General features: G+C 64.2%; 50 protein-coding genes (2 of these 50 cut by a window edge). 28 read left to right on the top strand and 22 right to left on the bottom strand.

The window, feature by feature from the left end; genetic code table 11:
- The 4 genes from JOD78_RS13415 to JOD78_RS13400 all read left to right on the top strand — a co-directional run.
- Positions 1-702, top strand: the 3' portion of a protein-coding gene (locus JOD78_RS13415; protein ID WP_209567747.1) for an acyl-CoA dehydrogenase family protein. Its footprint begins 495 nt before the window's first position; only the last 702 of its 1197 coding nucleotides appear in the window; its start codon lies off the left edge, out of view; it ends in the stop codon at positions 700-702.
- A gap of 10 nt (positions 703-712) precedes the next feature.
- Complete coding sequence (locus tag JOD78_RS13410) at positions 713-1858, top strand: acyl-CoA dehydrogenase (protein ID WP_134137136.1); 1146 nt, start codon at positions 713-715, stop codon at positions 1856-1858.
- Positions 1855-2655: an enoyl-CoA hydratase gene (locus JOD78_RS13405; RefSeq protein ID WP_209567749.1), complete on the top strand. Its 801-nt coding sequence runs from the start codon at positions 1855-1857 to the stop codon at positions 2653-2655. The genes JOD78_RS13410 and JOD78_RS13405 overlap by 4 nt, the downstream gene beginning before the upstream one ends.
- Positions 2656-2728: 73 nt before the next feature.
- Positions 2729-3937 (top strand): CaiB/BaiF CoA-transferase family protein, encoded by a 1209-nt coding sequence (locus JOD78_RS13400; protein ID WP_204725014.1) that lies wholly within the window; start codon positions 2729-2731, stop codon positions 3935-3937.
- Between the two features lie 71 nt (positions 3938-4008).
- On the opposite strand, the gene JOD78_RS13395 is transcribed toward JOD78_RS13400, so the two are convergent.
- Both JOD78_RS13395 and JOD78_RS13390 read right to left on the bottom strand, forming a co-directional pair.
- Positions 4009-5202 carry an acyl-CoA dehydrogenase gene (locus JOD78_RS13395; protein WP_088755249.1) on the bottom strand — a complete coding sequence of 398 codons (1194 nt, stop codon included), beginning with the start codon at positions 5200-5202 and terminating at the stop codon, positions 4009-4011.
- A gap of 184 nt (positions 5203-5386) precedes the next feature.
- A complete protein-coding gene (locus JOD78_RS13390) occupies positions 5387-6298 on the bottom strand; it encodes a LysR family transcriptional regulator (RefSeq protein WP_209567751.1) in 912 nt (303 codons plus the stop codon).
- Positions 6299-6758: 460 nt separating this feature from the next.
- On the opposite strand from JOD78_RS13390, the gene JOD78_RS13385 reads away from it, so the two are divergent.
- Positions 6759-8306: a methyl-accepting chemotaxis protein gene (locus JOD78_RS13385; RefSeq protein ID WP_209567752.1), complete on the top strand. Its 1548-nt coding sequence runs from the start codon at positions 6759-6761 to the stop codon at positions 8304-8306.
- Between the two features lie 75 nt (positions 8307-8381).
- Here JOD78_RS13385 and JOD78_RS13380 read toward each other — a convergent pair whose 3' ends face one another.
- Positions 8382-9020 carry a LysE family translocator gene (locus JOD78_RS13380; protein WP_121044115.1) on the bottom strand — a complete coding sequence of 213 codons (639 nt, stop codon included), beginning with the start codon at positions 9018-9020 and terminating at the stop codon, positions 8382-8384.
- Entirely contained in the window at positions 9004-9216 is a 213-nt protein-coding gene (locus JOD78_RS13375) for a hypothetical protein (RefSeq protein ID WP_121044118.1), read from the bottom strand. Before JOD78_RS13375 ends, JOD78_RS13380 begins: the two co-directional genes overlap by 17 nt.
- Before the next feature lie 90 nt (positions 9217-9306).
- Between JOD78_RS13375 and JOD78_RS13370 the strand changes: the two genes are divergently transcribed.
- Positions 9307-10203: a LysR family transcriptional regulator gene (locus tag JOD78_RS13370; RefSeq protein WP_039785985.1), complete on the top strand. Its 897-nt coding sequence runs from the start codon at positions 9307-9309 to the stop codon at positions 10201-10203.
- 129 nt (positions 10204-10332) lie between these two features.
- A complete protein-coding gene (locus tag JOD78_RS13365) occupies positions 10333-11463 on the top strand; it encodes a DSD1 family PLP-dependent enzyme (protein ID WP_121044121.1) in 1131 nt (376 codons plus the stop codon).
- Here the strand turns inward: JOD78_RS13365 and JOD78_RS13360 are convergent.
- From JOD78_RS13360 to JOD78_RS13350, 3 genes are read right to left on the bottom strand one after another with little or no spacing between them, the layout of a single operon-like run.
- Complete coding sequence (locus JOD78_RS13360; RefSeq protein ID WP_134137318.1) at positions 11450-12670, bottom strand: M20 aminoacylase family protein; 1221 nt, start codon at positions 12668-12670, stop codon at positions 11450-11452. The two genes, JOD78_RS13365 and JOD78_RS13360, sit on opposite strands and share 14 nt — an antisense overlap.
- Before the next feature lie 45 nt (positions 12671-12715).
- Positions 12716-14197, bottom strand: coding sequence for an aldehyde dehydrogenase family protein (locus JOD78_RS13355; protein ID WP_209567754.1), 1482 nt, complete (start codon positions 14195-14197; stop codon positions 12716-12718).
- A gap of 45 nt (positions 14198-14242) precedes the next feature.
- Positions 14243-14641, bottom strand: coding sequence for a RidA family protein (locus JOD78_RS13350; RefSeq protein ID WP_209567756.1), 399 nt, complete (start codon positions 14639-14641; stop codon positions 14243-14245).
- Between the two features lie 126 nt (positions 14642-14767).
- On the opposite strand from JOD78_RS13350, the gene JOD78_RS13345 reads away from it, so the two are divergent.
- On the top strand, positions 14768-15712 hold the full coding sequence (locus JOD78_RS13345) for a LysR family transcriptional regulator (protein ID WP_034332077.1): 945 nt from the start codon (positions 14768-14770) through the stop codon (positions 15710-15712).
- 6 nt (positions 15713-15718) lie between these two features.
- Here JOD78_RS13345 and JOD78_RS13340 read toward each other — a convergent pair whose 3' ends face one another.
- From JOD78_RS13340 to JOD78_RS13310, 7 genes are all read right to left on the bottom strand, one after another.
- Positions 15719-17044, bottom strand: a complete 1326-nt coding sequence (locus JOD78_RS13340; RefSeq protein ID WP_209567758.1) for an FAD-binding oxidoreductase — start codon at positions 17042-17044, stop codon at positions 15719-15721.
- Position 17045: 1 nt separating this feature from the next.
- Positions 17046-17780 carry a cupin domain-containing protein gene (locus tag JOD78_RS13335; RefSeq protein WP_134221589.1) on the bottom strand — a complete coding sequence of 245 codons (735 nt, stop codon included), beginning with the start codon at positions 17778-17780 and terminating at the stop codon, positions 17046-17048.
- Between the two features lie 256 nt (positions 17781-18036).
- Positions 18037-19974 (bottom strand): ABC transporter ATP-binding protein, encoded by a 1938-nt coding sequence (locus JOD78_RS13330; RefSeq protein WP_209567760.1) that lies wholly within the window; start codon positions 19972-19974, stop codon positions 18037-18039.
- A 4-nt stretch (positions 19975-19978) separates the two neighbouring features.
- Complete coding sequence (locus JOD78_RS13325) at positions 19979-20869, bottom strand: ABC transporter permease (RefSeq protein WP_134137152.1); 891 nt, start codon at positions 20867-20869, stop codon at positions 19979-19981.
- The gene (locus tag JOD78_RS13320) at positions 20866-21822 is read right to left on the bottom strand and encodes an ABC transporter permease (protein ID WP_039785967.1); all 957 of its coding nucleotides are present in this window, start codon (positions 21820-21822) and stop codon (positions 20866-20868) included. The genes JOD78_RS13325 and JOD78_RS13320 overlap by 4 nt, the downstream gene beginning before the upstream one ends.
- Before the next feature lie 100 nt (positions 21823-21922).
- Positions 21923-23545, bottom strand: a complete 1623-nt coding sequence (locus tag JOD78_RS13315) for an ABC transporter substrate-binding protein (RefSeq protein WP_039785964.1) — start codon at positions 23543-23545, stop codon at positions 21923-21925.
- Between the two features lie 207 nt (positions 23546-23752).
- Positions 23753-24421: a haloacid dehalogenase type II gene (locus JOD78_RS13310; protein ID WP_034332087.1), complete on the bottom strand. Its 669-nt coding sequence runs from the start codon at positions 24419-24421 to the stop codon at positions 23753-23755.
- Between the two features lie 636 nt (positions 24422-25057).
- Between JOD78_RS13310 and JOD78_RS13305 the strand changes: the two genes are divergently transcribed.
- From JOD78_RS13305 to JOD78_RS13260, 10 genes are all read left to right on the top strand, one after another.
- Positions 25058-25954 (top strand): GNAT family N-acetyltransferase, encoded by an 897-nt coding sequence (locus tag JOD78_RS13305; RefSeq protein ID WP_134221585.1) that lies wholly within the window; start codon positions 25058-25060, stop codon positions 25952-25954.
- Positions 25955-25974: 20 nt separating this feature from the next.
- Positions 25975-26901: a glyoxylate/hydroxypyruvate reductase A gene (locus JOD78_RS13300; protein ID WP_209567762.1), complete on the top strand. Its 927-nt coding sequence runs from the start codon at positions 25975-25977 to the stop codon at positions 26899-26901.
- Positions 26902-27096: 195 nt separating this feature from the next.
- Complete coding sequence (locus JOD78_RS13295; RefSeq protein WP_209567764.1) at positions 27097-28389, top strand: FAD-binding oxidoreductase; 1293 nt, start codon at positions 27097-27099, stop codon at positions 28387-28389.
- 75 nt (positions 28390-28464) lie between these two features.
- The gene (locus JOD78_RS13290; RefSeq protein WP_280920985.1) at positions 28465-29946 is read left to right on the top strand and encodes an NAD-dependent succinate-semialdehyde dehydrogenase; all 1482 of its coding nucleotides are present in this window, start codon (positions 28465-28467) and stop codon (positions 29944-29946) included.
- Between the two features lie 49 nt (positions 29947-29995).
- Entirely contained in the window at positions 29996-30898 is a 903-nt protein-coding gene (locus JOD78_RS13285) for a GNAT family N-acetyltransferase (protein ID WP_209567766.1), read from the top strand.
- 190 nt (positions 30899-31088) lie between these two features.
- A complete protein-coding gene (locus JOD78_RS13280; protein ID WP_121044159.1) occupies positions 31089-32465 on the top strand; it encodes an aspartate aminotransferase family protein in 1377 nt (458 codons plus the stop codon).
- Positions 32466-32608: 143 nt separating this feature from the next.
- Positions 32609-33103: an Lrp/AsnC family transcriptional regulator gene (locus JOD78_RS13275; RefSeq protein ID WP_081486017.1), complete on the top strand. Its 495-nt coding sequence runs from the start codon at positions 32609-32611 to the stop codon at positions 33101-33103.
- 433 nt (positions 33104-33536) lie between these two features.
- Entirely contained in the window at positions 33537-35558 is a 2022-nt protein-coding gene (fliD, locus tag JOD78_RS13270) for a flagellar filament capping protein FliD (protein WP_209567768.1), read from the top strand.
- A 224-nt stretch (positions 35559-35782) separates the two neighbouring features.
- Positions 35783-36451, top strand: a complete 669-nt coding sequence (locus JOD78_RS28000) for a hypothetical protein (RefSeq protein WP_245202103.1) — start codon at positions 35783-35785, stop codon at positions 36449-36451.
- 83 nt (positions 36452-36534) lie between these two features.
- Positions 36535-36990: a MaoC family dehydratase gene (locus JOD78_RS13260; protein ID WP_134137161.1), complete on the top strand. Its 456-nt coding sequence runs from the start codon at positions 36535-36537 to the stop codon at positions 36988-36990.
- Between the two features lie 4 nt (positions 36991-36994).
- Here JOD78_RS13260 and maiA read toward each other — a convergent pair whose 3' ends face one another.
- Genes maiA through JOD78_RS13240 form a run of 4 tightly spaced genes read right to left on the bottom strand, consistent with a single transcriptional unit; the run spans position 36995 to position 41694 of the window.
- Entirely contained in the window at positions 36995-37642 is a 648-nt protein-coding gene (gene maiA, locus JOD78_RS13255; protein WP_121044168.1) for a maleylacetoacetate isomerase, read from the bottom strand.
- A gap of 31 nt (positions 37643-37673) precedes the next feature.
- Positions 37674-39020: a fumarylacetoacetase gene (gene fahA, locus JOD78_RS13250; RefSeq protein ID WP_209567770.1), complete on the bottom strand. Its 1347-nt coding sequence runs from the start codon at positions 39018-39020 to the stop codon at positions 37674-37676.
- Entirely contained in the window at positions 39017-40354 is a 1338-nt protein-coding gene (gene hmgA, locus JOD78_RS13245; protein ID WP_209567773.1) for a homogentisate 1,2-dioxygenase, read from the bottom strand. The genes fahA and hmgA overlap by 4 nt, the downstream gene beginning before the upstream one ends.
- Positions 40351-41694: an MFS transporter gene (locus JOD78_RS13240; RefSeq protein ID WP_209567775.1), complete on the bottom strand. Its 1344-nt coding sequence runs from the start codon at positions 41692-41694 to the stop codon at positions 40351-40353. Before JOD78_RS13240 ends, hmgA begins: the two co-directional genes overlap by 4 nt.
- A gap of 244 nt (positions 41695-41938) precedes the next feature.
- Between JOD78_RS13240 and JOD78_RS13235 the strand changes: the two genes are divergently transcribed.
- Both JOD78_RS13235 and JOD78_RS13230 read left to right on the top strand, forming a co-directional pair.
- A complete protein-coding gene (locus JOD78_RS13235; protein WP_121044179.1) occupies positions 41939-42853 on the top strand; it encodes a LysR substrate-binding domain-containing protein in 915 nt (304 codons plus the stop codon).
- A 45-nt stretch (positions 42854-42898) separates the two neighbouring features.
- On the top strand, positions 42899-43732 hold the full coding sequence (locus JOD78_RS13230) for an alpha/beta hydrolase (protein WP_209567777.1): 834 nt from the start codon (positions 42899-42901) through the stop codon (positions 43730-43732).
- Positions 43733-43804: 72 nt separating this feature from the next.
- Here JOD78_RS13230 and JOD78_RS13225 read toward each other — a convergent pair whose 3' ends face one another.
- Entirely contained in the window at positions 43805-44185 is a 381-nt protein-coding gene (locus tag JOD78_RS13225) for an XRE family transcriptional regulator (protein ID WP_121044185.1), read from the bottom strand.
- Positions 44169-44543 carry a type II toxin-antitoxin system RelE/ParE family toxin gene (locus JOD78_RS13220; protein ID WP_134137167.1) on the bottom strand — a complete coding sequence of 125 codons (375 nt, stop codon included), beginning with the start codon at positions 44541-44543 and terminating at the stop codon, positions 44169-44171. The genes JOD78_RS13225 and JOD78_RS13220 overlap by 17 nt, the downstream gene beginning before the upstream one ends.
- A 313-nt stretch (positions 44544-44856) precedes the next feature.
- On the opposite strand from JOD78_RS13220, the gene JOD78_RS13215 reads away from it, so the two are divergent.
- The 3 genes from JOD78_RS13215 to JOD78_RS13205 all read left to right on the top strand — a co-directional run bounded on the left by JOD78_RS13215 (position 44857) and on the right by JOD78_RS13205 (position 50014).
- Complete coding sequence (locus JOD78_RS13215; protein ID WP_209567779.1) at positions 44857-47406, top strand: PepSY domain-containing protein; 2550 nt, start codon at positions 44857-44859, stop codon at positions 47404-47406.
- A 228-nt stretch (positions 47407-47634) separates the two neighbouring features.
- A complete protein-coding gene (gene cls / locus JOD78_RS13210) occupies positions 47635-49053 on the top strand; it encodes a cardiolipin synthase (protein ID WP_121044786.1) in 1419 nt (472 codons plus the stop codon).
- A 22-nt stretch (positions 49054-49075) separates the two neighbouring features.
- The gene (locus JOD78_RS13205; protein ID WP_134137169.1) at positions 49076-50014 is read left to right on the top strand and encodes a hypothetical protein; all 939 of its coding nucleotides are present in this window, start codon (positions 49076-49078) and stop codon (positions 50012-50014) included.
- Here JOD78_RS13205 and JOD78_RS13200 read toward each other — a convergent pair.
- Positions 50008-50898, bottom strand: coding sequence for a LysR substrate-binding domain-containing protein (locus tag JOD78_RS13200; protein ID WP_121044196.1), 891 nt, complete (start codon positions 50896-50898; stop codon positions 50008-50010). The genes JOD78_RS13205 and JOD78_RS13200 overlap by 7 nt on opposite strands.
- Before the next feature lie 215 nt (positions 50899-51113).
- Here JOD78_RS13200 and JOD78_RS13195 point away from each other — a divergent pair, with 215 nt between their 5' ends.
- From JOD78_RS13195 to JOD78_RS13175, 5 genes are all read left to right on the top strand, one after another.
- Complete coding sequence (locus JOD78_RS13195; RefSeq protein WP_034332119.1) at positions 51114-51863, top strand: SDR family NAD(P)-dependent oxidoreductase; 750 nt, start codon at positions 51114-51116, stop codon at positions 51861-51863.
- A 71-nt stretch (positions 51864-51934) separates the two neighbouring features.
- Complete coding sequence (locus JOD78_RS13190) at positions 51935-52981, top strand: TRAP transporter substrate-binding protein (protein WP_209567781.1); 1047 nt, start codon at positions 51935-51937, stop codon at positions 52979-52981.
- The gene (locus JOD78_RS13185) at positions 52978-54834 is read left to right on the top strand and encodes a TRAP transporter large permease subunit (RefSeq protein ID WP_121044201.1); all 1857 of its coding nucleotides are present in this window, start codon (positions 52978-52980) and stop codon (positions 54832-54834) included. The genes JOD78_RS13190 and JOD78_RS13185 overlap by 4 nt, the downstream gene beginning before the upstream one ends.
- A 36-nt stretch (positions 54835-54870) precedes the next feature.
- On the top strand, positions 54871-55716 hold the full coding sequence (locus JOD78_RS13180) for a transketolase (protein ID WP_134137171.1): 846 nt from the start codon (positions 54871-54873) through the stop codon (positions 55714-55716).
- On the top strand, positions 55713-56717 hold the full coding sequence (locus tag JOD78_RS13175; RefSeq protein ID WP_209567782.1) for a transketolase C-terminal domain-containing protein: 1005 nt from the start codon (positions 55713-55715) through the stop codon (positions 56715-56717). The genes JOD78_RS13180 and JOD78_RS13175 overlap by 4 nt, the downstream gene beginning before the upstream one ends.
- Before the next feature lie 90 nt (positions 56718-56807).
- On the opposite strand, the gene JOD78_RS13170 is transcribed toward JOD78_RS13175, so the two are convergent.
- Positions 56808-56924, bottom strand: partial view of a c-type cytochrome gene (locus tag JOD78_RS13170; protein ID WP_088755289.1) — the 3' end only. The gene runs 198 nt beyond the window's last position; the window shows 117 of its 315 coding nt (coding positions 199-315); its start codon lies beyond the right edge, outside the window; its stop codon occupies positions 56808-56810.

Below are 56924 nucleotides of genomic sequence, written 5' to 3'. Positions count from 1 at the left end.
GCCAACATGATCTTCTGCCTGGTGCGCACCAACCGCGAAGCCAAGAAACAGGAAGGCATCAGCTTCCTGCTGATCGACATGAACGCGCCGGGTGTGGAAGTGCGCCCCATCATCACGCTGGACGGCGAGCACGAAGTCAACGAGGTCTTCTTCACCGATGTGCGCGTGCCGGTACAAAACCTGGTCGGCGAGGAAGATCGCGGCTGGAGTTGCGCCAAGTACCTGCTGACCTATGAGCGCACCAACATCGCCGGCATCGGCTTCTCGGTGGCCGCACTGCAACGCTTGAAGAACATCGCCGCCACGCAACGCAGCCATGGCCGTCCGCTGGCTGAAGATCCGCTCTTCGCGGCCCGCATGGCCCGCGTGGAAATCGATCTGGAGAACATGAAGACCACCAACCTGCGCGTCATCTCGGCGGTCGCCGGCGGTGGTGCGCCCGGTGCGGAAAGCTCCATGCTCAAGATACGCGGCACCGAGATCCGCCAGGAAATCACAGCCCTCACCCGCCGCGCCATGGGCCCCTATGCGCGCCCGTATCAGTGGCATTCGCTGGAAGAAGGTCACGACGGCGGCACGCTGGGTCCGGAAGCCGCTGCCGGTGCGGCCGCGCATTACTTCAACAATCGCAAGCTGTCGATCTTCGGCGGCTCCAATGAAATCCAGAAGAACATCATCTCCAAGATGATCCTTGGCCTGTGAGGAAACGCCCATGAATTTCGAGCACACCGAAGAACGACGCATGCTGGCCGACAGCCTGCGCCGTCTCATTACCGAACAGTATGGTTTTGAAGCCCGCAAGCACCTGCTGCAATCCGCACCCGGCATGAGCCGCGACATGTGGTCGCAGCTGGCAGAGATGGGCGTGATCGGCGCGCTCTTCCGCGAGGAAGATGGCGGCTACGGCGGTGGCGGTTTCGACATCGCCGTGGTGTTTGAAGAGATCGGCCGCGGCCTGCTGCTGGAGCCCTTGCTGGGCAGTGCCATCCTGGTCGGCGAGGCCATCGCGGCCGCTGGCACGCCCGCACAGAAAGCCTTCCTGGAACAGATCATCGCCGGCCAGACGCTGGCCGCCTTGGCCCATGAAGAAGCCGACAGCCACTACGCGCCCACGCACGTGGCCACGCGCGCCACGCAATCGGCCGATGGAAGCTGGCGTCTGCAAGGGCACAAGGCGGTCGTGGTGCACGCGGAAGCGGCCGATGTATTCCTGGTCTCGGCGCGCACCAGCGGCGCCACCGATGACACTGACGGCATCTCGCTGTTCCTGATCCCGGCCGATACGGCGGGCCTGCAATTGCACGGCAGCGACACCATCGACGGTGGCCGCGTAGCCGACCTGCTGCTGAAGGATGCATCTCTGCCCGCCGACGCTCTGCTGGGCAGCCCAGGCAATGGCGCTGCGCTGCTCGAACGTATCATCGGACGCGGCGTGCTGGCCCTGTGCGCTGAAGCGCTGGGCGCGATGGAGGTGGCCAAGGAAGCCACGCTCGATTACCTGCGCACCCGCAAGCAGTTCGGCCTGCCCATCGGCAGCTTCCAGGCCCTGCAGCACCGCATGGCCGACCTGCTGCTCGAAGTGGAACAGGCGCGCTCGGCGGTCATCAATGCCGCTGCTGCCCTGGACGCCGACCGCCTCACGCGCGAACGCGCCTTGTCGGCGGCCAAGTTCAGCATCGGCCGCATCGGCACGCTGGTGGCCGAAGAATCGATCCAGCTGCATGGCGGCATCGGCATGACCTGGGAACTGCCGCTGTCGCATTACGCCAAGCGCCTGGTGATGATCGATCACCAGCTCGGCGACGAGGACCACCACCTGCAACGCTACATCGCGCTGGGCCGCGAAGTGCCGGCATGAGCGAGGTCCTCTGCGAGCAGCGCGGCGCGGTGCGCGTGCTCATCAATCACGATCCGGCCACGCGCAATGCCCTCAACGCCGACCTGTATGTGGCACTGAAGGCCGCGCTAGACGAGGCCCAGGCCGATCCGCAGGTAGGGGCCATCGTGCTGGCCGGGGGCGGCAACTTCTTCTGCTCCGGCGGCGACCTGCGCCTGCTGGCCCAGCGCCGCAGCATGGCGCCCGCGCAACGACGTGAAAAGCTGGAAGGCTTGCACGACCTGATCCGCCATATCGGCCGCTGCAGCAAGCCGGTGATCGCGGCCGTCGAAGGTGGCGCGGCCGGCGCCGGGCTGTCGCTGGCCCTGGCCTGCGATCTGCTGGTGACCACGCGCCAGGCACAGTTCTCGGTGGCCTACGTCAAGGTCGGGCTCACGCCCGATGGAGGCGTGACGGCCTTCCTCGCGCAATTCCTGTCGCGCCAGGTGCTGACCCAGCTGTGCCTGTCGGGCGAGCGTTTCAATGGCGAACGCCTGCATGCCATGGGCGCGGTCAATCAGCTGGCCGAGGCGGGACAGGCACTGCAAGCCGCCGTGCAACTGGCCGCCACCCTGGCCGACGGACCGGCACAGGCGATGGCCCGCATCAAGCACCTGTGCCAGCATGCCTACGGCGCCACGCTGGAAGAACAGCTGGAACTGGAAGCGCAGCACATGGTGCTCTCGCAGGGCGAAGATGAAGCGGCCGAGGGGATTCACGCCTTCCTCGAAAAACGGCCCGCCGATTTCCGGCAGCTGCGGCAGACACCAAACGAATAGCAGTACCGGGATGCGCAACCACGAAATACAGAAGAACAAGACGTAATACGCATCCCGTCCATGAGGAGACAACATGACTGAACAGACTGCATCCCTGCCGCTGGACGGCGTCCGCGTACTGGACCTCTCGCGCGTGCTGGCCGGCCCGTGGTGTGCGATGGTGCTGGGCGACCTGGGTGCCGAAGTGATCAAGGTCGAGCACCCCGAACGCGGCGACGACACGCGCGACTGGGGTACCCGCATCGGCTCGACCGAGACCGCGTATTTCAACAGCGTCAACCGCAACAAGCGCTCCATCAGCGTCGACCTGCAGACCGAGGAAGGCCAGGACATCGTGCGCCAGCTGGCCCGCAAGAGCGATGTGGTGATCCAGAATTTCAAGTTCGGCGGCGTACAGAAATTTGGCCTCGATTACGAAACCCTGCGCCGCGACAATCCCGGCCTGGTGTATTGCTCCATCACCGGCTACGACAGCAGCGGTCCCGAAGCCACACGGCCCGGCTATGACCTGGTGATCCAGGGCGAATCCGGCCTGATGTCGCTCAATGGCGAGGCCAGCCAGCCGCCGTTGAAGCTGGGCGTGGCAGCGGTAGACCTGTTCACCGGCATGTATTCCGCCCAAGGCGTGCTGGCCGCGCTGTACCAGCGCCAGCAGACCGGACAGGGGCGCCACGTGGAAATGGCGCTGTTCGATTGCGGCGTCATGATCACCTCGTATTACGGGCTGGAAGCGCTGATCCTGGGCGACGATCCGCCGCGCTATGGCAATGCGCATCCCTCCATCATTCCCTATGGCGTCTTCGATGCGGCCGATGGCCGGCTGGTCATCACCGTGGGCACCAACAGCCAGTACCAGCGTTTCTGCCACAGCGTCATCGACCGTCCCGACCTGGCCGAGGATGCGCGCTTCAAGACCAATGTCAGCCGTGGCCAGCATCGCGACGTGCTGGTCCCGGAAATCAATCGCGAACTCAAGGCCCGCAAGCGTGCCGACCTGCTGGCCAAGCTGCATCAGGCCGGCATTCCCTGCGGTGAAGTGCTGGGCCTGCATGAGGCGCTGACCAGCCCGCGCGCCACCTCGGCCGGCCTGGTCAGCACGCATCCGCATGCAGAAGCGGGCAGCGTGCAGGTGCTGACGCCGCCCTATCGTTTCGATGGCGAACGCCTGCCGGTGCGCAAGGCACCGCCGTCCCTGGGTGAAGGCACGGGAGAAGTCTTGCAGTCGCTGCTGGGGATGGAAGAAGCGCAGATCGCCGCGTTGCGCGAACGGGGCGTGCTGTAGCGAGAGAGGAGCGGAAGAGAAAACAGATCGCTTGCAAGCCACCGTACAGGCGGCTTGCAGGCGATGTCGCTTCAGTTGGAGAAGGCCGCCAGCCCGGTGATGGCGCGGCCGAGGATCAGCGCATGCACATCATGCGTGCCCTCATAGGTGTTCACGACTTCCAGGTTCACCAGGTGACGCGCCACGCCGAACTCGTCGGAGATGCCGTTGCCGCCCATCATGTCGCGCGCCATGCGGGCGATGTCCAGCGCCTTGCCGCAGCTGTTGCGCTTCATGATCGAGGTCTGCTCGATGCCGGAATATCCCTCATCCTTCAGGCGGCCCAGGCGCAGGCAGCCTTGCAGGCCCAGCGAGATTTCGGTGAGCATGTCGGCCAGCTTCTTCTGCACCAGCTGGTTGGCTGCCAGCGGACGGCCGAACTGCTGGCGCTCCATGGTGTAGCGGCGCGCGCGCTCGTAGCAGTCTTCGGCTGCACCCAGCGCGCCCCAGGCGATGCCGTAACGCGCACTGTTCAGGCAGGTGAAGGGTCCTTTCAATCCGCGCACATCGGGGAAGGCGTTTTCTTCCGGACAGAAGACGTTGTCCATCACGATTTCCCCGGTGATGGAAGAACGCAGGCCGACCTTGCCGTGGATGGCCGGCGCCGACAAGCCCTTGGCCCCCTTGTCGAGAATGAAGCCGCGAATCTCGCCTTCGTCATCCTTGGCCCACACCACGAAGACATCGGCCACCGGGCTGTTGGTGATCCACATCTTGCTGCCGGACAGGCTGTAGCCGCCGTCCACCTTGCGGGCGCGGGTGATCATGCTGCCGGGGTCTGAACCATGGTTGGGTTCGGTCAGGCCGAAGCAACCGATCCATTCGCCGCTGGCCAGCTTGGGGAGGTATTTCTGTTTCTGCGCTTCGGTGCCGAAGGCATTGATGGGGGTCATCACCAGCGAGGATTGCACGCTCATCATGGAGCGATAGCCGGAATCGACGCGCTCGACTTCACGCGCGATCAAGCCATAACAAACGTAATTCAACCCGGCACCACCGTATTGCTCGTCGATGGTCGCGCCCAGCAGGCCCAGCTCGCCCATCTCGCGGAAGATGCTCACATCCATCTTTTCGTGGCGGAAGGCTTCCAGCACGCGCGGGGCCAGGCGGTCCTGGCAGTAAGCTTGAGCGGCGTCGCGCACCTGGCGCTCATCGTCGCTCAGTTGCTGCTCCAGCATCAGGGGGTCGGCGTAATCGAATGCATGTCGTTGCTGCGTTTTGCTCATGGAAGCCTCTTTTGTGCATCAGGAATCGCTGCAGCAGCGCGGTCCTCGCAGACCGTCCTCCCGCAGCGGCGGTGGACAAAAATATACGGACTGCCCCGCCCCGGCGCAAACGAATTGTTTGCATCACCGTGTGCGTTTTGCGCACTCCGGTTCCGCCTGTCGAGACAGCCGATCCGGACCCGGCTCAACCCAATCCGCTGGGCAGGCGATACGCCTTGGCCTGCTCTTCCAGCCAGTCCTGGAACAGGCGCAGCAGGGGCCGCTCCGAGGTGCGCTCGGGATAGATCAGGTAGTAGGAATGGGTACTCAGGTAATCGTGATCGACTGCCACCACCAGCAAGCCGCGCCGCAATTCATCCTCGATCAGGAAGCGCGGGATCAGCGCCACGCCCATGCCCACGATGGCGGCCTGGGTCAGCATGGAGAACAGTTCGAGCTGCGTGCCCACCAGGTCGTTCTGCACCTGCATGCCGAAGGAAGCGAACCACTGCCGCCACACATAGGGCCGCGTGCTCTGCTGCAGCAGCGGATAGGCCAGCAGCTCGGTGGGCGTGAGCTTGCGGCCGGCACCGATGAGCTCGGGGCTGGCCACGGCCACCATGCTCTCGCGCATCAGGAACACCCCCTCGGTCCCGGGCCAGCTGGCTTGCCCGGCGTAGAGCGTGGCATCGAGATTGGTCTCTTCAAAAAGGAAGGGCCGGGTGCGCGGTCGCAGGTTGACGGTCACGCCCGGATGCGCCTCCAGGAAGTAGCGCAGGCGCGGCAGCAGCCAGCGGGTGGCGAAGGTCGGCATCACGCCCAGCTCCAGCGTATCGCCATGGCCATCGCGCGACATCAGGTGCAGGGCATCGCGCTCGATTTCATCGAGGCGCTGGCCGACCTGGTGGCTGTAGCTCACGCCCGCTTCGGTCAGGCGCACGCCGCGCTTGGTGCGGCGAAACAGCTTCAGGCCCAGGAATTCTTCCAGCGCGGCTACCTGGCGGCAGACCGCGCTCTGCGTCACCGCCATTTCCTGGGCGGCCTTGGTAAAGCTCTGGTGCCGCGCGGCCGACTCGAAGACGGCCATGGCCTGGGTGGAAGGAATCTTTCGGCGCATCGTGCGAAAAAGGCGGAGAAGTGAATTTTATGCACATCTTACTGCAGCTGCGGCGTCTTCCATCATGCCTCTTTGAATAATCTTGTACGACATCCTGACAACCATCGATATCAAACAATCGATATCAATTAACGCATTGCCAGCATGATTAATTTCATTGGATGGAAATCTTGCCGGTCGTTAAGATCAAGCCCGATCCAGCCATGCGACCATCGAACAGCAAGCGCCGGCGGCCAAGGGAGGCCGCTGGCTACAAGAGAGACAGGATGGGCAGGAAGCCGACGCTTCGTGACGGCATGACAGCATGACATCACCAGCACTTCATTGCTCCCGCAACCACGTCCCCCGGCCGGTTGCTGCTCTTGACGCCCGCACGCCAAACGGGCGGCCTCGCAGAAACGTTCGACCGCATCGTTCGGATCCGACACTGAAAACGATATAAATCGAATGCGAGGAAGACATGATCTGGTTCTACAACCTCAACATCGCCAAAAAACTGGCCCTGTCCTTTGCGGTGGTGATTGCGCTGACCCTGTTGCAGGGCCTGTTCGCCATGAAGGAACTCAAGCAGGTCAACAGTGCTTCCGGCGAGATCGTCAACAAGTGGATGCCGACCATGGATGCCGCGCGCGAGCTGCAGGGTTCGCTGCCGCCGCTGCGCCTCAATGAACTGGAACTGGTCACGGCGGTGACGCCACAGGAGCGCACCGCTGCCAACCAGTCCATCAAAAAACGGCTGGATGCGCTGGCCAAGCAGCGCGCGGTGTTCGAGCAGCGCATGTCCGAACCCGAGGAGAAGGAACAGTACGCCCAGTTCGGCAAGAACCTGGCTGCCTATCTGAAGGTGAATGAACAGCTGGCCGAGATGGCGGCCAACCAGCAGTACGACGAGACACGCGCCCTCTTCAATGGCGAATCCGCCAAGCTCTACGCCGCGATGGTCGGCAACCTCAACGCCATCGTGAAGCTCAATGCGAGCGGCAGCGCGCGCGCTGACGAAGAAGCCTCGGGCGTATTCCGTGCGGCGCAGCGCTGGATCGTGGGCTTGCTGGTGGCGACGGTGGCCATCGGTTCGCTGCTGGCCTTCGTGGTGGCGGCCAATGTCTCGCGCCCGTTGAAGGAAGCGGTGGAAATCGCCCAGCGCGTGGCACGTGGCGACCTGACCCTGCGCATCCGCCCGGCCGGCCGCGATGAAACCGGACGCCTCATGGAAGCCCTGCGCGTGATGAACGACAGCCTGCGCGACATCGTCAATGAGGTTCGCCAGGGGACCGACACCATTGCTACCGCCTCCAACGAAATCGCCCGTGGCAATCTGGACCTGTCCAACCGCACCGAACAACAGGCCGGCTCGCTGGAAGAAACGGCGTCGGCCATGGAGCAGCTCACCTCCACCGTCACCCAGAATGCCGACAACGCGCGCCAGGCCAACCAGCTGGCGGCCACCGCCTCCGACATCGCCAGCCAGGGCGGTGACGTGGTGGGCCAGGTGGTGCAGACCATGGAGGGGATCACCGAGAGTTCGCGCCGCATTGCCGACATCATCAGCGTGATCGATGGCATCGCCTTCCAGACCAACATCCTGGCGCTCAATGCCGCGGTGGAAGCGGCGCGTGCCGGCGAGCAGGGACGCGGCTTTGCCGTGGTGGCCTCGGAAGTGCGCTCACTGGCCCAGCGCTCGGCCGGTGCGGCCAAGGAAATCAAGGAGCTGATTGACGACTCGGTGCAGAAGGTCAGCGCCGGCAGCACTTTGGTGGAACGTGCCGGCAGCACCATGACCGAAGTGGTGGCCAGCGTGCGCCGCGTCACGGACGTGGTGGCCGAGATCAGTGCGGCCACGCAGGAACAGAGCGGCGGCATCAATGAAGTCAATCTCGCCATCACGCAGATGGATGAAACCACGCAGCAGAACGCCGCGCTGGTGGAGCAGGCGGCGGCGGCAGCGGATTCGCTGAAGGGACAGGCGGGGAATCTGGCGGCGGTGGTGGGGAAGTTCAAACTGGAGTGAGGCCATCCTTGCCGACGTCGGATCGCCTGACGTCGGCGGCGTGCCTTGGCCCCGTGTGCAGTCAATCGCGCCCTGTCACGGCCCCATGCGCGAGAGCAGCAGCCTGAACCCTAGCGTCATCATGACGGCACCTGCGGTGCGGTCGAACCAGTGCTTGCCCTGCACATACCAGCGGCGCGGACGCGCTGACGAGAGCGCCACGGCCACCAGGCCATACCATCCCGCTTCGATCAGGAAGACCAGCAGCAGCGTCAGTCCCTTGAAAGGCAAGGACGTCTCGGCCGGCAAAAAGGCCGCAAACACGCTGGTGTAGGCGATGGCGGTTTTCGGATTGCTGATCTGGGTGACCAGGCCCAGCCACAGGGACCGGCGGGACACGGACGGTGATGCATCGCGCTGTGCGATATCGTCCGCCACCAAGGGCGTACGCGCCCCGCGCCAGATGCGCCAGCCCATGTAGGCCAGATAAACACCACCCCCGAACTTCAATACCAGATAGAGCGAAGGCACTGCCAGCAGCACTGCTTGCAGTCCCAGCAAGGCCGCTCCGGCAAAGAGCACGCCGCCGATGCCCATGCCCAGTGCGGCCAGCAGGCCATTGGCTCGTCCGCTTCCGACCGAGGTGCGCGCCACCATCACGAAACTGGGTCCGGGGCTCATGGTGGCCACGCTCAACGTGGCGGACAGTGCGATCACTTCAGCAAGATGTTGCATGGACAGGCTCCTTTTGGCGACGAGGACGGTCCTCATTCGGTTGTTTTTTCAGGAAGAACGGCACCTCGCTCGCGCCTATGCCCAGGTCATTGAGCTCGCGCGGGCCCATCTCCCGCATTTCCTGCGCGGCGCCCCCCTGTGAAGCGTGATGGTCCCCGAGGACGCGGGCAAGGACCTGGCTGACGATGTGCCGCATGGACTTCTCCCTGGATGAATGCGCAGATCATCCGCCAATCGAAGTCATTGGTAAAATTGAGTTTGATGACAGCCACTATCAGGAAACCTGATGAGAGAACTCAGCCTCGACCAGTTGCGCACGCTGGTCACCATCGTCGACCTCGGCACCTTCTCCGCTGCCGCCAATGCGCTGCACCTGGCCCAGCCCACGATCAGCCTGCATGTCAGCGACCTCGAAGAGCGCCTGGGCAGCGCCCTGCTCATGCGCGGCAGCCGTCGCGTACAGGCCACGGCGCTGGGCGCGCTGGTGATCGACCGGGCGCGGCGCCTGTTGCGCGATGCCGACGATCTGCTCGATGTCGCCAGGAAACATGTCGAAGGCAAGGTCGGCCGAGTACGGCTGGGCACCTCCACCGGGGTGGTGGTCAACCTGCTGCCGCGCGTACTGCGCCAGCTGGAAAACAGCTACCCCGGCATCGACGTGGAGGTCAACATCATGGGCTCCAACGAAACCATGGCGCGCCTGCAGGAAGGCACGCTCGACATCGGACTGGTCGCCATCCCCATCACGGCCTCCAAGGACATCCAGATCACGCACTGGCGCAGCGACCGCATGATGGCTTTCCTGCCGGCCACCTGGAAATCGCCCGCCGCCATCAAGCCGGGCTGGCTGATGGACAAGCCCATGATCTTCAACGATGCCACCACCCAGATGTACCGGCTCACCATGGCCTGGTTTGCCGAGGCCGGGGAAAACCCGCGCGCGCGCATCGAACTGAACTACAACGAAGCCATGAAAAGCCTGGTCTCCGCCGGTTACGGCGCGGCCATCCTGCCGCTGGAGCAACCCCTGGCTGCCGAGCTGGAGCGCCACAAGGACATCCGCATCGTGCCACTGTCGCCGGTACTCAAGCGACACATCGGTGTGGCCCATCGCGCCCTGCCCAACCTGGACAAGGCCACCGTGAACGTGCTGGAGACCATACGGCAGTTCCAGGAAGCCTGACGGGGCTGGTAGAGCGCAGGAAGGTGCATTAAACACAGCTTAATGCTCGATTCACCGAGCATTAAGCACAGCGCAATCCTGATCTCCTATAGTCGATGCTCATCGACCTACCCTCTTCAGGAGTTCCCCATGAGCCTGGCCACCCTGCCCACGCCCGCCGCCTTGATCGACATCTCGCGCATGGAGCGCAACATCGCCCGCATGCAGCAGCGCATGGATGCGCTGGGCGTGCGCTTCCGTCCGCACGTCAAGACCACCAAGTGCCAGCAGGTGGTGCAGGCGCAACTCCAGGCCGGAGCGCGCGGCATCACCGTCTCCACCCTCAAGGAAGCCGAACAGTTCTTTGCTGCCGGCATCACCGACATCGTCTACGCCGTCGGCATGGCCCCCACCAAGCTGGGCCAGGCGCTGGCACTGCGCCGCCAGGGCTGCGATCTCAAGATCGTGGCCGACAGCGTGGTCTGTGCCGAGGCCATCGTGGCCTTCGGCCAGGCGCAAGAGGAATGTTTTGAAGTCTGGATTGAAATCGACGTGGATGGCCACCGCTCCGGCATCGCCCCGGAAGACGCCACCCTGCTGGCCGTGGGCAAGGTGCTCCACGCCGGCGGCATGCGCATCGGCGGCGTGATCGCCCATGCGGGTTCCAGCTATGACTACGACAGCGACGCCGCCCTCATCGCCGTGGCCGAACAGGAACGCGCCGGTAGCGTCCGTGCCGCCGAACGCCTGCGCGCAGCCGGCCTGCCCTGCGACGTGGTCAGCATCGGCTCCACCCCGACCGCCCTGCGCGCCGAACACCTGCGCGGCGTGACCGAAGTGCGTGCCGGTGTCTATGCCATGTTCGACCTGGTGATGCACAACGTGGGCGTCAATACCATGGACGAGATCGCCCTGAGCGTGCTGACCACCGTGATCGGCCACCAGCCCGAAAAAGGCTGGGCCATCGTCGATGCAGGATGGATGGCCATGAGCCGTGACCGCGGCACGCAAGGACGCAAGCACGACTTCGGCTATGGGCAGGTCTGCACGGAAGACGGCAAGGTGCTGGAAGGCTACCTCATGAGCGGGGCCAACCAGGAGCACGGCATCCTCTCGCGCCAGGGCAGTCCGGATGCGCAGATCGCAGAGCACCTGCCCATCGGCACGCGCCTGCGTATCCTGCCCAATCACGCCTGTGCCACCGGTGCGCAGTACCAGCAATACCAGGCCATCGCCGCCGATGGCAGCGTGGCGACCTGGCCGCGCTTCAACGGCTGGTAACGGCTCCGCCCGTGAGCCCGCTGCCGAAGTAAGACTGCGCAAGCGCCACCCAGTAACGCACGCCTTCTTCGATGATGTCGTCGTTGAAGTCGTAGTGCGGGTGGTGCAGCGAGTGCGAGGCGCGGTCCTGAGGCGCATTGCCGATCAACACATAGGTACCGGGCCGCTCCTCCAGCATGAAACCGAAATCCTCGGAGGTCATGTTGGCCGGGATGCCGGTGCGGATGCGTTCATCACCGAAGGTCTGCCGAATCACGCGTTCGCAGAAGTCGGTCTCGGCCGGGGTGTTGATGGTGGCCGGGTAGTACTGGAAGAATTCCACTTCGACCTTGGCCCCGTAGGCGTCGGCCAGCGCATGGCACATGCGGCGGATGTCTTCCTGCAGCTTCTGTTGCAAGGTGGAGGACAGCGTGCGAATGGTGCCGCGCAATTCGGCACGGTCCGGAATGACGTTGTCGGTATCGCCCGCATGGAACATGCAGACCGAAATGACCGCAGGGTCGACCGGGTCCTTGTGACGCGCCGCGATGGTCTGGCACTGCAGGACCATGGAGCAGGCCAGCGGGATCGGATCCAGCCCCAGGTGCGGCTGGGCCGCATGGGCGCCCTTGCCGGTGATGGTGATCTTCAGGCGCGAACCGGCGGCCATGATGGGACCGGTGCGCAAGCCGAACTGCCCGGCCGGCAAGCCGGGCCAGTTGTGCATGCCGAACACGGCTTCGGTCGGGAACTGCTCGAACAGGCCGTCATCGATCATCTTGCGCGCCCCCGCCCCGCCCTCTTCTCCCGGCTGAAAGACGAAGTGCACGCTGCCCGGCAAGGTCGGCTGCTGCTTGAGCACGCGCGCCGCGCCCAGCAGCATGACGGTGTGGCCGTCATGGCCGCAGGCGTGCATGATGCCGTGACTGCAGGAAGCGTGCGCAAAGTCATTGGCCTCGACGATGGGCAAGGCATCCAGGTCGGCGCGCAGCACGATGCCCCGTTGCGGATCGCTGCCCGGCAGGCTGGCCACCACGCCGGTGCCGCCCAGGCCGCGCGTGACCTCATAGCCCAGCGCTTGCAGCTCCTGCACCACCACGTCGGCGGTGCGATGTTCCTCGAAACGCAGCTCGGGATGCGCGTGCAGGTCGCGGCGCAGGCCGGCCCAGTGGGCGCGATGCTGGTGCAGGGTGTCGTGCGAATGTTCAGTGTGTTCGGTGTGTTCCATGATGCTCATGTGTTCCTGCCGTCATGACGGCGGTGATGAAGGCGCTCAGGCGTAGTAGCCCAGGATCGATTTCACTTCCATGTATTCCTCCATGCCTTCCACGCCATACTCGCGCCCGTTGCCGGACTGCTTGTAGCCGCCGAAGGGGGCCTGCGGATCCCAGGCCGGATAGTTCAGGTGCACCTGGCCGGACTGGATGCGGGCGGCCACGGCGCGCACCTGGTCCTTGTCGGTGCCCTGCACGTGCGCACCCAGGCCATAGACGGTGTCGTTGGCGATGGCAATGGCTTCTTCCACGGTGTCATAGGGCAGGATGGCCAGCACGGGTCCGAAGATTTCTTCCTGAGCGATCACCATGTCGGTATGCACATCGGAGAAGATCGTGGGCCGCGCATAGTAACCCTGCTCCAGTCCGTCCGGGCGTCCGGCACCACCGGCCAGCAGGCGTGCACCGTCCTGCATCCCGGCCTCGATCATCTGTTGCACCCGCAGGAATTGCGCACGGTTGGCCAGCGGGCCGTGGGTCGTCGCCTCATCGGTGGGGTCGCCCACTTTCATCTGGGCCAGCGTCGCCAGCGCCAGTTCATGCACGCGATCCAGTGATGCACGCGGCACGATCAGACGCGTGGGCGCGCTGCAGGACTGTCCCATGTTGCGGAAGGCCGCCGCCACACCCGGCGGAATGGCACGCGCCAGATCCGCATCCGGCAACACCACATTGGGCGACTTGCCGCCCAGCTCCTGGGCCACCCGCTTGACCGTGACGGCAGCGGCTTGCGCTACCAGCACGCCGGCGCGGGTGGAGCCGGTGATCGAGATCATGTCCACCTGCGGATGCGAGGACATGGCCGCACCGACCTCGGGCCCGCTGCCATTGACCAGGTTGAAGACGCCCGCCGGAATGCCCGCTTCATGCACGATCTCGGCAAACAGCAAGGCCGACAGCGGCGACAGTTCGCTCGGCTTCAACACCACGGTGCAACCGGCTGCCAGTGCCGGACCGACCTTGGCGGTGATCTGGTAGATCGGCCAGTTCCAGGGCGTGATGAGAGCACACACACCGATCGGCTCGCGCACGATGGCCGTGGTGCCGCGCGGGCGGATGAAAGCATAGTCCGCCAGGTTGTCACGCGCCACACGCAGGTGTTCAGCCGCCAGCGGCACGTGGGCCGTGCGGGCATAGGTGATGGGGGCGCCCATCTCCAGCGTCAGTGCCTGGGCGAACAGTTCGGCGCGTTCCACCAGCAGGGCGTGAACACGACCGAGCAGCGCGGCGCGCTCCAGCGGCGAGGTCGCGGCCCAGGCGGCAAACGCACGGCGCGCGGCCTGCACGGCCTGGTCCACGTCGGCGGCGTTGCCCAATGCGATCTCACACACACGTTCCTCCGTGGCAGGCGAGACCACGGCGGCCAGTCCGTCGCCTTGCGGGCGCTGCCATTGACCATCGATGTAGAAGTGATCCAGGCGGCCGTTGCGCTTGAGGTGCGCCAGCGGAGAGACGATGTCGGTGGAAGCGGTGCGGGTCATGTCGGGTTGTCCTTGTTTCGGGTTGGTTGCGCGTACGGCGCAGTGTCACAGTAGTGCCGTGGCCTCCACCTCGACCTGCAGGCCGAAGTGCAGTGCCGGGACCGGCACCACGGCGCGTGCCGGGCGGGCGCTGCCGGCCCAGCGTGCGTAAATCTCGTTGAAGGCGGGCCAGTGCGCCACATCGGTGAGATAGATGCGGACCTGCAGCAGCTTGCCGATGTCGCTGCCGGCACCGGCGAGTGCGGCTTCCACATTGGCCAGCACCTGCAGTGCCTGCATTTCGAAGCTGGCCTCGGTGAGCTTGTGCCCGCTCGCATCGATGGGCAACTGGCCCGAAATGAAGACCATGCCGTTGCCGATGGCCACATGGCTGTAGTGGCCGCCCGGGGTGGCCAGGCCGGTCGGGTTGAGGGTGACGGGGGCGGTGTGTGCTGTGTTGTTCATGATGGGCAAGGCTGAAGTGGCAGGAAGGCCGGTCAGGATAACCGACGCATTTCCTGTGATGGACTGTAGCCAAAAGACCTTCAGCGATGTTTAATGTTCGTTCAATTCACCATTAAGAGATTTTTAATGCTGCAACTCGATGACATGCAACTGCTGCGCGCCCTGGGCTCGGCCAGCTCGCTGGCCGGTGCCGCCCGCCTGCTCGACCTGACGCCACCGGCAGTGACGGTGCGCCTGCAGCGCATCGAGGACCGCGTTGGCGTGCGCCTGGCCAATCGCGCCGCGCGCGGCTTCGCGCTCACCGACGAAGGCCAGCGCCTGGTGCAGGAAGCCATGGACATCCTGGAGCGCATCGAATCCATCACCGCCAGCGTCTCGCGTGAATCGGACCGCGGGGCCGGCGGCAACCTGGCCAACGTCAGCGGTTCGCTGCGCGTGGTCGCGCCCTTCGGCTTCGGGCGCCGCTACGTGGCGCCACTGATCCGCGATCTGCACCGCAGCCATCCCAAACTGAGCATCTCGCTGCTGCTGGCCGAAAGTCCGCTGGCGGCTTCCACCGGCGCTGACGCCATCATCTCCATCGGGCGCGTCAAGGGCTCCTCCTGGGTCGGCCACTTCCTCGCGCCCAATGCACGCTTCCTGTGTGCCGCGCCAGTGCTGGCCAAACGCATGCAGCGCATCAAGCATCCTTCCGACCTGGCCGAGTATCCCTACCTCAGCCTGCGCGAAAACGACGACGACCTCAGCCGCCTGCGCTTCACGCCCGTCGACAGCGCCGGCCGCCGTACCGGCAAGGCGCTCACGGTCAAGCTCAATGGCGCGCTGTCGTCCAATGACGGCACCATCACGCGCGACTGGGCGCTCGATGGCGAAGGCTTCGTGGCGCGTTCCGAATGGGATTGCGCGCATCTGGTGGCCGATGGCAGTCTGAAACGCGTACTGCCTGGCTGGCAACTCGATCCCGCGCCCATCATGGCGCTGCTGCCGGGCCGCCAGGGGCTGACGCTGCGCCAGCGGGTCTTTCTCGACGCCGCCAAGCGGGCCTTCCAGCCCGTGCCCTGGCGGCGCTGAACTGCTTCAGAAATCCGCCACCTTGCCCCAGGACGAATCCGAGAAACGATTGGGGTGATAGGGGCGCGGATCGACGATGGGTTCCACACCGCTGGCCAGGTCCGCGATCAGGTGACCCGCACCCGGCCCGATACCGAAACCGTGACCGGAGAAACCCGCCGCCAGGATCAGACCCGGCGTCTGCGGCAGCTCACCGATGCCCGGCACGCCATCGGGCGTGCTGTCCACATAACCGGCCCACGTATGCGTGACTTTGGCCTGCGCCAGCTGCGGCAGCAATTCGACCGCACGGCGATGGGTGGCCCGGATCGAGACCGGATCAGCCGACGCATCCAGGATGCGCATGCGTTCCATCGGCGTAGGCGCATCCATGCGCCAGCGCGACAGGGTCTCGTGGCCGCTGCGCCAGGCTTCCAGCCCGCCCGGCGACAGGCTGCGCCAGCGCTTGGCGAACATCGGCAGGAACTGCGGCGAGAAGCGCAGGAACTGCATGGTCGGATCGACCCGCGCCCGGCCGCTGATGGCCAGCGCATAGGAGCCGTTGCTGCGGCGGGTGACGGCTACGCCCGAGGTGTAGAGCGCGCCCGGCAAGGGCTGCTCCATGGGCGCCACGCTCATGATGGATTGCCGCACGGATGCCTGCGGGAAGCGAATACCCAGCTGATGGCAGAAGGATGAGGCCCAGGCACCACCGGCCATGACCGCCACCTTGGTTTTGATGACACCGGCTTCGGTGATGACACCCGAGACGCGGCCGCCTTCGGTTTCGATGCCGCGTGCGGCGCAATTCTGGATCACGTGGCCACCCAGCTTCATGATGGCGCGCGCTACGGCGGGTGCTGCCTTGCCCGGGTCAGCCGTGCCGTCGGTGGGCGAGAAGACGCCGCCCTTCCACGCCCGCCCTGTGGCATGGCCACGCTCGGCCGCCTGCTTCGAATCGAGCATGTAGGTGGTCACGCCGGCGGTCTTGGCGAAGTCGCCCCAGGCTGCCCAGCGGGCGATTTCTTCATCATCGTTGGAGAGATAGAGCAGGCCGCACCGGGTAAAACCGGTGTCTTCGCCGGTCTCGGCGGAGAATTGTTCCCACAGGTCGATGCTCTTGGTGGCCATCGGCAGTTCGCGCGCGTCGCGGTTCTGCTGGCGGCACCAGCCCCAGTTGCGGCTGGATTGTTCGGCACCGATGCGGCCCTTCTCGACCACCGCCACCGAGATGCCACGCTTGGCCAGATAGTAGGCGGTGAAGATGCCGATGATGCCGCCACCGATGACGACCACATCGGCGGAGGCCGGCGGAATGGTAGGACTCTGGACCTGCACGAGCGGGGGCGACATCTTACTTTCCTCCCTCGGCGGCGACGGTCTGCACCACGTAGTACTTGGCCACGCGCTCACTGCTCTCCCAGCCGATGGCCGCACCCAGCGGCACGAAGACGGCGTCGCCCCGTTCCACCGAAACCACGCTGCCATCCGGTTCGGCAAAGCGCACGCCGCCGTCGAGGATGTGCATGAATTCATTGACCGGATGGGCGCGCACGATGCGGTGGTAAGGGGTGGAATCCCAGGTGCCGATCTTGCAGCCGATGGAGCTTTCATCGATCACGTTGTCGCTGCGGCAGGTGGGCACGTCACCCAGCAGGATTTCCTTGGGCAGCGAATTGGCCGAGGGCTTGAAGTTGGCTTCGGCCACCAGCGGGAACACGCCCGGCTGCACGGGGTGCGGGCAGTCGGCAGCGCAGAACATGACGAGGGTCGGCTGCGTGGCCGTGATGCGCACGGCGGCGCCGGTGGCGATGACCACGCCGTTGTCGGGCTTGATCACCAGCGGTGCGGCACCTTCGGCTTCGATACGCAGTTCGCCTTGCACCACGACCAAGGTTTCCTGGTGCGGGAAGCGGGCGATGTCGAGGCTGCCTTCGAAACGCAGGCGGCCTGCGCTCATGCCGCCGATGCCCTGCCAGGCAATCTCGCGCGAGGCGGCAAAGGGGTCGGAGGCGCCCAGCGCGCCCGGATGGAAGGGGGTGGATACGGGGGTGCCGGAGGCACGGTACAACACCAACGCTGCAGTCATTTCTTCTCCTGTTTCCTTGGGGATGGGCAAGATTGCGAGACCGACTCCACGGTGCTCTTGCGGTCCTGCCCGAATCTTTGCTTCATGGCCGGCGCCGGGGCCGGCGGCATGCATTCCATGACGATGCTACGAGCCGCGCCTGATTCTGTGATTAATGCTCAACGAATCCAGCATTAAATACGGCTTAATGCTCGTCGCCTGCCTTGCCTGCCCGCCATGGCTCGCGGCCAGGCAGGCGGCTGGGTGGGTCACCGGGTCAGACGGTGATGCCCTCCACCGGCACCAGCGGCATCTGCGACTGCTGCAGGTCGGCATCCGAACGGTGGCAAAGGATCTCGCCACCGTGTTCCATGTTGCGGCGGCGCGGCGGCACCACGTTGCAGACACCATCGATGCGCTGCGCACAGCGCGGCAGGAAGGCGCAGATCTCCGGCGACGGATCGACCGTGCCAATCGGCGGCAGCTTGTGCTGGCCCGCCCCGGCCACCTGTTCCAGCCAGCCTTGCTGCATGGCCGGGACCGACGACAGCAGCAGGTGCGAATACGGGTGATAAGGCGGCGCCATCATGGCTTCACGCGGACGGTTGGCCACCATGCGGCCGGCATAGAGCACCACGATGTCGTCGCAAATCGCGCGCACGGTGCTGATGTCGTGGCTGATGAACATGTAGGACACCTGCAGCTCGCGCCGCAGCTCGGCCAGCAGTTCCAGGATGGCGGCAGCCACCACGGTGTCCAGCGCCGACGTCACTTCATCGCACAGGATCAGGTCGGGCTTGGCGGCCAGGGCGCGGGCCAGGTTCACGCGCTGCTTCTGGCCGCCGGACAGTTCGGCAGGCAGGCGGTCGATGACGCTGGAAGGCAGCTTGACCAGGTCCAGCAGTTCAGCCGTGCGGCGGCGCATGGCCTCGCCCTTCAAGCCGTGATAGAAGGACAGCGGACGATTCAGGATGCGGCCGATGGTGTGCGCCGGATTGAGCGCAGTGTCGGCGTTCTGGAACACGATCTGCACGCGGCGGAATTGTTCGCGGGTGCGGCCTTCCAGTGTCGGTGACAGGTTCTGGCCATCGAGCTGGATGCTGCCGCGCGCCGGCGCGATCATGCCGGCCACGGCACGCGCCAGGGTGGTCTTGCCGGAGCCGGATTCGCCGATGATGCCCACGGTGCTGCCGCGCTGGATGGTGAGATTGATGTCATCCAGGATGCGCACGCCCGGCAGGCCCAGCCGGTCCGGTGCGCCGTAACCGGCCACCAGGCCGCTGATGCGCAGCAGCGGGGCACGGGCTGCGGCCGGTACGGTCTCGGGCAGTATCTCGCGCAGTTGCACCACGCGCGCAGCCGGGCAGGCGGCGGCGATCAGGCTTTGGGTGTAGGTGTCGGCCGGGGCATGCAGCACCTGGTCGGTGGTGCCGACTTCACGCACGGCGCCGTCGCGCAGGACGATGATGCGGTCGGCCATCTGCGCCACCACGGCCAGATCGTGCGAAACGTAGACGGCGGTGGTGCCGATTTCCTTGACCACTTTCTTGAAGGCGCGCAGCACTTCGATCTGGGTGGTCACGTCCAGCGCGGTCGTGGGTTCGTCCAGGATCACCAGTTCCGGATCGGTGATCAGGGCCATGGCCGCCATCACGCGCTGCAACTGGCCACCGGAGACCTGGTGCGGATAACGTTCACCGATCTTGTCGGGATTGGGCAGGGCCAGCGCGCGGAACAGCTCGACCGCCTTGCGCATGGCGCTGGCCTTGTCCATCACGCCGTGCTGCAGGGCGCTTTCGATCACCTGGTCCATCAGGGTACGGGCCGGATTGAAAGCCGCCGCCGCACTCTGGGCGATGTAGGCCACATGGTGGCCGCGCATGGCCAGCAGCGCCTTCTCATCCATCTGGTCGATCTGGCGCTGGCCGATGCGCACCTGGCCACCGGCGATCTGGCAACCGGAACGCGCATAGCCCAGCAGCGAGAGTGCAATGGTGGTCTTGCCTGAACCGGATTCACCGATCAGGGCCAGCACTTCGCCGGGGGCCACGGTGAAATTGACGTTCTTGACGATCTCGACCTGGGTGCCGTCGTCCTTGCGGGCATTCACGCGCAGGCCCTGCACTTCCACCAGGGGCCGCACTGCCGCCCCGCCTGCCGCAGCGCCAGCACCGACGCCGCTTTCCTTGCCGAGGAAGATATCGAATTGCTTCACGGGCTTACTCCTTGGCAGCGCGCTTGCTGCGCAGGTTATCGATCAACAGGTTCACGCCGATGGTCAGCGAGGCAATCGCCAGGGCCGGCATGATCACCGCCAGGGCGCCTTCGCCCAGGCCGGAAATGTTTTCCCGCACCAGCGAACCCCAGTCCGCATCCGGCGGCTGCACGCCCAGCGAGAGGAAGCTCAGGCCCGACAGCAGCAGCACCACGTAGACGAAGCGCAGGCCGAAATCGGCCAGCACCGGGCGGATCATGTTGGGCAGCATTTCCACGGTCATGATGTACCACACGCCCTCGCCGCGAGCGCGCGCTGCCTGCACGTATTCCATGGCCTGCACGTTGACCGCCAAGGAACGGGCGATGCGGTAGGCACCGGGCATGTAGGTGATGGCCGCCGTGAGCACCAGCAGGAACATGGAAGAGCCGAAAGTGGCCACCATCATCAGCGCGAACATCTTGCTGGGAATCGAGATCAGGGCATCGAGCGCACGGCTGATGACGGCATCGCGCCAGCCGCCCGAGAAGGCCGCGAACAAGGCGATGGCGGTACCCGAGAGGCTGGCCACCACGGTCGACAGCAAGGCCAGGCCGATGGTGGCGCGGGTGCCGAAGAGGATGCGGCTCAGCATGTCGCGGCCCAGGTAGTCGCTGCCCAGCAGGAACTTGTGGCTCATGCCGGAGAACACGTCGGTATCGACGATGGCAGTGGCGTCGTAGGGCGAGATGCTGGGGCCGAGGATGGCCATCAGGATCCAGAAGCCGACGATCACCATGCCGATCCAGGCCATGGTCGAATGGCGGCGCACGCGCCTGGCGGGTGCGGTGGCTGCGGCAGCCGGTGCGACAGGCGCGCCCGCTTCGGTGCCGGTGGAGTCGTGGAGGGCTTTCATCGGGTCTTCAACCTTGGATTGGAAACAATGGCCAGCACATCGGCGGTCAGCACCAGCAGCAGGTAGCCGGTGCAGAAGATCATGGAACAGGCTTGCACCAGCGGCATGTCGCGGGTGGTCACGGCATCGATCATGAGGGTGGCGATGCCGGGATAATTGAAGATGCTCTCGACGATGAGCACACCGCCCAGCAGGTAGGACAGGCTCAGCGCCACGGCATTGGCAATCGGGCCGATGGCGTTGGGCAGCGCATGGCGCAGCACGATGCGGGTGCGCTTGACGCCTTTGAGCAGCGCCATTTCGGCATAGGACGAACGCAACTGATCGATCACGGCGGCGCGCGTCATGCGCGTCATCTGGGCCACGATCACGCAGCACAGGGTCAGCACCGGCATGGCATAGGCCTTGATGAAGGCACCCAGGGTGGCGGCATCGCTGGCATGCGACAGCGCCGACAGCCAGCGCAGCTTGACCGCGAAGATCATCACGGCCACCGTGGCCACCAGGAATTCCGGCACCGATACCATCGACACGGCACTGACGTTGACGGCACGGTCAAAGAAGGAGCCGCGATACATGGCCGAGAAGATGCCCAGGAACAGCGCCAGCGGCACCGATACGAGGGCCGTCACGGCCGCCAGCATCAGCGAGGCCGGCAGGCGGCCACCGATCATCTGCGCCACCGGCACATTGTTGACCAGCGACATGCCGGGGTTGCCCGAGAGCAGGTTGCCCAGCCAGTGCGCATAACGCAGCGGGGCCGGCAGGTCCAGGCCGTATTGCAGGCGCAGTGCGGCCACCGTCTCCGGCGTGGCGGCCTGGCCCAGTGCGGTCTGGGCGGCGTCGCCCGGCAACAGGTTGGTGATGAAGAACACGCCGGCCGAGACCAGCAGCAGCGTCAGCACCGCCTGCAGCAGGCGGCGCACGATCAGACGCAGGATCATTCCATTCATAGCTTTCCTCGGTAACGAGTGGCGGGGCCGGCCATCGAGATGGACCGGTCCCGCGCGACTTCCACTGACAGCGTACGTCAGGCGTGAGACTTTCCCGGACTCACGCGTCCAGCCAGACGTACTCCGCACAGGTGTAGTTCATGAACGCACCCAGCGGCACCGGATCGATCCCCTTGACCTTGGTGCTCATGCCTTCCAGGTTGATGATGAAGACCGGGATACCCAGGCCGCACTTCTCGTGGATCATGGTCTGCAGGTCGGCGTACATGGCCTTGCGCTTGGTGAAGTCGGTCTCGCCGCGCGCGGCCACCACCAGCTGGTCGAACTGCGGATTCTTCCAGCCCGATTCGTTCCACTGCGCATCCGACTTGAAGAACTGCGTGAGCAGGATGTCGGCGCTGGGGCGGGGGTTGATGTTGCCGAAACCGACCGGCACCTTCATCCACTGGTTGGACCAGTAGCCGTCGGCTGGCACGCGCTTCACATCCAGCTTCAGGCCGATCTTGGCGGCGCTCTGCTGCATCAGCACGGCCATGTCCACCGAACCGGTGGCGGCCACCGAGGCCACGATGGGGATGGTGCTGCCCAGCACGCCTGCCTTCTCCAGGTGGAACTTGGCCTTCTCCGGATCGAAGGGACGCTGCGGCAGACCGGCGAAGTAGAAGCGGTTGGTCGGGTCGATCGGCTGGTCGTTGGCGGTCACGGCATAGCCACGGAAAGCGGCCATCTTGATCTGCTCGCGGTCCAGCAGGTACTTCATGCCCAGCGTGAAATCCATGCTGTTGCCCGGGGCCTGGTCCTGGCGGATGACGAGGTCGGTGTACTGGCCCGACTTGGTTTCCATGACGGTGTAGCCCGGCGTGCCCTTGACGCGGCCGGTGGAACGGGCGTTGACGTCGTTGATCCAGTGCACGTCGCCGGAGAGCAGCGCATTGACGCGCGCGGCTTCGTCCGGGATGCCGAAGAGTTCGACTTCGTCCAGGTAGGGCAAGCCTGTCTTCCAATAATTCTCGTTGCGCACGCCGATGGTGCGCACGCCCGGGGTGAATTCCTTGAGCTTGAAGGCACCGGTCCCGTTGGGGGTGCTGAAGTTGGTGGTGCCGTCGCGGATGATGAGGAACTGCGCGGTCGCCAGGATCACCGGCAAGTCGGCGTTGGCGCTGGTGAGCTTGATCTGGACTTCGTTGGGGCCGGTGGCCTTGACCGATTCGAACTGGTCGGCCACGACCTTGACCTTGGAGGCGGTGGCCGGATCCTTGTGGCGCATGATCGAGTAGACCACGTCGGCCGGGGTAAACGGCTTGCCGTCATGGAAGACCACGCCCTTGCGCAGCTTGACGGTCCAGGTGATGGCGTCGGTGGTCAGCATTTCTTCAGCCAGTACCATCTGCGGTGCGAGCTTGCCATCGAGCTTGGTCAGGCCGTTGTAGAACATGTGCACCCGGGTGTAGTCGGTGGAGTGCGCGGTCTTGGCCGGGTCCAGGGTATCGGCAGTGGAGCTGGTCTGGGTGGCGATGCGCATCTTGCCGCCGCGCTTGCCGGTCTGTGCCATGACGCTGCCGCTGGCCGTCAGCAGGCCCGTGCCGCCGACCGTCATGAGGCTGCCGGCCAGCAGGGTGCGCATCATGTCGCGACGGGTGAAGCCGCCAGGGGCCTGGTCCAGCGCATCGCCGGTGATGATGGAACCCTCTTTGGGGTGATGTCCGTTTTCCTGCTTGCTCATGAAATGCCTCACGATAAAAGTTCAACCACGAAGACCACCGGCCTGCCCTGCCGTCTGCATGTTGCAGATCCCTCGGGAGGGCACGCCGCCTGTTGGGTCCGGCACACTCCTCGCAACATTGATACCAGGGCGGGAGCACACCGGGAATGACGGAAACTGCACGGGAGCCCTGCAGCTCCCGCTCACTGCTGACTGCTGACAAGCGCCTTACAGACCCAGCACGCCCGGCAGGCCGGAGATGTCCTTGATTTCGGTGTAGCCGTAATACGGGGTCGAGGGTTCATGGCCGCGGGCCACGAAGACTTTGTTCTTGATGCCCATGTCGGAGGCCGGCATGAGGTCGTAACGCAGGCTGGAGGACACGTGCAGCACGTCTTCCGGATTGCAGTTCAGGTTGTCGAGCATGTATTCGAAGGCGCTCAGGCGCGGCTTGTAGGCTTGTGCCTGCTGGGCGGTGAAGACCTTGTGGAAGGGTGCGCCCAGTTGCTCGACGTTGTGCATGATCTGGCTGTCGTCGGCATTGGAGAAGATCACCAGCGGGAATTCCTTGGCCACCTTGGACAGGCCGGCCGGTACGTCAGCATGCGGACCCCAGGTCGGCACGGCCTTGTAGAAGGCACCGGTTTCCTCGTCGGTGGTCTTGATGCCCCAGCGCGCGCAGGTGCGGGTGATGGCGTTCTTGCAGACCTGTTCGTAGGGCTTCCATTGATCCAGCACTTCATCGAGGCGATAGGCCGCGAACTGGCGCAGGAAGAACGGCATGTCTTCGGCGGAGACGCGATCGGCGTAAATCTTTTGTGCCGTTTCCGACATCTGGAAACGGGTCAGGGTGCCGTAGCAATCGAAGGTAATGAACTTGGGCTTGAAAATGCTCATGGAAAATCGTCCTGTCAAAAAAGGGGGCGCATCACCTGTTGGGCCTGCGCTGGAGGCTGCTTGCTTGCGGGATTGCGGTTGACTGCATGAGAAGGATTACAACATAGCGAAACTTGCGATTTATTCCTTTTTGACCGGGCCGCGAAACAGAAATATGTGTTTTCTGCGGTCCAATCAGCATAGCTTGCCGAGCAGTGCAGCAATGCGAGCCGGGTGCGCTGCTTTGGGGCATTTTCACCAAGCTGGTGCGGATCGTGTCCGCAGGCTGGCGCATGTCCGGGACTGCATTTGCGCAGGCGATGCCTGCTCCGCATCTGCTTGCGCACCGCGCTGGCCTGTCAAAGCAGAACCTGCGGGGGCTGCATCATGCTACTGCCGGTGCCGCCCAATTTTGTGCCGAGAAGAGGGGGCAGATCGCCATAAGATTGCGAATTGGCAGGCTTGAAAACTGCCGCGCAATGCCGCGCCAGGTGCATCATCGCTGGGGTAGCGTTGCGGACCCGGCCAGCGGGCGCGGCCCGCAGCGCGAGAATACCGAAACCAGCAAACTATTTATATATTTATAGGATTTGACGGAACAGGGACCATTGACCCTGCCTCATCCGCATCGCCACCGTATCGACAAGGACACGCTGCATGACTACCCAAAGCACGCTCCCGGCCGGTCAGGCCGTACAGACCGTACAGACCACCCTGCGCCCCATGCGCCCCGAGGACCTGGCCAGTTGCCACGCCATGAGTCTGCACCTCTACTGGCCGCACCGGCTGGCCGACTGGCAGTTCCATCATCAGGTCAGCAGCAGCTGGGCGGTGGAACTGGAAGAACCCGATGGCACGCGCAGCGTGGCCGGCAGCGGCATGCTCTGCCCGCTCGGCGAGGACTATGCCTCGCTGGGCCTGGTCATCATCACCGATGCCCTGCAGGGCCGTGGCCTGGGCCGCGCCATGATGCAGCGCCTGCTGCAGGATGCCGGTACGCGCAACGTCATCCTCAATGCCACCGAGGCCGGACGCCCGCTCTATGAGAAGCTAGGCTTCGTGGTCACCGATACCCTGAGCCAGCACCAGAGCACCACCGCGCGTGCCACCCCGGTGCTGGCCGCAGGCGCGCGCATCCGCCCGTTGCGCAAGGACGAAGTGCCTTATCTGCTGGCACTGGACCGACAGGCCAGCGGCATGGACCGCAGCGCCCTGCTGGTGCCGCTGCTGGACACCTCTGAAGTGGCCGTGCTGGAACAGGCGGGCCAGGTCAAGGGCGTCGCCTATCTGCGCGAGTTCGGGCGCGGCCGCGTGATCGGCCCCGTCATCGCCAGCCATGTGGAAGATGCGAAGACGCTCATCGCTTACTGGATCAACGCCTATCCCGGCGCTTATCTGCGCATCGACGTGCCGGGCCGGACCGGCCTCAAACCGTGGCTCGAAGAGATCGGCCTGACCTGCGTGGACAACGTGGTCAGCATGTGCCGCGGCACTCCGCCCGCGCCCGCCACCGCGTGGCGCACCTATTCCATGATCAACCAGGCACTGGGCTGAACGGCCCGCACGAAACCACCATGACTTTTCTCTACAAGGCCGATCCGGTCCGCGGTGCCGAATGGGCGCAACTGTTTGCCGAGAAGGCCCCCGAGCTGCCCTTCCATATCTGGCCGCATGAAGGCGATGGCAGCAGCGTGCGCTATCTGGCCGCCTGGACGCCGCCGGAGGATATCGCCCAGCGCTTCCCCCATCTGGAAATCCTGTTCTCGGTCGGGGCCGGCATCGACCAGTTCGACATGTCCACCCTGCCCCCGGACCTGCCGGTGGTGCGCATGACCGAACCCGGCATCGCCGCCGGCATGGTGCAGTACGTGACGCACGCGGTGCTGGGCCTGCATCGTGACAGCCGCGTGTATGCGCGACAGCAGCGGGAACAGGTGTGGCGCGCCCATCGCGTGCGCCCGGCCTCGGCTTGCCGCGTCGGCGTGCTGGGACTGGGCATGCTGGGGCGCGCCGTGCTGCAGCAGTTGCACGGACTGGGTTTCCCCTGCGCAGGATGGAGCCGTTCGGCGCACCAGATGGACGGTATCGATTGCTACAGCGGCAGCGATGGCCTGCGCCACTTCCTGGCGCGTACCGATGTGCTGGTGTGCCTGGTGCCGCTGACCGACGATACGCGCGGCCTGCTCAACCGCGAGCTGTTTGCGCAATTGCCGCGCGGTGCTGCGCTGGTCAACGTCGGACGCGGTGGCCATCTGGTGGAAGACGACCTGCTGGCCGCCTTGAATGACGGCCAGTTGAGCGCCGCCGTACTGGACGTGTGCGAGACCGAACCCTTGCCGCAGGGCCATCCCTTCTGGACCCATCCCGACATCGTGCTCACGCCGCACATCGCCAGCATGACCCAGCCCGATGGTGCGGTCGATGCGGTGCTGGAAAACCTGCGCCGCCATCGCGAGGGCTTGCCGCTGCTGGGCCTGATCGACCGCCAGCGCGGTTACTGATACCTCCACGCCACTTCATCCGGAGATGCCGCATGGCAAACAAAATGCCGAACCGCCCCGCCACAACGGCATGCCATGCCGCTGGCGGCGGGCAGTTCGCGTCACGGCGCTGGCTTATGCGTTCTATCCTTGATGACGTGGCGCAGTGCGTCTGCCGCCTCACCTTTCCCCATTCACCTGCCTGAAGCCCCGACCATGAAGCTGGAATCCTACTGGACCGATTCTGCCCCGCAGTTCATCTCCCCCACGCGCGAGCTGCCCACGCAGGTTGACGTGGCCATCGTCGGCGGCGGCTTCACCGGCTTGTCGGCGGCACTGGCTTTCGCCAAACGCGGGGCCTCGGTGGTGGTGCTGGAAGCCGGCCCCCATGTGGCAGCGGAAGCCTCGGGCCGCAACGGCGGCCACGTCAACAACGGCCTCGCGGTGGACTATGCCGAGGTCGCCGCCAAGGTCGGCGTGGAGCGTGCCCGCGCCTGGTATCACGCCTATGACGATGCGGTCGATACGGTGGCACGGCTGGTGGAGCAGGAGCAGATCGCCTGCGATTTCCTGCGCCACGGCAAGCTCAAGATGGCCACCAAACCGTATCAGATGGACGCCCTGCAGCGCAGCGCCGACCGTCTCATCGCCGATGGCGTGGACAGCGATGTGGAGATCCTCGATGCCGCCCGCGTGCGTGCCGAGGTGCAAAGCGAGCGCTTCCACGGCGGCCTGCTGTACAAGCGCAGCGGCCAGATGCACATGGGCCGCTTCGCCTGGGGCCTGGCCACGGCGGCAGAACGTCACGGCGCGGCCATCCATACCGGTACCGAAGTGCGACGCCTGGAACGCATCGGCAACACCCACGCGCATCGCGTCCACACCGCGCGCGGCACCATCACGGCCAAGCAGGTGCTGCTGGCCACCGGAGCCAGCCGTCACGGTGCCTATGGCAGCTTCGGCTGGCTGCGCCGGCGCATCGTGCCCATCGGCAGTTTCATCGTGGTGACCGAACCGCTGGGCGCCGAGCGCGCTGCCGCGATGCTGGCCAGGCAGCGCACCTACACCACGGTGGCCAACATCCATCACTATTTCCGCATGACGCCCGATACCCGCCTGGTCTTTGGCGGACGGGCGCGCTTTGCGATTTCCAGTCCGCAGTCCGATGCGGCCAGCGGCGAGATCCTGCGTCAGGGCCTGCATGAGACCTTCCCGCAGCTAGGCCAGGTGCGCCTGGACTACTGCTGGGGCGGCCTGGTCGACATGACACGCGACCGCCTGCCGCAGGCCGGCGAACGCGACGGACTGTATTACTCCATGGGTTACAGCGGCCACGGCACGCAGATGTCGGTGCACATGGGCCAGTGCATGGCCCAGGTGATGGCGGGTGACGCGCTGGCCAATCCCTGGCGCGAACGCGAATGGCCGGCCATCCCCGGCCACTTCGGGCCGCCGTGGTTCCTGCCGGTGATCGGCCTGTATTACCAGCTCAAGGACAAGCTGGCCTGATGATGCGCCGCTGGCTGCATTAACTTTTATTGAATGCTCGTTGATAGTTGCATTAACTTTTGCTGAATGCTCACCATGACCTCTCTGACTCTGCATCGCCAGGACCTGATGCCCGGCGCCCAACTGATCGGCGCCGACTGGCGCGCAGCGGCCGATGGCCGCGTACTGGACGTGACTGACCCGGCCACTGGCCAGGTGTTTGCCACCGTGCCGGACGGTACCGCCGCTGACGCGCGTGCTGCCGTCGATGCGGCTGTGGCCGCCTTCCCGGCCTGGCGTGCCACGCCGGCCAAGCAGCGCGCCACCATCATCAAGCGCTGGAACGATCTGCTGCTGGCGCACCAGGAAGACCTGGGCCGCCTGATCTCGCGCGAGCAGGGCAAGCCGCTGGCCGAAGCCAAGGGCGAAGTGGCCTATGCCGCCAGCTATGTGGAATGGTTCGGTGAAGAAGCCACGCGCGCCAATGGCGACATCATCCCGGCACCGGTCACCGGCCGCCGCATGATGGCGTTGAAGGAACCGGTGGGTGTCGTGGCGGCCATCACGCCGTGGAATTTCCCGGCAGCGATGATCGCCCGCAAGATCGCCCCGGCCCTGGCCGCCGGCTGCACCGTGGTGTGCAAACCGGCCGAGGACACGCCGCTGACGTCGCTGGCGCTGATCCGCCTGGCACTGGAAGCGGGCGTGCCGGCCGGGGTCATCAACATCGTCACGGCCTCGCGCGAACGTACCCCGGAAGTGGTCGATGTGTGGCTGGCCGATGGCCGCGTGCGCAAGATCAGCTTCACCGGCTCGACCGCCGTGGGCAAGCACCTGGCGCGCCATTCGGCCGATACCTTGAAGAAGCTCTCGCTGGAACTGGGCGGCAATGCGCCTTTCATCGTCTTTGATGATGCCGATATCGATGCCGCCATCGATGGCGTGATGGCCGCCAAGTTCCGCAATGGCGGCCAGACCTGCGTGAGCCCCAACCGCATCTACGTGCAAGACAAGGTCTATGAAAACTTCGTGGCCAAGCTCGGGGCGCGCGTGGCGGCACTGAAGGTCGGCCCGGCCACCGATCCGGCTTCGCAGATCGGCCCCATGATCAACGCCCGCGCCATTGGCAAGATCGACCAGCACGTGCGCGATGCCATCGAACGCGGTGCGCGCGTGATCACCGGCGGCAAGCGCCTGCAGGGCGCCGGCTTCGAAAGCGACAACTACTATGCCCCGACCGTGCTGGCCAACGTCACCGGCGAGATGCAATGCAGCTGCGAAGAGACCTTCGGACCGGTGGCACCAATTACCCGCTTCTCGACGGAAGAGGAAGTGATCGCCGCCGCCAATGCCACGCCCTTCGGCCTGGCGGCGTATTTCTATTCGACCGATGTGCGCCGCATCCATCGCGTCACCGATGCGCTGGAAAGCGGTATCGTGGGCGTCAACGAAGGTGCGCTGGCAGCGGAAGCGGCGCCCTTCGGCGGCGTGAAGGAATCCGGTTATGGCCGCGAAGGCTCGGTGCATGGCCTGGATGATTACCTGCACACCAAATACGTTTGCCAGGGCCAGCTCTGAGTCCTCCCCTGCCTAGCTGCCCCTCTCACTGAAACCAACAGGAGCCACCATGCCCGCGCTGTCCACCCACGAGCCCGAGACCGCCCGCGAGCCCTTGCCCGACCTGCTCTTGCGGCCGATTGCAACGGATGACCTGGGCCACTGCCACCGGCTGTCGCTGCGCTTCAAGTGGCCGCACCGGCTGGAAGACTGGAATTTCCTGCTGAAGATGGGGCAAGGCTACTTGCTGGAAAACACCGCCTCGGACGCGGCGCTGCGCACCGTCGGCAGCGTGGTCTGCACCACCTATGGCGAGCACCACGCCGTCATCGGCATGCTGCTGGTGCAGACCGAGTTGCAGCGGCGCGGCCTGGGACGGCGGCTGATGCAGCATGCGGCCAGCGAGGTCAATGGCCGTAGCCTGATCGTCAACGCGACGGCGGCCGGCATGCCGCTCTACAAGCAATTGGGTTTCGTGCAGCAGGATGTGCTGCACCAGTTCCAGGGCTCGTCAGCGCAGCCGGTGCTGGTGTCGCTGCCACCGGGCGAGCGCGTGCGGCCGATGGGCAAGAATGATGTCCATCGCCTGCTGGAACTGGATGCGCAGGCCACCGGCATGGATCGCAGCAAGCTGCTGCTGGCCCTGCTGGAGATATCCGAAGGCGTGGCACTGGACCGCGATGGCGAGATGCTGGGCTTTGCGCTGGTGCGCCGCTTCGGCCATGGCCGCGTGATCGGGCCGGTGGTGGCACCCGACGCGGAACGCGCCAAGGGATTGATCGCACACTGGATCAATACCTATTCGGATTCCTTCATCCGCATCGACGTCTTCGAATCGAGCGGCCTGCCGGCCTGGTTCGACAAGCTGGGCCTGACCTGCGTGGACCATGTCACGCGCATGTGCAAGGGTGAACCACCGGTACGCGATGCGGGCATGCAGCTGTTTTCCATCGTCAACCAGGCGCTGGGCTGAGGCTGGACTGACGTGTCCGCACTGCTGCCGCAGAAAATGCCGCAGCAGCGCGCAAAACCCATGAACATGCTTTTTCAGCCCCGCATCTTGCGCATCGCCTGCGCGGCCGGGGGCATAGGATAGAACACATGCCGGTTGTGCCGTTTGCCTGCACGGCCTTGTTCAACGCATCTTCAGCGAGTCCACCTCTATGCAAACTTCCGCTCTGGCCGCGCTCGACCGCAGCCACCTGATCCACCCCGTTGCCAGCTTCCGCGAGCATGAAGAACTGGGACCCATCATCCTCAAGTCGGGCCAGGGTGCCTACCTGACCGATCACCAGGACAAGCAGTTGCTGGATGCCTTCTCGGGACTGTGGTGCGTCAATACCGGCTATGGCCAGGAAAGCGTGATCCGCGCCGCGACCGAACAGATGCAGCGCCTGCCGTATGCCACCGGCTATTTCCACTTCGCCTCGGAACCGGCCATCCTGCTGGCCAAGAAACTGGTGGACATCAGCCCGGCGTCGCTCAAGCACGTGTATTTCACCTTGGGCGGTTCCGATGCGGTGGATGCGGCCATTCGCTACATCACGCACTATCACAACTCCATCGGCAAACCGAGCAAAAAGCATTTCATCTCGCTGCAGCGTGGCTATCACGGTTCGTCCTCGGTGGGCGCAGGCCTGACTGCACTGCCCAATTTCCATTACAACTTCAACCTGCCGCTGCCGACCCAGCATTACCTGCCTTCGCCTTATCCCTACCGCAGCGAGCTGCAGGGCGATGAAGCGATCATCGCGGCCTCGGTGCAATCGCTGCGCGACAAGGTCGCCGAACTGGGCGCGGACAATGTCGCCGCCTTCTTCTGCGAACCGATCCAGGGTTCCGGTGGCGTGGTGGTGCCGCCCAAGGGCTGGCTCAAGGCCATGCAGCTGGCCTGCAACCAGCTGGACATCCTGTTCGTGGTGGACGAGGTCATCACCGGCTTCGGCCGCACCGGCCCGATGTTCGCCTGCCTGGACGAAGACGTGCAGCCCGACCTGATGACCATGGCCAAGGGCCTCACCGCCGGCTATGCGCCGATGGGCGCGGTGATGATGTCGGACCGTGTCTACAACGGCATTGCCGATGGCGCACCGATGAGCACCGTGGTCGGCCATGGCCAGACCTACTCGGCCCATCCGGTCAGTGCGGCGGTGGCGCTGGAGGTCCTGCGGCTCTATGAGGAAGGCGGCCTGCTGGAAAACGGCCGACGCCTGGAACCGGTCTTCTCCGGTGGCCTGCGCGCCCTGCTCGATCATCCGCTGGTGGGCGATGCGCGCAGCCGTGGCCTGCTGGGCGCACTGGAACTGGTGGCTGACAAGCAGACCAAGGCACGCTTTGCACCCGAGCTGAAGCTGCACGATCGCATCTTCCAGGTGGCCTATCGCCATGGCCTGGTGTTCCGCGCCTTCGGCGACAACATCCTCGGCTTTGCGCCCGCGCTGTGCTACACGGAAGAGGATTTCGCGCTGATGTTTGCGCGCCTGCGTGCCATCCTCGATGAAGTGCTGGCCCAACCCGAGGTGCGCCAGGCCGTGCGCTGAGCCGGCCCATGCGAGTATCGCCTCCGGCACGATGGGGAAATCGCCGCCGGAGGGGTTAAAATGCCCTGCTACATCCTGCCGGATTGCGCTGCGTGCGATACGCGAGGCAAACCGGCAGGCTGAGTCGAATAACCCGAGGCAACATGATGACTAACGGCGCGTTGAAACTGGACCGGATCGATCTGAGGATTTTGTGTCACCTGCAGCAGAATAGCCGCATTACCAATGTAATCCTGGCCGACGCCGTCGGCCTCTCGCCCAGTCCCTGCCTGATCCGCGTCAAGCGCCTGGAGAAGGCCGGCTACATCAGCGGCTATGGCGCGTATATCCGTCTGGAGAAACTGGCCGACGTCCAGATCGTGTTCACCGAGGTGACGCTGTCGGACCATCGGCGCGAAGACTTCGCCAAGTTCGAAGCCACCATCCGCAACGTCGATGAAATCATCGAATGCCATCTGGTCAGCGGTGGCTATGACTACCTGCTCAAGTTCATGACCCGCAGCGTGGTGCATTACCAGAGCGTGATCGAATCGCTGCTGGAACAGAACCTGCGCATCGAGAAGTATTTCAGCTACATCGTCATCAAGTCGCCCTTCATCAAGCATCACTATCCGCTGGAAAAATTCATCCAGACCTGAGCCCCGTGGGCTGGCCACCGCCGGCCGGTACCGTGCGGTGGCAGCCTGGCACGCCCTGCATGTGGCGGCTGCGCTGTCTGCACCGTTTTTCGGTACGTTTTGCTGGCCTTTATCCTCGCCTTTTTCCTGCCCTTTTTTCTGTACAGACGATCGCGAACCCTCCTGATCGTTTTTGCACACCCCCCTGTCAATTTCCGCACAGCAAGCCTTTTCCAGCGCGGCAAGCCCTCGGCCTCATCTTTACATTTATGCCCTCTGCGATGGCCGGATTGCGGCATCTCCATCCAATCTCCACAAATTCCCCAGAAAAACACGACTATTGGTCAGCAAACTCCCCTTTACTTTTGTAAAGACGTGCCGTTAACCTTCGGGTGCGCTGACGAAGGGTCAGTTTCTCAAATTACAAGAACATCACGTTTGCTTAGGGGTCAACATGGCAACTTCCACGGGGACGATCTCGACATCGGCCGGTCCGCTTGACGTTTCGACGCTGGTCAACCAGCTCATCGCGGTCGAGAGCAAGTCCAAGCTCACACCGCTGAAGACCAAGGAAAGCGGCTTCAATACGCTCATTTCCGCGTATGGCTCGCTGAAGAATGCGCTGACCAGCTATCAAAGCGCCCTGAAGGTCATGACGGCCGCCAGCTTCAGTGCGCAGAAGACCACCGTGTCCAATGCCGGCACCGGCACCAGCCTGACCACCGATCCGTTCACGGCAGAGGCCAACAGTGACGACTCGACCAAGGTCCTGGCACAGAAGTTGAAATCCGGTGGCTATGCCAGCGGCACCACCTTCAATGCCGGCGACTCGATCGCCATCAAGATCGGCACCAACTCGCCCACCTTCATCACGCTGCAGGCCAATGCCACCCTGGCGGGTCTGCGCGACACCATCAATGCCTCCAAGGCCGGGGTGACGGCCTCCATCGTCACCGATGGCAGCGGCGACCATCTGGTCCTGGAATCCAATACCGGCGGCACGGCCAACACCATCAAGGTCACGGCCAACAATTCGCTGTCCGGGCTGAGCTATGACCCCAGCGTGTCGGGCTCGGTGACGCAGATCCAGGCCCCGCGCGATGCCACCAAGGCCGCCGCCGGCAAGTACAGCATCGGCGTGAGCCAGCTGGCGCAGGCGGTCAAGGTCAGCTCGGCCGGCATCGTGCCCGGCACCACCTTCGACAATGGCGTGCTGGCCATCAAGACCGGCAATGGCTCGACCACGCTGATCCAGCCCAAGACCAATACCCTGGCCGGTGTGCGCGATGCCATCAACGCCAGCGATGCGGGCGTCAATGCGGCCATCGTCAGCGACGGCACCAACGATCACCTGGTGCTCACCGCCAAGGACAGCGGCGCGGCCAACAGCCTGCGGGTCAGCGGCACCGGCAATTTTGCGGTGTTCAACTTCGATCCCAGCGGCACCGTCACCACCACGGGCGTAGCGACCAACCAGACTTACAGCAGCGGCAGCCTGGCGCTGCAGGTCGGCAGCAAGTCCTTCACCATCACCCCGACCGATCTCGACAACAGCGGTGCCATCGGCCTGAACGACGTGATGAAAGCCATCAACGATGCCAATACCGGCGTGACCGCCAGCATCAGCAACGACGGCAGCAATGACCATCTGGTGCTCACGCCGGCCGGCACGGATCCGATCAAGCTGGTCGGCAGCAATGACTATGCCAACCTGTCCGGCAGCAGCATGGGGCAATTGGCCAAGGCGCAGGATGCCAAGCTGACCATCGATGGCGTGGCGGTGACCAGCACCACCAACAAGGTCAGCAATGCGATTTCGGGCGTGACGCTGAACCTGGCGAAGGTGACGACGGCGGCGGACAATTTCTCGCTGTCCGTCGCCAATGACACCAGCGGCCTGTCGACGGCGGCCAACAGTTTCGTGACGGCCTACAACAACCTGGCCAAGGCCGTGACCAACCTCACCAAGCAGACCCCGTCCACCACCAAGGGCCAGGCCAGCACCGGCTCGCCGCTGGCAGCGGAATCTTCCGTGCTGAACATGATGACGCAGATCCGCGGCACCATGCTGGGCGCACTGGGCGACGATGGCGGTATGAACCTGTCGCAGGTGGGGATCTCGTTCCAGAAGGATGGCACGCTGGCGCTGGATGCGGCCAAGCTGACGACGGCCGGCAACAAGGATTTCGACGCGGTCGCCAAGCTCTTCACCGGGACCTCCGGCGTCGTGCCCAAGCTGCAGAAGCTGATGGACAGCATCCTGGGCGACAGCGGCACGCTGGCCACCAAGACCAAGGGCCTGCAGGACAGCCTCAAGACCGTGACCGACCAGCAGACCGCGGCCAATGATCGGCTGCAAACCCTGAAGGACAACTACACCAACCAGTTCAACCGGCTCAACGTCACGCTGGCGACGATGCAGTCGCGGCAGAGCTATCTGACCCAGCAGCTGGCGAAGTTGTCCAAGTCGTCGTGATGAGAACGGCCGTGCCGAATGGCGTGGCAGAGGAAGCGGTGACACCGGGTTGCGCGTCACCGCTGCATCGAATAAATCCCAGGTTGCTCCGCTTTATCCGAAGCCCAATGGAAAAACCCCGCTGCAAGCGGGGTTCGTCGTTAAACTCTCGTGTGTCCTCGGGGGGAAGCTTGCGCTAACAGATCCCGTGGCTCGCGTGGCGACTATAGGGGTTAACGGGTGCAATGTCAATTCAGGCACAGATAGCGGAAATCCACCGGGCACTCTCGCCCGCGCGCATCTCGACCTACGCGGCGGCCACCCACTGCCACGGCCCCGACGACCCTGCCGCACTCAATCTCTACCTGTGGAACGCGCAGGTCTCCGCTGCCTTCCTGACACCCCTGCACTTGTGTGAAGTCGTGCTGCGCAATGCGGTGGACGACGCCCTTGCTGCCAAATACGGTGCTGCGTGGCCATGGGCCTCCGCCTTTGAACAAAGCTTGCCGGCCAGTTCGATCGCGTATGGTGCGCGCCATGATTTGGCCAAGGCCCGGGCAGGACTACCGATCGGGCAGACGGGCAAAGTGATTGCGGAACTCAAGTTCGTCTTCTGGCAGCGCATGTTCGCCGCAAGGCATGATGGACGACTATGGAATCCTCACCTGCGGCGCGTCTTCCCATATCTCGATCCGCGCCGCTCCGTGGCACAACATCGCAAGGCCATCCATGACGCACTTGAAACGATCCGACAATTGCGCAACCGCATCGCCCATCACGAGCCGATATTCCACCGTACGCTGGAGGCCGAGTATCAATTGATCGGTCAACTGATCGCTTGGCGTTCGCCACAGACCTTCCGCAGGATGCATCAGCACCAGCAAATCACTACCTGGCTGGCCGCCCGTCCATAAGCAGCGCGGTATCGTTATACTGGCTACCTGCCCCATGACGACAACAAGCACGTTACAGCGTGCATACCAGGAATGGAGACTCAGTGACCACCCTCAACTATCTCGATGACTTCCAGCCGGGCCAGGTATTTCGCTCGCCGGGCACGCTCACCGTAAGCGCCGAAGAGATCAAGCAGTTCGCCCAACAGTACGATCCCCAGCCCTTCCACCTCGACGACGCTGCTGCACAGCAGACCTTCTTCCGTGGCCTGGCCGCCAGCGGCTGGCATACCGCCGCGCTGACCATGCGCCTGCTGGTCGATACCCTGCACATCCAGGGCGGCATCATCGGTGCCGGCTTCGATGAATTCCGCTGGCCGCGTCCGACCCGTCCCGGCGATGTGCTGCGCCTGGAAGCCGAAGTGCTGGGCATCAAGACTTCGCAATCCAAGCCGCAGCAGGGATTCCTCAACCATCGCGTGACGACTTACAACCAGCACGACGAAGCCGTGCTCATCATGACCGGCAACCTGCTGGTACCGCGCCGCAGCCCGGGCTGATCGCTTACGCGGCGTCGGGCTGTTGCGCCGGATGCGCCTGCTCGAAAGCGGGCAGCGCATTGCAGGCGGCCTCGATGGCGCACAGCGTCGGGTAAGGCGCCATGTCCACTTCGAAACGGCGCGCATTGAAGATCTGCGGAATCAGGAAGCAATCGGCCATGGTCGGTGCATCGCCTACGCAGAAGTGGCCACGCGTGGCATCGGCCGCCAATTGCTGTTCCAGCGCGGTGAAACCGAGCTTGATCCAGTGCTGGATCCAGGCCGTCTTCTGCGCCTCATCCACCGCCAGCGCGTGCTTGAGATAACGCAGCACGCGCAGGTTGTTCAGCGGATGGATTTCACAGGCGATGGCCAGCGACAGTTCGCGGATATGCGCTCGCGCAAAGGCATCGCCCGGCAACAGGGAGGGCGTCGGATAGCGCTCTTCCAGATACTCCAGCATCGCCATCGATTGCGTGAGCAGCTTGCCCTGGTCGGCCAGTACCGGGACCAGCGCATGCGGATTCAACTGCGTGAAGGCGGGCAGCAATTGCTCGCCGCCCTGATTCAACAAATGCACGGCCGCCGTTTCGTAAGCCACGCCTTTGATGTTCAGGGCGATGCGCACGCGATAGGAGGCCGAGCTGCGGAAATAGCTGTAGAGGGTAGTCATGCGCTTGCTCCCTTCAGGAAAGACAATCGGATCAGGCCAGGCTGCGGGCAGGCAATACAGTGCCGGCCGCTTCACCGAAACCGATATTGGGCAAGCCATCGCGACGAGCCACTGCGCGCAGGATGATCGTATCGCCATCTTCCAGGAAGACGCGCTTCTCGCCATTGGCCAGGGTCAGCGGGGTCTTGCCGCCACCGCTCAGTTCCAGCAGCGAACCGGCCTGGTCCGGTGCCGGACCCGACAAGGTCCCCGACCCGAAGAAATCGCCCGGACGCAAGTTGCAGCCATTGACGGTATGGTGCGTGACCAGCTGCGCCACGGTCCAGTAGGCATCCCGATAGTTGCCCAGCGAGAGCCGCTGCGGCGCACTGCCCGCTTCACGCATGGCAGCGGTCTGGATCAGCACTTCCAGTTCGATGTCAACAGCACCGCTCTCGCGCAGGGTCGGCGCATCCAGGTAAGGCAGCGGTTGCGGGTCGTCCGCCGGGCGCGTCCATCCGCAACGATACGGCGCCAGTGCTTCCAGCGTGACGATCCAGGGCGAGATGGTGGAAGCAAAGCTCTTCGACAGGAAGGGGCCCAGCGGCTGGTATTCCCAGGCCTGCACATCGCGTGCGGACCAGTCGTTCAGGAGACAAAGTCCAAACACCTTGTCCTCGGCCTGCGCCATCGGGACCGGCTCGCCCAGGGCATTGCCGCCGCCGATGAAGATGCCCAGTTCCAGTTCGTAATCCAGCCGCTTGCAGGGACCGAAAGTGGGCAGGTCTGCATCGGGGGCCTTGGTCTGGCCCACCGGACGGCGGAACTGCTGGCCCGATATCCCAATGGAAGAAGCACGGCCGTGATAACCGATGGGCACCCATTTGTAGTTGGGCAGCAGCGGATTGTCCGGACGGAACAGCTTGCCTATCGTGGTGGCGTGGTGGATCGATGTGTAGAAATCGGTGTAGTCGCCGATCACGGCCGGTACATCGTATTCGGCCTGGGCTTGCGGAACCAGGCAGGCGGCCAGTTCGGACTGATGCGCCGAACCGCTGCGCAGCAGACGCGACAATGCCAGGCGCAGTGCCGACCAGGCAGCCGGCGTGAGCGCCATCAAGGCATTGAGGCTGCTGCCGCTGCAGGCCGCGTGCGCCGCCGTGCGCGTGGCTTCATCGAAGCCCGAGAAGGCGCCGGCTGACTGGGCGGCCGGCAGGTCCAGAATCTGGTCGCCGATGGCAACGCCCGCGCGGTACGCTTCTTCACTGCCGCTGCGGCGAAACACGCCGTAAGGCAGGTTCTGGATCGGGAAGCTGCAGTTTTCTGCATTTGCGCTCTGGACCCAGCTACGCAGCGAGGTGTCATGGGTTTCGTTCAGTGTCAGGCTAGGCAGGCTCATGCGCGCTCCGGGTTGAAGTTCTTCTGGATGCCCAGCCAGCAGTCCTGGTAATCGCGCTGCAAGGTCGGCGCGGACAGGGCGTGACGGGTCGGGCAAAGGATGTTGCGGGTCTCGAACATGAAGGCCATGGTGTGGTCGACCTTGTTCGGGGTGCTGGTATCGATGCGGCTGGCTTTCTCGAAGGTGGCCGCGTCCGGTCCGTGACCGCTCATGCAATTATGCAGGCTGCCGCCGCCGGGCACAAAGCCGCCGCCTTCCTTGGCATCGTACTGGCCGGTGATCAGGCCCATGTATTCGCTGGCCACGTTGCGGTGGAACCAGGGCGGACGGAAGGTATTTTCAGCAGCCAGCCAGCGCGGCGGGAAGATCACGAAGTCGATCGTATCCACGCCGGGCGTATCGCTCTGCGACTGCAGCACCAGGAAGATCGAGGGATCGGGATGGTCGTAGCTGATCGAACCGATGGTGTTGAAGTGGCGCAGGTCGTACTTGTAGGGAACATAGTTGCCATGCCAGGCCACCACATCCAGCGGCGAATGGCCGATCTTCGCCTGCCACAGATTGCCGCCGAATTTGGCGATGAGCTGGAAGTCGCCCTCGCGGTCTTCGTACCAGGCGTGCGGCGTGGCGAAATCGCGCGGATTGGCCAGTCCGTTGGAACCCAGCGGACCGAGATCAGGCAGGCGCAGCAGCGCGCCGAAATTCTCGCAGATGTAGCCGCGTGCCTCGCCATCCGGCAGGCGCACCTGGAAGCGCACGCCACGCGGAATGACGGCGATCTCCTGCGGCTCGATATCGATCACGCCCAGCTCGGTACGCAATTGCAGGCGGCCCAGCTGCGGCACGATCAGCAGTTCGCCATCGGCCGAATAGAAGAAGCGATCGGTCATCGAGCAATTGGCGGCATACAAGTGAATGGCGCAACCGCTCTGGGCTTGCGGCGAGCCGTTGCCGGCCATCGTGACCATCCCTTCGATGAAATCGGTGGGCACGCTCGGCATGGGTAGCGGGTCCCAGCGCAACTGGTTGGGCGGCGCTGCGACGTCGTCGAAGTGACTCACCAGCAGGCCGCGTTCCATTGGCTCGAACGGATGATGCACTGCTGCCGGACGGATGCGATAGAGCCACGAGCGACGGTTGTGACCGCGCGGCGCGGTGAAAGCGGTACCGGAAATCTGCTCGGCATACAGGCCATAGGGCGCACGCTGCGGCGAATTCTGGTGCGCGGGAAGCGCACCCGGCAGGGCCTCGGTGGCGAACTCATTGCCGAAGCCGGACTGGTAGCCGCGCGTATGCACGTGATGGCTGACGGAAGAATCGGTGACGGTATTCATGCGGACACTCCTCGGGAAGTACGATGCAGGCGCGCGATGGTCAGCGCCGAAATCAGCGCCGGCACCGCCGCTGCGATGAACAGCGAACCATTGCTCCACTGCAGCGCGATCAGTTGGCCGCCGATGACCGGCCCGACCACCGAGCCGATGCGGCCGATGCCCAGCGCCCAGCCGATGCCGGTGGAACGCAGCGTGGTCGGGTAGAAGGTACCGGCCAGTGCATTGACGGCCGGTTGTCCACCCACGATGCAGAAGCCCGCCACGATCACCGCCAGGAACAGCAGCACCGGCATGGCCGCCACCTTGCCGATCAGCGCAATGGACACGCAGGCAAGCAGGAAGCAGCTGCCCAGTACGCGGGTGAAGCCGAAGCGGTTGATGAAGCGGCCCAAGGTCAGCGTACCGACCACGCCGCCCACTTGCAGCGAGGTACCGATCAGCACGGCCATGCTGGTGGAATAGCCGGCGTCACGAATGAGCGTGGGCAGCCAATTGGAGAGGAAGTACAGGTTGATCAGGTTCATGAAGCTGATCAGCCACAGCAGCACGGTGACACCGGCGCGGCCATCGCGGAACAGGGCGGCTACCGGCATGCCTTCGGCCTTGCTTTCCTTGACCACGACCTCGGTGCTGTCATCGATGCGGATGGCGGGATCGAGCTTGCGCAGCCAGCGCGCCACCTGGCTGCGCGCACGACGGTGCAGCACCAGGAACTGTATCGATTCCGGCAGCCAGACCAGCATCGCCAGGCCCAGCACCAGCGGCACTGCACCGCCCACCCAGAACACTGCATGCCAGCCGTGCGCCGGGATCAGCGCTGCGCTCACGAATCCGCCGGCCGCAGCGCCCACCGTAAAGCCGCAGGAGACCAGCATCATGCGGGTCACGCGGGAGGACGAGGGGCTGTATTCACCGACCAGCGCCATCGCATTGGGCATGATGCTGCCCAGGCCGAAGCCGGTGATGAAACGCACGATCAGCAACTGATCGATGGTGGTGACCAGCGGCGTCACCAGCATGCAGACCGCAAAGAACAGGGTCGAGGCGATCAGGACCGGACGGCGGCCGTAGCGGTCACCCACCGGGGTAAGCACCAGCGAGCCCAGCAGCATGCCGAACAGGCCGGCACCGAATACCGGTCCCAGGCTGGCCTTGCTCACGCCCCAGTCGGCGATGATGGCCGGGGCCACATAGCCCATGGCCTGCACGTCGAAACCATCGATGATGAGGCACAGGCCGCACAGCAGCAGCAGGCCGAATTGAAAAGTGCCGAACCGGCCCTGCTCCACCACCTGGTCCACATGGACCGTGGGGAGAGCGCCACTTGCGTGGATACTCATTGTCGTGCTCCTCGTCTGTCTTTACGTTTTTTTAGTTGTGTTGCCTGCCATCCATGGGCCGATGCGGCCGACAATGGCAGATTGCATGGCCGTGTGCGCAGACGCTGCTGCGCGGCTCTTGATGGTGTTGTCGCGCCGTCACTGTAGTGCAATCGCCCTTCTTTTACGATATAAATACGAAAATACGATCCATTCATTTCATGAATATTGCAGTGCACGCGTTTGCCGTACTGCCGAGCTGACCATGGCCCTCATCGAACCGCGCGACATCGATCTCAATCTGCTGGTGGTATTTCAGGAAGTCTTCCAGGAACGCCAGATCTCCTCGGTCGCCCGTCGGCTGGGGCTGTCGCAGCCGGCGGTGTCCAACGCGCTGGCGCGGTTGCGGCGCAGCTTCGGCGATGAGCTGTTCGTGCGTACGGCGCAAGGGATGCAGCCCACGCCCTTTGCCGAACAGCTGGCCGAGCCGGTGGCTGCGGCGCTGCAGCAGGTAGCCCGTGCTCTCAACCTGCAGGAAGGCTTTGCGCCGCAGACCAGCGAGCGCCGCTTCACGATTGCCATGACCGATGTGGGTGAGGTGTATTTCATGCCGCGCCTGATCGAAGCCTGTGCCGAGGTCGCGCCGGGCGTGAGCCTGTCGACCGTGCGTGCCGGGGCGATCGACCTGAAGAGTGAAATGGAAGCGGGCCGGGTGGACCTGGCCATCGGCGCGTTCGACAATCTGTCGGAGGCGCTGTACCAGCGGCGATTGTTCCGCCAGGAATACGTGAGCATGTTCCGTATCGGCCATGCGCTGGACAAGCGCGGCGAAGTCAGCCTGAAGGAATTCCTGGCAGCCGAGCACCTGATGGTGTCTTCGCTGGAGAGTCCTTATGATCGCATCAACCAGAATCTGGAGAAGGCCGGCGTGCTGCCCAGCGTGCGCTTCCGGGTGCCGCATTTCACGGCGGTTCCTTACATCGTCAGCACCACGGCGCTGGTGGTGACGGTGCCGCGCAAGCTCGCCGAGAGTGCTGCCGCGCCCTTCGGACTGCGTTACATCAAACCGCCGCTGCGCCTGCCGGCGCTGCAGACCAACATGTTCTGGCATCGCCGCTACAATCAGGACGAGGGCAATGTCTGGCTGCGCAACCTGATCTCGGCGCACTTTGCCGAATGAATCCGGGCAGGACAACGACTGTGGCCAGAAGGCCGGGGAGACAACATGAACATCTACCGCGACTATGACCGCGAGGCGCTGGACGAGCAGTACAACGTGCGCCTGCGTATTACGGATTTCCAGGCGTATTTCGACCGCTTTGCGCGCGAGGGAGAAGCGGCGCGGCAAGCGCATCCGCATCTGACCGATGTGCCTTACGGCGAGGATGCGCTGCAGACGCTGGATTTCTTTCCCGGGCGCAGCAATGGCCGGCCCCTGCTGGTCTTCATCCACGGCGGCTACTGGCGCTCGCTGGACAAGCACCAGTTCAGCCAGTTGGCCCTGCCCTACCTGGCCCAGGACATCAACGTGGCCCTCATCAATTACCGCCTGGCCCCGCAGGTGCGCATGGGCGACATCGCCGCCGACTGCGGGCGCGCGCTGCGCATGCTGTATGCCAAGGCCGCGGCGCTGCGCTTCGATCCGGATGCGATCTGGCTCATGGGCCACTCGGCCGGTGCCCACCTGGCCGCGCTGATTGCTTCGCTGGGTGCCGCGCCGGTGCGCGGCGTGTGCGGCATCAGCGGGATCTATGACCTGGAACCGGTGCGGCTGTCCTATCTGAACGAAGTGCTGCACCTCTCGCCCTCGGACGCCCAGCAGGCCAGCCCGCAATTGCTCGCCATGCCCAATGGCGTGCAGGCGTTGCTATGTGCGGGCGACGATGAATCGGCGGAATTCCTGCGCCAGCGCGATTTCTATGCGGCCACGCTGCGGCAGTCGGGACATGCGGTGGAAGTCTTGCCGCTGCCCGGGCAACATCACCTGAGCGTGGTGGATGTGGCGGCCGATACCGGGAGCAGTTTGACTCGGACCCTGTTGAAGATGATGTTGGGGTAAACGAGCTTGCCGATGTCGCCCCAGCCACGCTACGTCCCGGTGGCTGGATGCTGTAGCGGAGAGACACTGAAGTCAGCTTGCCTTGCCCGGTCGGCGCATCTTGGCTCGAGGCTTTTCCGTAACGGCAATGGGCGCGCGCAGGACCTTCACCGGTTCGGGTGTCAAATCAAACGTCTTGTTGCCTGGGAACGTTGCCGTCAGCACCAATTGACCGCCCAAGCCCCGCACGAAGTCCATGACGCTGCTCACTAGCAGGTCATCACGACTTTCCATCTTCGAAATGGCTGCCTGCTGAATATTCAAACTCGCGGCAAGGCTGGCCTGCGTCACTTGCAGGCTCTTGCGCAATGCCTGCAATTTGATGCAGGTCTGCATGGATTCGGTTCTTGCGTTTGCCTGCACTTGCGCCTCAGGATGCATGCGGGCGCGCAATTCACTAAATTTTTTTGCCATGATCGACTGCCTCCTTGCTCAGTGTGTCGAGATGAACGTCGTAGAGCCTGTCCGCGAGAGGGATGGTGTGCTCGTACCAACGATGGTTTCCGGTCTTGTCTCCGCCAATCAACAGGATCGCATGCCGCAATGGATCAAATGCGTAGAGCACCCGGTAAGGTCTTCCGGCATGCTGGATCCGAAGCTCTCTCATGTGCGCATGCCTGGAACCGAGAATTCCAGAACTGTATGGGTGTCTGAGAGCGGGTCCGTTTTTCTCCAGCAGGCCGACGTAGGCAGCCACGGACGTCTGCTCAGCATCATTGAGCCGATCCCACCAGTCTTCGAATTCATCGGTAAATTCTACCTCGCATTGCATGCTTTATTCCCCTGAAGTTATATTCCACTTAAGGAATTTTTTGAAGATGGCAGGAGAATTTCCGGCAACATGCGCTCCTGGCTTGGTCGGCCAGGTTAACCAGCAAGACTGGCAAATAATTTCCTCAAGGAAAATTCATGATGGAGCTCGAAGAGTTTTGTGTACGGACAGCTACATCACGCCACCCAAAACAACAATAAGAATCATTTTCATCTGAACTATAATAGCGGCCTGACCCGCCGGTCGCCCCCGCTGCGGCCCGGCAGACAAGACCAACAAGGCGCCTGCGCGCCTCTCGCCGCCCTAGTGATACATGTTCAAGAAGATCTGGTTCCAGTTGCACTGGTTCATCGGCATTACTGCCGGCACCCTGTTGATGACCATCGGCGTGACCGGCGCCGTGCTGGCTTTCCGCGAAGAAATCATGGAGGCGCTGAGCCCCGGCGTGATGCATGTGCAAGTGCGCCAGCAGGCCACGCTCACGCCCCAGCAACTGCTGGACAAACTGCGTGAGGCCGAACCGGCCCGTCGCGTCACCACCCTCACCCTCACTTCTGAACCCGGCGCCTCGGCCCGCGTGGTCTTCGCGCCGCCGCCCGGGGTGCGGCGCGGTGAGGTGCGCTATGCCGATCCCTATACCGGCGCGCTGCTGCCGCCGGTGACAGGCGCGGAATTCTTCGAGTTCATCGAGCACTTCCACCGCTGGCTGCTGCTGCCCACCGAGATCGGCAAGATCGTGCTGGGCACGCTGGCACTGGCGCTGCTGGTGCTGGCGCTTTCGGGCCTCTACCTGCGCTGGCCGCGCCGCCCGCTGTCGCTGCGCGCCTGGCTGCGGCTGGACTTCCAGTTGCAGGGCCGCTCCTTCCTGTGGAACCTGCATTCGGTCATCGGTACCTGGTCGCTGGTGATGTATGTCGTGTTCTCCATCACGGGTGCCTACTGGGCGCTGGACTGGTTCAAGGACGGCCTCAATACGCTGGCCGGCGAGAGCCGCCGCCCCGCCATGCAACGCGGCGAAGGCAAGAAGAAACCCGCAGCGGACGAAGCCATCCCGCTGGAACTGACCCAGGCCTGGAACAGTTTCCTGGCCAAAGCCCCCAACTACCAGAGCGCCCAGCTGCGCCTGCCGGAACAGGGATCACAGCCGGTGCAGATCTTCTTCCTCGATCACGGTGCGCCCCATGAGCGCGCCCGCAGCCGCATGGTGGTCCTGCCGCAGAGCGGCGAGGTCCGGCAGCTGGAACGCTACGAGGACAAGAGCAATGGCGGCAAGCTGATCGCCGCCATCTATCCTCTGCACATGGGCACTTACTTCGGCCTGCCGGGCCGCATCATCATGGCCATCGCCAGCCTGATGATGCCGCTCTTCGGCATTACCGGCTGGATGCTCTATCTCGACCGCCGCCGCAAAAAAGCCGCGCTGCGCGCCGAACGTGCCAGCCTCAACGGCACGGCACCCGCTCCCGAAGGCGAACCGGTCCTGGTGGCCTATGCCTCGCAGACCGGCCAGGCCGAGCGCATCGCCCTGCATACCGCCGCCGGCCTGCGCCGCAGCGGCATCGCCGTGCAACTGCAAGCGCTGGCACAGAGCACGCCGGAGAGTTTGCGCCATCACCGCCGCATCCTCTTCATCGCCAGCACCTTTGGCGAAGGCGATGCACCCGACAGTGCACGCGGTTTTGAAAAGCGCCTGCGCCAGGCCGCAGGGCAGTCGCTGGCCCACGTGCACTACGCCATCCTGGCGCTGGGCGACCGTCACTACGCGCAGTTCTGCGGCTTCGGCCACACCCTCGACCACGGCCTGCGCCAGTGCGGGGCCAAGCCCCTGTTCCCGCTGGTGGAAGTGGACCGCATGGCCGGCGTGGCGCTGCGCAAATGGGAAACTGAACTGGCCGCCCACGGACTGCAGGCGAATGTGAGCGAACTCCTGCCCACCACTGCACCGGCATGGCAACAATGGAAGCTGACACGACGCGTGCTCATGAATCCGGGCAGCCAGGGTGCGCCGCTGTATCACGTGGAATTAAAGCCGCAGGACAGCAGCCTGCCCGACTGGCAAGCCGGTGCACTGGTCGAGATCCTGCCGCGCCACGCCCCGGATCGTATTGCCCTGCTGCTGCAGCGACTGCAGCTGGAGGGCAGCACCATGGTGAGCCATCAAGGCCGCCAAAAGACGCTGGCCGACGCGCTGGCCTGCAGCGTGCTTCCCACGCATCCCGCACGGGAAGCCCAAGCCCTGGCCGACCAGTTGCAGCCCCTGGCCGCGCGTTCGTACTCGGTGGCCTCGGTCCCACAGGATGGCGCGGTGCACCTGCTGGTGCGCCAGGTCCGGCATGAAGACGGACTGGGACTGGCCTCCGGCTGGCTGACCGAATTTGCACCAGGCGATGCCTCCATCGATCTGCGTCTGGTGGAGAACGCCGGTTTCGCCCCGGTCGCGGCCGATACGCCGGCCATCTTCATCGGCAATGGCTCGGGCCTGGCCGGCTTGCGCGGCCATCTGCGCGCACGCATGCAGCACGCAGAAACGCAGTCCCGCAACTGGCTGCTTTTTGGAGAACGTAACGAAAGTTACGATTTCCTGTATGCCGATGAATTGCAGGACTGGCTGGAACACGGCCGCCTGGCGCGCCTTGATCTCGCCTTCTCGCGTGACCAGAGCGAACGCCTGTATGTACAGGACCGCCTGCGTCAAGCCGGGCCCGAGCTGCGCCAGTGGCTGGACCAGGGCGCAGTCATCTACGTCTGCGGCAGCCTGGAAGGCATGGCCGCCGGTGTCGATGCCGTCCTCACGGACCTGCTGGGCGAAGCCGGCCTGCATGCCCTGATCGAACAGAATCGCTATCGCCGCGACGTTTACTGATGATTCCCGCCGGATGGATCGTCGATCCATCCGCCCCTCCTCCTGCGGGATGCAACAGCGCCCGCGCCCCCCTGTAGGCAGCTCCCGCTTTCCTTTGTAGGACAGTTCCGATTCGTGCCTGCGGCCGCGCTACGGCGCTGCAGCCGGGCATATACTCGTCCGCACAGCGTTGCCTGCCGACGCCGGACAGCGTCCCGGTCCATGGCAGCGCCCAACCGGGATCCTTCCATGACCAACAAGAAAATGAGATTGAGGAGCTGGTCCGCCGCCGGGCTCGCGCTGCTGCTGAGCTCGCTGATGCTGGCCGCATGCAGCTCGCTGCCCACCATCGTGCCCGACATGGACACGCAATCGGCCCGCACCATCCAGATGAAGGGCGGACGCGGCGTGCTCTCCGAGGCACAGGCCAAGGCCGCGCTGGACAAGCTGCGCGCGCAGAATGCCGACAACACCCTGCTGGACCGCCACGTGGCCATCGAAGGCGCCATCACCGGCTCGCCGCTGGTCACCGGCAACAAGGTCACGCTGCTCATCGACGGCCCGGCCACCTATGCCTCCATGCAGCAGGCGATCCAGGCCGCGCGCTATCACATCAACATGGAAACCTACATCATGGAAGACGATGAGGTCGGCCGCCAGTTTGCCGACCTGCTGATCGCCATGCAGAAAAAGGGAGTGCAGGTCAACCTGATGTATGACAGCGTAGGCAGCATCAATACCCCGCGCGAATTCTTCCAGCCCCTGATCGATGCGGGCGTGCATGTGCTGGAATTCAATCCGATCAATCCGACGCAGCTGCGCAAGGACTGGGCCGTCAACCAGCGTGATCACCGCAAGCTGCTGGTGGTCGATGGCAAGACCGCTTTCGTCGGCGGCATCAACATCAGCAGCGTGTATTCCAGCGGGTCCTTCAGCACCCGCAAGAAAAAACCGCAGCTCAACAAGGACGGCGAGCAGATCCCTTGGCGTGATACGCAGGTGCGCATCGATGGCCCGGTAGCGCTGGAATTCCAGAAGCTGTTCATCGAGACCTGGGGCAAGCAGCGCGGTCCCGACCTCGGGGACCATCGCTACTTCCCGCCCGTCGCCCCCGCCGGCAACGAGATCGTGCGCGCCATCGGCAGCTCGCCCGATGATCCCTACAGCATCATCTACGCCACCTTCATCTCGGCCATTCAACATGCGGAGAGTTCGATCTACCTGACCAATGCCTACTTCGTGCCCGATCCGCAACTGCGCGATTCGCTCAAGGATGCGGCCCGGCGCGGCGTGGATGTGCGCCTGATCCTGCCCTCGCACAGCGACTCCTCGCTGGTGCTCTATGCCTCGCGCTCCTTCTACAGCGAACTGCTGGAAGCGGGCGTGCGCATCTACGAGCGCCAGGACGCGCTGCTGCATTCCAAGACCGCGCTCATCGATGGCGTCTGGTCCACCATCGGTTCGACCAACCTCGACTGGCGCAGCTTCGTCTACAACCAGGAAATCAATGCCGTGATCCTGAGCCCGCAATTCGGTGCCCAGACCAAGACCATGTTCGACCGGGATCTTGGCGCCTCCAAGGAGATCACAAAGGAACAATGGGAGCAGCGCCCGATCAGTGAGAGGATGAAGGAATTTGGTGCCAGCGTCTGGTCCCGCCTGCTTTGAGCGCGGCGGGAGACGCCGGTGAATGAACGAGTGTACTGAAATCGAGAAGGAGTCCGGTTTGCGATCGATGCTGTCCCGTCTGACCTCACGCTTGTTGCTGGCTGCCACCTGTGCCTTGGCGGCCGGCAGCTGGGCACATGCCCAAACCCAGACCGGTGCGGTCGCCATGAAGAGCCGTTACGAAGAACTGCAGGGCGAGCTCAGCAACAACGCTTACCATCGCCCGCTCTACCTGAATTCGCGCGAGGAAGGCGGCAACGTCAAGGGCGACATCTATGCCGTGCTGAGCTATCCCTTTGCGCAAGTCCGCGAATCACTGGACAACCCCGATCATTGGTGTGACATCCTCATCCTGCACCTCAACACCAAGTATTGCCGCATGATGCGCGAGAACGGCAAGACCACCCTGCGCATGCAGGTCGGCAAGAAGACCGAACAGGATCTCAACGATACCTACCGCGTCGACCTGCGCTATCACGGCGGGGCCAGCGCGGCCGATTATTTTTCGTCCTCGATGCTGGCCGACAAGGGACCGCTGGACACCTCCAACTATCGCATCGAGATTGAAGCCATTCCGCTGGATGACAAGCGCTCCTTCCTGCATTTCAGCTATGCCTATTCCTATGGCATGGCCAGCAAGCTGGCGCTGCGTGCCTACCTGATGACGGCCGGCCGCGACAAGGTCGGTTTCAGCGTGGTCAAGCGCGAGGCCAACGGACAGCCGCAGTATGTCTCGGGCAGCCGCGCCACGGTGGAGCGCAATACCATGCGCTATTACCTGGCCATCGATGCCTATCTGTCCGGCCTGGAAGCACCGGCCGGAGAACGGCTGGAGAAGCGGCTGACGGCCTGGTACGGTGCGACCGAACAATATCCCCGCCAGTTGCATGAGGTGAGCCGCGAGGACTATCTCTCCATGAAGCGCAAGGAAGTGGCGCGGCAGCAGAAGGCCGCTCAGTAATCCTGCACTTCGGCCTGCTCACGCAGCCACTCAAGGAACGCAGCCACCGCAGGCCGGCGTGCATGATGCGCCGGGTAGACCGCAAAGTGCGCCTTGACCTTGATGGCGCGATCCAGTCCGAAGACCGGTTTCAGTTTCTTTTCCTCGATGTGCCGCGCGGCCACGGTCGCGCTCTCCAGCGCCACGCCCAATCCCTGGGTAGCGGCATCCAGTGACATCTGTGCGCGGTCGAAACGGACCGCGAACTGCTCCGGCGGACGCACGTCCGCAAATTCCCCGAACCAGTCCGACCACTGCACCACGCTCACGTTGCTGCGAATGAGCTTCACGCCCAGCAGATCGGCAGGTTTTTTGAGCTTGTACTCACGGATGAAAGCCGGGCTGGCCAGCGGCACGATGCGCTCTTCAAAGAGCGGCTCCACCACCAGTCCCGGCCAGTTGGGAATGCCGTAGCGGATGTCGATATCGACCTCGCCCAATTCAAAATTGCTCTGCGAATGCGCCGCCGAGAGATTGAAGGTGATCTCCGGATAGGTGCGCGCGAAATCATTGAGCCGCGCCATCAGCCACAGGCTGGCGATGCTGGGCGCGGAATGGATGTAGAGCGTATTGCTGACGCCCTGCCGCACATCCATGGAGGCCGCCGTGATGGCCGAGATCGCCCCCTGGATGCGCGCCAGGTAACTCTCCCCTGCCGTCGTGATGCGCACGCCGTGCGCGCTGCGCTCGAAGAGGCGAATGCCGAGATAGGACTCCAGCCGCGCCACCTGATGGCTTACTGCCGAAGCGGTCAGGTGCAGCTCGGCCGCCGCCAGCGCAAAACTCTTGCGCCGGGCCACCGCTTCGAAGGCCTGGAGGTTGGGTAACGGCGGGAGAACGGCCATGGACGGGCTCTCTGGCTAAGATGATGATCCGTCACTTTAACATGACGAGACTTCGCTTGTCGTCAGGCGAGGAAAGTTCGACCATGCGCATCAGAACAAAAACGGAGACATGGTCAAAGCCCTGCATGCTGCATGCTGCACGCTGCACGCGCCATCGCGCATCCGCGCTGTCTCCGCTGTTGCTCACTTCAACGCAAACATCTGGAGAACACGACATGCTGCTCAAGGACAAGGTTGCCGTCATCACCGGCGGTGCAGGAATCAACGGACTGGGCTACGCCACCGCGCGCCTGATGGCCGGACAAGGCGCCCGCGTGGTGGTGCTGGACCTGGCGCAAGCCGATCCGGCCGGTGCTGCCGCCCGCATCGGCAGCCAGCATCTGGGGCTGGTGGCGGACGTGACCGACAAGGCTTCCTGCGAGGCGGCCATCGCCCAGGCCGTCAAGCAGTTCGGCCGCATCGACATCCTGGTCAACAATGCCGGCATCACCCAACCCGTCAAGACGCTGGAGATCACCGGTGCGGATTACGACCGCATCCTCGATGTCAGCCTGCGCGGCACGCTCTACATGTCGCAGGCGGTGCTGCCGGCCATGCGTGCGCAGCAGAGCGGTTCCATCATCTGCATCTCGTCAGTGTCGGCGCAACGCGGCGGCGGCATCCTGGGGGGGCCGCACTATTCGGCGGCCAAGGCCGGCGTGCTGGGGCTGGCGCGTGCCATGGCGCGCGAGTTCGGCCCGGAAGGCATCCGCGTCAACAGCATCACCCCCGGCCTGATCGGCACCGACATCATCAAGGGCAAGCTCACCGAAGAAAAGAAGGCCGAGATCGCCGAGACCATTCCGCTGGCGCGCCTGGGCCGTGCCGACGACATCGGCGGTGCCTGCGTCTTCCTCGGCAGCGACCTCTCGCAATATTGCACCGGCATCACGCTGGACGTTAATGGTGGAATGCTGATTCATTAAACACAGCTTAATGCTCGCACGCCGGCCTGGCCGGCATCTTTCCCGCTATCAGAACAAACAGGAGACCAGACATGACCCAAGACAACAGCAAACCCGGCAAGACCGCCCTGAGCCGCCGCCAGCTGCTCAAGGCCGGTGCCGTGGGCGCGGCGCTGCCGCTGTTTTCCATCATGAGCCGTCCGGCCCATGCGGCCGAGTTCAACTACAAGTTCGCCACTGGACAAGATCCGTCGCACCCGGTCAACAAGCGTGCGCAGCAGGCCATCGACCGCATCCGTGAAGCCACCGGCGGCCGGCTGGACATCAAGCTGTTCCCGGCCAACCAGCTGGGTTCGGATACCGACCTGATGTCGCAGATCCGCAATGGCGGCGTGGAATTCTTCAACCAGGCCAGCGTGGTGCTGTCGACCCTGGTGCCGGCAGCCGGCATCGTCAACACCGGTTTCGCCTTCCACGACTACAAGGAAGTCTGGCAGGCCATGGATGGCCCGCTGGGTGCCTATGTGCGTGCGCAGATCGAGAAGGTGGGGCTGCTGACCATGTCCAAACCTTGGGACAACGGCTTCCGCCAGATCACCACCTCGACCAAACCGATCAAGACTGCGGGCGACCTCAAGGGCCTGAAGCTGCGCGTGCCGGCGGCACCGATGCTGACTTCGCTCTTCACCGCGCTCGGTGCCAGCCCCACGCCGATCAACTTCAACGAAGTCTATTCGTCGCTGCAGACCAAGCTGGTCGAAGGCCAGGAAAACCCGCTGGCCATCATCAGCACCGCACGCCTGTACGAGGTCCAGAAGTTCTGCACCATCTCCAATCACGTGTGGGATGCCTACTGGATCCTCGGCAACCGCCGCGCCTTCGAGAAGCTGCCCAAGGACATCCAGGAAATCGTGCGCCGCGAACTGGACAAGGCCGCCACGGATGAACGCGCCGACATCGCCTCGCTGGCCGGCTTCGCCCGCAATGACCTGCAGGGCAAGGGCGTGCAGATCATCGAGGCCGACAAGGATTCCTTCAAGGCTGCACTGGCGCAGGCCAACTTCTACAAGGACATGCGCGCCAAGTTCGGCGACGATGCATGGAAGCTGCTGCAGAACGCCGTCGGGAGCCTGGGATGAGCGCCCTGTCGCTGGAGCAGCCGGTGACGGATGATCGCTCCTTGGCGGCGCGCCTGGAAAACTGGCTGGGCCTGGCCATCGAGATTCCTGCCGCGGCGCTGGTGGTGGGCGAGGTGGTGGTCCTGCTGGCGGGCGTGATCATGCGCTTCATCTTCAACAACCCGATCCCCTGGGCCGATGAACTGGCGTCCATCCTCTTCCTCTGGCTTGCCAACCTGGGCGCGGCCGTGGCCCTGCGGCGCGGTACCCACATGCGCACCACCGTGCTGGTGGGTTTCATGAGCGAACGCGGCAAGGCCTGGGCCGAAGCCTTGGCCATCATCGCGCCCTGCGTGATGCTGCTGATCCTGATGCATCCGATGTGGGAATACGCCGAAGACGAAATGTTCGTACAGACCCCGGCGCTGGGCTGGCCCAACACCGTGCGTGCGGCGGCCGTGGCGGTCGGTGCGGCGCTGATGATTGCGCTGTCGCTGCTGCGTATCTCGCGCCAGAAGCTGGTCGACCTGGCCGGCGTGGTGGTCCTGCTGGCCGTGGTGGCCGGTGCCATGTATCTGGGCGCAGGCTGGCTGCAGGCCATCGGCAACTGGAACCTGGTGGTGTTCTTCGGTGTGGTACTGGGGGTGTCGGTGCTGCTGGGCATTCCCATCGCCTTCTGCTTCGGCCTGGCGACGGTGGCCTTCATGCTCACGGTCACCACCAGTCCGCTGGCCGTGGTGGCGGGGCGCTTCGACGAAGGCATGTCCTCGCTGATCCTGCTTGCCGTGCCGCTGTTCATCCTGCTGGGCCATCTGGTGGAGATGACCGGCATGGCCAAGGCCATGGTGGATTTCCTGGCATCGCTGCTGGGTCACGTGCGCGGCGGCCTGAACTACGTGCTGCTGGGGGCGATGCTGCTGGTCTCGGGCATCTCCGGCGCCAAGACCGCCGACATGGCGGCCGTGGCCCCGGTGCTGCTGCCGGAGATGAAGCGCCGTGGCAATCACGAGGGCGAACTCATTTCGCTGCTGGCGGCCTCGGGTGCCATGGCCGAGACCATTCCGCCCTCGCTGGTGTTGATCACCATCGGTTCGGTGGCAGGGGTATCGATTGCGGCGCTGTTCACCGGCGGCATCATGCCGGGCATCGTGCTGGCGGTGCTGCTGGCGATCCTGGCACGCTGGCGCAGCGCCGAGATTCTCGAAGGCATCCAGCGCGCGCCCGGCCGCGTAGTGCTGCGCACGCTCATCATCGCCCTGCCCGCGCTGCTGCTGCCGATCCTGATCCGCACTGCCGTGGTCGAAGGCGTGGCCACGGCCACCGAGGTCTCCACCATCGGCATCGCCTATTCGGTGGTGGCGGGTCTGTTGGTGTATCGCCAGTTCGACTGGAAGCGGCTCTATCCGATGCTGGTCGATACGGCTGCCTTGTCGGGCGCGATCCTGTTCATCATCGGCACCGCTACCGGCATGTCGTGGGCGCTGACGCAGTCGGGCTTCTCGCATGCGCTGGCTGAGGCCATGACCAGTGTGCCGGGGGGCAAGTATGGCTTCCTGCTGGTGTCGATCGCCGCCTTCATCGTGCTGGGCAGCGTGCTGGAGGGAATCCCGGCCATGGTGCTGTTCGCGCCGCTGCTGTTCCCGGTGGCCAAGGCCATCGGCGTGCATGAGGTGCATTACGCCATGGTCATCATCCTCTCCATGGGCGTGGGCCTGTTCGCACCGCCCTTCGGCCTGGGCTACTACGCCGCCTGCACCATCGGCCGCGTGCATCCGGACGTCGCCGTCAAGCGCATCTGGCCGTATCTCGGCGCGCTGGTGGTGGGCCTGCTGATCGTCGCCTTCGTGCCGTGGTTCTCGATTGGCTTCTTGTGATTTTTTACGTTTTCATTCCTCTAGCAAGGACTCGCAATGTCTGACAATTTGGCAAACCTGCGCGCAAGCGCATACCGCATCCGCCGCAATGCCGTGCGCATGGGCGAGGTCCAGGGCCAGGGCTACATCGGCCAGGCGCTGGGCTGGGCCGACGTGCTGGCCGTGGCCTACAAGCACGCCATGCAACTGCGCCCGGATGATCCGGAATGGAGCGGCCGCGACCGCTTCCTGCTCTCGCACGGGCACTACGCCATCGCCCTGTATGCCGCCCTGATCGAGGCCGGCATCGTCCCCGATGAAGAGCTGGAATCCTACGGCAGCGATGACAGCCGCCTGCCCATGTCGGGCATGGCGACCTATACGCCGGGCATGGAAATCTCCGGCGGCTCGCTGGGCCAAGGCCTGGCCATCGGCGTGGGCATGGCGCTGGGCCTGCGCTACAACAACAATCCGGCCTTCGTCTACAACTCCATGTCCGATGGCGAGCTGGATGAGGGCTCGACCTGGGAAGCCGCCATGGGCGCGGCCCACCACCAGCTGGGCAACCTGATCTGCCTGGTCGACATCAACAACCAGCAGGCCGATGGTCCTTCCAGCAAGGTGATGGGTTTTGAGCCGCTGGCCGACAAGTGGGCGTCCTTCGGCTGGTACGTGCAGCGGGTTGATGGCAATGACCTGGCCGCCGTGGTGCGGGCTTTCGACAATGCTCGCCACCTGAAGGACGCCAAGCCGCGCGTGATCCTGTTCGATACCCTGATGGGCAAGGGCGTGCCCTTCCTGGAGCAGCGCGAGAAGAACCACTTCATCCGTGTGGATCCGCCCGAATGGCAGCAGGCGCTGTCCATCCTCGACCAGTCTTATCAACAAGGAAGCCAAGCATGAACACCGTCGCAGAGAAGAAACCGCGCCTGACCACTTCGGCCATGATCGCCTCCATCGCCGCCGAAGGGCAGCGCGTGCAGGCGGCCCCGTTCGGCAAGGCCCTGGTGGAATACGCAGCGGACCGCCCCGAGATCGTGGGCCTCACCGCTGACCTGGCCAAGTACACCGACCTGCATCTGTTCCAGAAGGCGTATCCCGAGCGCTTCTTCCAGATGGGCATGGCCGAGCAGTTGCTCATGGCCGCCGCCGGCGGCATGGCCAAGGAGGGACTGGTGCCCTTCGCCACCACCTATGCGGTCTTTGCCACGCGGCGTGCGTATGACTTCATCCACCAGGTGATCGCCGAAGAAAACCTGAACGTGAAGATCTGCTGCGCCCTGCCCGGCCTGACTACCGGTTACGGCCCCAGTCACCAGGCCACCGAAGACCTGGCGATGATGCGCGCCATTCCGGGCATGACCATCGTCGACCCCTGCGATGCGCTGGACCTGGAGCAGGCGGTACCGCAGATCGCGGCGCACCAGGGCCCGGTCTACATGCGCCTGGCGCGCGGCAACGTGCCGCTGGTGCTGGATGAATACGACTACAAGTTCGAGCTGGGCAAAGCCAAAGAGATCCGCGATGGCAACGACGTGCTGATCATCTCCAGCGGCTTCATGACCATGCGCGCACTGGAAGTGGCCAAGGCGCTGGAAGCCGACAACGTCAGCGTGGGCGTGCTGCACTGCCCGACCATCAAGCCCTTTGACGAAGCCACGGTGGTGGAGCAGGTCAGCAAGAAGAACCGTCTGGTGGTGGTAGCCGAGAACCATTCGGTCATCGGCGGCCTGGGCGAGATCGTTGCCACCACGCTGATGCGCCACCGCGTGCAGCCGGCGGGCTTCCAGATGGCCGGGCTGCCGGACGCCTTCCTCGATGCGGGCGCGCTGCCGACCTTGCATGACCGGTATGGGATCAGTTGCGAGGTGTTGAGCCAGCGGATCAAGGAGTGGCTAAAGTAATCGCTTGTCAGCGCATACGGACGCTGACCAGAACGCAGACGATAAAAAAGGAGACCTCGGTCTCCTTTTTTCATGGCGGTTTGCTGATGCTTACTTCAGGCTCAACACCCACTTCACCAGCTCCTTCGCCTCAGCCTCGGTCACCTGGCCCTTGTTGGCCGGCATCGCTACCGCGCCCCAGACACCACCGCCGCCATTGAGGACCTT

The sequence above is a fragment of the Herbaspirillum sp. 1130 genome (assembly GCF_017833835.1).
GTDB lineage: Bacteria > Pseudomonadota > Gammaproteobacteria > Burkholderiales > Burkholderiaceae_D > Herbaspirillum > Herbaspirillum huttiense.
This window is presented reverse-complemented; position numbering and strand designations above follow the sequence as displayed.

What these genes read in the sequence shown, in the direction of transcription:
- JOD78_RS13315 (WP_039785964.1), bottom strand. Translation starts at nt 23,545, where the DNA reads ATGAGCAAGCAGGAAAACGGACATCACCCCAAAGAGGGTTCCATCATC.
- JOD78_RS13215 (WP_209567779.1), top strand. Translation starts at nt 44,857, where the DNA reads ATGTTCAAGAAGATCTGGTTCCAGTTGCACTGGTTCATCGGCATTACT.
- JOD78_RS13350 (WP_209567756.1), bottom strand. Translation starts at nt 14,641, where the DNA reads ATGAACAACACAGCACACACCGCCCCCGTCACCCTCAACCCGACCGGC.
- JOD78_RS13360 (WP_134137318.1), bottom strand. Translation starts at nt 12,670, where the DNA reads ATGGAACACACCGAACACACTGAACATTCGCACGACACCCTGCACCAG.
- JOD78_RS13390 (WP_209567751.1), bottom strand. Translation starts at nt 6,298, where the DNA reads ATGCGCCGAAAGATTCCTTCCACCCAGGCCATGGCCGTCTTCGAGTCG.
- JOD78_RS13300 (WP_209567762.1), top strand. Translation starts at nt 25,975, where the DNA reads ATGACTTTTCTCTACAAGGCCGATCCGGTCCGCGGTGCCGAATGGGCG.
- JOD78_RS13400 (WP_204725014.1), top strand. Translation starts at nt 2,729, where the DNA reads ATGACTGAACAGACTGCATCCCTGCCGCTGGACGGCGTCCGCGTACTG.
- JOD78_RS13180 (WP_134137171.1), top strand. Translation starts at nt 54,871, where the DNA reads ATGTCTGACAATTTGGCAAACCTGCGCGCAAGCGCATACCGCATCCGC.
- JOD78_RS13395 (WP_088755249.1), bottom strand. Translation starts at nt 5,202, where the DNA reads ATGAGCAAAACGCAGCAACGACATGCATTCGATTACGCCGACCCCCTG.
- JOD78_RS13190 (WP_209567781.1), top strand. Translation starts at nt 51,935, where the DNA reads ATGACCCAAGACAACAGCAAACCCGGCAAGACCGCCCTGAGCCGCCGC.
- JOD78_RS13185 (WP_121044201.1), top strand. Translation starts at nt 52,978, where the DNA reads ATGAGCGCCCTGTCGCTGGAGCAGCCGGTGACGGATGATCGCTCCTTG.
- JOD78_RS13385 (WP_209567752.1), top strand. Translation starts at nt 6,759, where the DNA reads ATGATCTGGTTCTACAACCTCAACATCGCCAAAAAACTGGCCCTGTCC.
- JOD78_RS13370 (WP_039785985.1), top strand. Translation starts at nt 9,307, where the DNA reads ATGAGAGAACTCAGCCTCGACCAGTTGCGCACGCTGGTCACCATCGTC.
- JOD78_RS13405 (WP_209567749.1), top strand. Translation starts at nt 1,855, where the DNA reads ATGAGCGAGGTCCTCTGCGAGCAGCGCGGCGCGGTGCGCGTGCTCATC.
- JOD78_RS13200 (WP_121044196.1), bottom strand. Translation starts at nt 50,898, where the DNA reads ATGGCCGTTCTCCCGCCGTTACCCAACCTCCAGGCCTTCGAAGCGGTG.
- JOD78_RS13230 (WP_209567777.1), top strand. Translation starts at nt 42,899, where the DNA reads ATGAACATCTACCGCGACTATGACCGCGAGGCGCTGGACGAGCAGTAC.
- JOD78_RS13325 (WP_134137152.1), bottom strand. Translation starts at nt 20,869, where the DNA reads ATGAAAGCCCTCCACGACTCCACCGGCACCGAAGCGGGCGCGCCTGTC.
- JOD78_RS13285 (WP_209567766.1), top strand. Translation starts at nt 29,996, where the DNA reads ATGCCCGCGCTGTCCACCCACGAGCCCGAGACCGCCCGCGAGCCCTTG.
- JOD78_RS13365 (WP_121044121.1), top strand. Translation starts at nt 10,333, where the DNA reads ATGAGCCTGGCCACCCTGCCCACGCCCGCCGCCTTGATCGACATCTCG.
- fahA (WP_209567770.1), bottom strand. Translation starts at nt 39,020, where the DNA reads ATGAGCCTGCCTAGCCTGACACTGAACGAAACCCATGACACCTCGCTG.
- JOD78_RS13340 (WP_209567758.1), bottom strand. Translation starts at nt 17,044, where the DNA reads ATGTCGCCCCCGCTCGTGCAGGTCCAGAGTCCTACCATTCCGCCGGCC.
- JOD78_RS13295 (WP_209567764.1), top strand. Translation starts at nt 27,097, where the DNA reads ATGAAGCTGGAATCCTACTGGACCGATTCTGCCCCGCAGTTCATCTCC.
- JOD78_RS13310 (WP_034332087.1), bottom strand. Translation starts at nt 24,421, where the DNA reads ATGAGCATTTTCAAGCCCAAGTTCATTACCTTCGATTGCTACGGCACC.
- JOD78_RS13375 (WP_121044118.1), bottom strand. Translation starts at nt 9,216, where the DNA reads ATGCGGCACATCGTCAGCCAGGTCCTTGCCCGCGTCCTCGGGGACCAT.
- JOD78_RS13290 (WP_280920985.1), top strand. Translation starts at nt 28,465, where the DNA reads ATGACCTCTCTGACTCTGCATCGCCAGGACCTGATGCCCGGCGCCCAA.
- JOD78_RS13175 (WP_209567782.1), top strand. Translation starts at nt 55,713, where the DNA reads ATGAACACCGTCGCAGAGAAGAAACCGCGCCTGACCACTTCGGCCATG.
- JOD78_RS13320 (WP_039785967.1), bottom strand. Translation starts at nt 21,822, where the DNA reads ATGAATGGAATGATCCTGCGTCTGATCGTGCGCCGCCTGCTGCAGGCG.
- cls (WP_121044786.1), top strand. Translation starts at nt 47,635, where the DNA reads ATGACCAACAAGAAAATGAGATTGAGGAGCTGGTCCGCCGCCGGGCTC.
- JOD78_RS13225 (WP_121044185.1), bottom strand. Translation starts at nt 44,185, where the DNA reads ATGGCAAAAAAATTTAGTGAATTGCGCGCCCGCATGCATCCTGAGGCG.
- JOD78_RS13305 (WP_134221585.1), top strand. Translation starts at nt 25,058, where the DNA reads ATGACTACCCAAAGCACGCTCCCGGCCGGTCAGGCCGTACAGACCGTA.
- JOD78_RS13205 (WP_134137169.1), top strand. Translation starts at nt 49,076, where the DNA reads ATGAACGAGTGTACTGAAATCGAGAAGGAGTCCGGTTTGCGATCGATG.
- JOD78_RS13380 (WP_121044115.1), bottom strand. Translation starts at nt 9,020, where the DNA reads ATGCAACATCTTGCTGAAGTGATCGCACTGTCCGCCACGTTGAGCGTG.
- JOD78_RS13345 (WP_034332077.1), top strand. Translation starts at nt 14,768, where the DNA reads ATGCTGCAACTCGATGACATGCAACTGCTGCGCGCCCTGGGCTCGGCC.
- JOD78_RS13220 (WP_134137167.1), bottom strand. Translation starts at nt 44,543, where the DNA reads ATGCAATGCGAGGTAGAATTTACCGATGAATTCGAAGACTGGTGGGAT.
- hmgA (WP_209567773.1), bottom strand. Translation starts at nt 40,354, where the DNA reads ATGAATACCGTCACCGATTCTTCCGTCAGCCATCACGTGCATACGCGC.
- fliD (WP_209567768.1), top strand. Translation starts at nt 33,537, where the DNA reads ATGGCAACTTCCACGGGGACGATCTCGACATCGGCCGGTCCGCTTGAC.
- JOD78_RS13410 (WP_134137136.1), top strand. Translation starts at nt 713, where the DNA reads ATGAATTTCGAGCACACCGAAGAACGACGCATGCTGGCCGACAGCCTG.
- JOD78_RS28000 (WP_245202103.1), top strand. Translation starts at nt 35,783, where the DNA reads ATGTCAATTCAGGCACAGATAGCGGAAATCCACCGGGCACTCTCGCCC.
- JOD78_RS13235 (WP_121044179.1), top strand. Translation starts at nt 41,939, where the DNA reads ATGGCCCTCATCGAACCGCGCGACATCGATCTCAATCTGCTGGTGGTA.
- JOD78_RS13275 (WP_081486017.1), top strand. Translation starts at nt 32,609, where the DNA reads ATGATGACTAACGGCGCGTTGAAACTGGACCGGATCGATCTGAGGATT.
- JOD78_RS13195 (WP_034332119.1), top strand. Translation starts at nt 51,114, where the DNA reads ATGCTGCTCAAGGACAAGGTTGCCGTCATCACCGGCGGTGCAGGAATC.
- JOD78_RS13280 (WP_121044159.1), top strand. Translation starts at nt 31,089, where the DNA reads ATGCAAACTTCCGCTCTGGCCGCGCTCGACCGCAGCCACCTGATCCAC.
- maiA (WP_121044168.1), bottom strand. Translation starts at nt 37,642, where the DNA reads ATGACTACCCTCTACAGCTATTTCCGCAGCTCGGCCTCCTATCGCGTG.
- JOD78_RS13335 (WP_134221589.1), bottom strand. Translation starts at nt 17,780, where the DNA reads ATGACTGCAGCGTTGGTGTTGTACCGTGCCTCCGGCACCCCCGTATCC.
- JOD78_RS13355 (WP_209567754.1), bottom strand. Translation starts at nt 14,197, where the DNA reads ATGACCCGCACCGCTTCCACCGACATCGTCTCTCCGCTGGCGCACCTC.
- JOD78_RS13240 (WP_209567775.1), bottom strand. Translation starts at nt 41,694, where the DNA reads ATGAGTATCCACGCAAGTGGCGCTCTCCCCACGGTCCATGTGGACCAG.